Origin of the sequence: uncultured Friedmanniella sp. (assembly GCF_964244285.1) — a bacterium.
In the GTDB taxonomy this organism is placed as follows: domain Bacteria; phylum Actinomycetota; class Actinomycetes; order Propionibacteriales; family Propionibacteriaceae; genus Microlunatus.
This window is the reverse complement of the sequence record NZ_CAXTHT010000001.1, coordinates 172,145-229,815: the sequence shown is the minus strand read 5'-3', so window position 1 is coordinate 229,815 and position 57,671 is coordinate 172,145. Positions and strand designations below refer to the sequence as shown.

Sequence of the window (57,671 nt, the reverse complement as noted above, 5' to 3'; positions counted from 1 at the left end):
CGGACGCGGGGGCCGACCTGACCAAGGCGGCCAGCTGGCAGAAGTCGCCCCAACCGGTGTTCACCGGCGGCGACGAGAGCGGGGAGTACGGGACCGGGCACAACAGCTTCTTCACCTCCCCCGACGGCAGCCAGACCTGGTTCGCCTACCACGCGGTCACCACACCGGCGGGCAGCTGTGGGCCCGACCGGCAGGTCTACGCCCAGCCGCTGACCTTCGCCGCCGACGGGACGCCGCAGTTCGGCGTGCCCTCCGGCAGCGAGACCCTCATCCCGCTGCCCGCCGGGGACCCGGGCTCCTGACCCCGGGCGGCGGCGAGTCGAGGTGCCGCGGGCCGCGGCGACGGCCGGGAGCGCCGACGCGCCGGTGTAACATGGGCGTCAGCAACCCACCAGGGTTGACTTCGCATGCCCGCCTTCCGGCCTCAGCGCCGGGCAACGCCTCCGGTCTCGACCAGCTCGAGTCGGCGTGGCGCGGGTGTCAGGCGGTCCCGAAGAGCTCGGGACCGGACCAAACCGCACGCCGGCACCTCCGTGAGGGCCGGCCAGGGAAGGAATACGGCCATGGCCGTCGTCACCACCCGCCAGCTCCTCGAGAGCGGCGTCCACTTCGGGCACCAGACCCGCCGATGGAACCCCAAGATGCGCCGCTTCATCTTCACCGAGCGCAACGGCATCTACATCATCGACCTGCAGCAGTCGCTCACCTACATCGACCGCGCGTACGCGTTCGTCAAGGACACCGTCGCCCGCGGCGGCCAGGTCATGTTCGTCGGCACCAAGAAGCAGGCCCAGGAGGCCATCGCCGAGCAGGCGACGCGCGTCGGGATGCCCTTCGTCAACCAGCGCTGGCTGGGTGGCATGCTGACCAACTTCCAGACCGTCATCAAGCGCGTCCAGCGGCTCAAGGAGCTCGAGGGCATGGACTTCGACGACGTGGCCGGCTCCGGTTTCACCAAGAAGGAGCTGCTCGGGTTCCGCCGGGAGAAGGACAAGCTGGAGAAGACCCTGGGCGGCATCCGGGACATGAGCAAGACCCCGCAGGCCGTCTGGATCGTCGACACCAACAAGGAGCACCTCGCCGTCGACGAGGCGCGGAAGCTGCACATCCCGGTGATCGGCATCCTCGACACGAACTGCGACCCCGACCAGGTCGACTTCGCGATCCCCGGCAACGACGACGCGATCCGCTCCGTCTCGCTGCTCACCCGCGTGCTGGCCGACGCGGTGGCCGAGGGGCTGGTCGCTCGCTCCGGCGCCCAGACCGGCGCCGAGGCGTCCCCCGAGAGCACCACCGAGCCGATGCCCGACTGGGAGCGCGAGCTGCTGGGTGCCGCCGACGGCGCCGCTCCGGCTGAGACGCCCGCAGCCGACGGGGCGCCCGCCGCCGACCCGGCCCCGGTCGCCGAGCCGGTGCCCGCGTCCGAGCAGCCTGAGGAGGCCGCCGTGGAGGCCGAGGCCGCCGCGGACGCCGCCATCGACGTCGAGCAGCAGTCCGACCAGCCGGTCGCCAACTGAGGCTGGACACCGCACCACGTACGGAAAGACGAGGAACTGACACCATGGCAGTCACTGCCGCAGATGTGAAGAAGCTCCGCGACGCCACCGGCGCCGGGATGATGGACTGCAAGAAGGCGCTGACCGAGTCCGACGGCGACTTCGACCGTGCGGTCGAGTACCTGCGGGTCAACGGCCAGGCCAAGGCCGCCAAGCGGGGGGCCGAGCGGTCCGCCACGAACGGACTGGTCGCCTCCGCCGACGGCGCCCTGCTGCAGCTCGGGGCCGAGACGGACTTCGTGGCCAAGAACGATGAGTTCCTGACCCTGGCCAACGCCGCGGTCCAGGCTGTCGCGGCCACCAAGGCCGACAGCGTCGAGGCCGCCAACGCGGCCGCGCTGCCGTCCGGGGAGACCGTGGCCCAGGCCGTCGAGCAGCTCGCCGCCAAGATCGGGGAGAAGCTCGAGGTGAGCGCCGCCACGTACTTCGACGGCCAGACGGTGGTCTACCTCCACCGCCGGGCCTCCGACCTGCCGCCCCAGGTGGGCGTGCTCGTCGAGTACGAGGGCGGCGACGAGACGGCGGCGCGGACCGCGGCGATGCAGATCGCCGCGATGCGCCCGCAGTACCTGACCCGCGACGAGGTGCCGGCCGACCTGGTGGAGAACGAGCGCCGGATCGCCGAGGCCACGGCCAAGGAGGAGGGCAAGCCCCTTCAGGCGCTGCCCAAGATCGTGGAGGGCCGGGTGAACGCGTTCTTCAAGGACGTCGTCCTGCTCGACCAGCCCTCGGTCACCGACAACAAGACCACCGTCGGCAAGCAGCTGGACGCGGCCGGCGTCAAGGTCACCCGGTTCGCCCGCTTCGAGGCTGCCGGAGCCTGAGATGGCAGGATGCGCTGCGGACCGCGGGTCCGCAGCGCATTCGTCTGTCCGGCGCCCGGAGTGCTCGGGCGCCCCGTTCCAGCAGCAGGCCCCGTTCCAGCACCAGGAAGGACCACGATGAGCGGACCCTACAAGCGCGTCATGCTGAAGATGTCGGGGGAGGTGTTCGGCGGCGGGCATCTCGGCGTCGACCCTGACGTCGTGCACGGGCTCGCAGAGCAGATGGCCCGGGTCGTGCTCGACAGCGGGGTCCAGGTGGCGGTGGTCGTCGGCGGCGGCAACTTCTTCCGCGGCGCCGAGCTGCAGCTGCGGGGCATGGACCGCGACCGCGCCGACTACATGGGCATGCTGGGCACGGTGATGAACTGCCTGGCCCTGCAGGACTACATGGAGAAGCTGGGCGTCCAGACCCGGGTCCAGACCGCCATCACCATGGGCCAGATCGCCGAGCCCTACATCCCCCGCCGGGCCGAGCGTCACCTGGAGAAGGGGCGCGTGGTCATCTTCGGCGCCGGCTCCGGGATGCCGTACTTCTCCACCGACACCGTGGCCGCCCAGCGGGCGCTGGAGATCGGGGCGGAGGTGCTGCTGATGGGCAAGCAGGGCGTCGACGGCGTCTACTCCGCCGACCCGAAGAAGCACGCCGACGCGGTCAAGTACGACGACCTGAGCTACGACGAGTACCTGGCCCGCGACCTGAAGGTGGCTGACGCGACGGCCATCAGCATGGCCCGCGACTACAAGCTGCCGATGGTCTTCTTCGGCCTCGACAACCCGGGGTCGATCGTGCAGGTCGTCGCGGGTGAGAAGATCGGGACGACGGTCCACGCCTGAGCCGGCCCCGCGCCGCCCAGCCGAGAACCTCCCACCACCAAGGACACGTTCAAGGAGCACCGATTCCCGTGATCGCCGACATCATCCTCGAGGCCGAGATCAAGATGGATAGTGCCATCGAGTACGCCAAGGAGGAGTTCGCGGCCATCCGTACCGGCCGCGCCCACCCGGCGATGTTCGCCAAGCTGACCGCCGACTACTACGGCTCGCAGACGCCGCTGCAGCAGCTGGCCACCTTCCAGGTGCCCGATGCCCGCGTCGTGATGATCACCCCGTTCGACCAGTCCTCGGTGAACGCGATCGAGAGGTCGATCCGCGACTCCGACCTCGGCGTCAACCCGTCCAACGACGGCAAGACCATCCGGGTCACCCTGCCTCAGCTCACCGAGCAGCGCCGCAAGGAGTACATCAAGCTGGCCAAGACCAAGGCGGAGGACGCGCGGATCTCCGTCCGCGGCGCCCGGCGCACCGCCAAGGAAGCTCTGGACAAGCTGGTCAAGGACAAGGAGGTCGGTGAGGACGAGGTGGGCCGCGCCGAGAAGCAGCTCGACGCCGCCACCAAGAAGCACACCGACTCGATCGATGAGGTCCTCAAGCACAAGGAAGCCGAGCTGCTCGCCGTCTGAGCGGGCGTTCGGCACCGGCGTGAACGTGTCGCCCCCTCCACCGCCCGCACCTGCGCCCGACCCCGGGCCCGCCGCCGCGCCGAGCTACGGCCGGGCCGGCCGCAACCTCCCGGCCGCGATCGGGGTCGGAGTCGGGCTCGGCGGCTACGTCATCGCGACGCTGCTCTTCTGGCCGTTCGGCTTCGTGCTGCTCGTCGCCCTGGCCCTGGCGCTGGGCTCGGTCGAGCTGCACACGGCGCTGGCCAGGGTCGGAATGCGCTCGGCGGTGGTACCCATCGTCGTCGGCAGCGTCGCCATCGCCATCGGCTCCTACGTGGCGGGTCGCCAGTCGCCGGTGGTGTTCTCCACCACCAGCGTGCTGCTGGCCTCGCTGGCGCTGACCGTGCTGGCCAGCCTGATCTGGCGGATGCCGGCGGGCTCGGAGGGCTTCGTCCGCGACGTGGCGGCCAGCATGCTGACCATCGGCTACGTCCCCCTGCTGGGCTCCTTCGCCGCGCTGATCCTGGCCACCCCTTCCGACGGTGTGGCCCGGACGGTCACCTTCCTGCTCGTCGTGGTGATGAACGACACCGGCGGCTACATCGCCGGCGTGCTGTTCGGCCGCCACCCGATGGCGCCGCGGATCAGCCCCAAGAAGTCGTGGGAGGGCTTCGCCGGCTCGGTCGTGTTCGGTACCGTGGCCGCCGTCTGCATGACGGTGTTCGGGCTGCACGCGCCCTGGTGGGTGGGGGTGATCCTGGGCGTCTGCCTGGTGGCCGTGGCCACCTGCGGCGACCTGATCGAGTCGATGCTGAAGCGCGACCTCGGGATCAAGGACATGAGCTCGTTCCTGCCCGGGCACGGTGGCGTGATGGACCGCTTGGATTCGCTGCTGGTCGCGGCCCCGGTAGCCTGGGTCATCATGTATGTACTGGTACCCGGCGGATGAGCGCACCCGCACCGGCGGGCGGGGCGACCCCCCCGAGCCACCAAGCCACCCGTGCATCGGTCCCCGGGGGGACGACCCCTCCGCCGACGAAAGCACCCGGGCCGACGAGCGGCACCCTCCTGCCGCTGGTGATGAACGCTCCTCGGCGCGGACAGCCGCCGCAGCACTGGGCCGACCTCAGCCCGACGCAGCGCCGCGAGCTCGTGGAGGCCGCCGGCCAGCGCACCTACCGCGCCCGCCAGCTCTCCGCGCACTACTTCGAGGGGCTGCGCGACGACCCGGCCGACTGGACCGACCTGCCCAGCGGGGTCCGCGACCAGCTCGCCACCACGTTCCTCCCGCAGCTGCTCAAGCCGGTCACGACCACCCAGGCCGACGCCGGGACGACCGTCAAGACCCTGTGGCGGCTGCACGACGGCGCCCTGGTGGAGAGCGTGCTGATGCGCTACCCGGACCGGGTCACGATGTGTGTCTCCAGCCAGGCCGGCTGCGGGATGGCCTGCCCGTTCTGCGCCACCGGTCAGGGCGGCCTGCAGCGCAACATGAGCACGGCCGAGATCGTCGAGCAGGTGATGGACGGCGCCCGCCGGCTCGACCGCGGCGAGATCGCGGGCGGCCCCGCCCGGGTCAGCAACGTCGTCTTCATGGGCATGGGCGAGCCGCTGGCCAACTACAAGGCGGTCGTCGGCGCGGTCCGCCAGCTCACCACCCCGACCCCGGACGGGCTGGGCATGAGTGCCCGCGGCATCACCGTCTCGACCGTCGGCCTGGTGCCCCGGATGCAGCAGCTGGCTACCGAGGGCATCCCGGTCACGCTGGCCCTGTCGCTGCACGCTCCCGACGACGAGCTGCGCGACGAGCTGGTGCCGATCAACACCCGCTGGAACGTCGAGGAGGTCGTCGACGCGGCCTGGGAGTACGCCCGGGTGACCAAGCGTCGCGTCTCGATCGAGTACATCCTGATCCGCGACATCAACGACCAGGCCAGCCGGGCCGACCTGCTGGCCAAGGTGCTGCGCCGCCGCGGCAACTGGGGCTGGGTGCACGTCAACCTGATCCCGCTGAACCCCACGCCCGGCTCGAAGTGGACGGCGTCCCGCCGCCGCGACGAGGACGAGTTCGTCCGCCGGCTGGAGGCCAGGGGCGTCCCCGTCACCGTCCGCGACACCCGCGGCCGCGAGATCGACGGAGCCTGCGGGCAGCTCAAGGCCACGGAAGTGGACGCCGGCGTCTGATCCGCCGACTTGTCAGAACGCCGTTGTCCCGGGGGGCAACTGGTGTCTGACAAGTCGGTCAGGGCAGGCGCACGATCCCGGCCGAGACGATCTCGCCGTCGGCCAGTTCCAGCACGCCGAGGGTGCGGTCCGGCTGGCGGCGCTTGTCGGTGGGGGAGCCGGGGTTGAAGACCCGCACCCCGTCCCCGGTCACGTCCATCGGGATGTGGGAGTGGCCGAAGACCACGAGGTCGGCGGTGGGAAAACGCCGGCGCATCCGGAGCGTGCGGCGGTCCTTCGGCCCGCTGTCGTGGATCATCGCCACCCGTACGCCGGCGAGCTCGAGCTCCCACGTCTCGGGGGCGCCCCAGGCCGCCACCTCCGGGCCGTCGTTGTTGCCCAGGACGACGTGCACCGGGGCGAAAGCGGCCAGCTCGTCCAGGACGTCCGGGGTGCAGACGTCCCCAGCGTGCAGGATGAGGTCCGCGCGAGCCAGCTCACGGGCCACGGCCGGCGGACAGCCCTTCCAGAACCGTGGGGCGTGGGTGTCGGCGAGCACCACGACCCTCACGGCAGGAGGTCCTCGACGGCGGCCAGCTGCTCCCGGGTCACCCAGGACGGGTTGGCGGCGAAGGGCTGGCGCTGGACCTCCAGGTCGCCGACGCCCGTGGCTTTGAGCTCCGCGTCGGTGACCGGCTCGTCGAGCAGGGCGACGTCCACCTCGACCCGGGCCCGGACCTGGTGGTGGCCGTCCGCGGCGTGCCAGAAGCCGCGCAGGTCCTCCGACCACGGCTCGACCTCGGCGACGACGCGACCCACGCCCCAGACGCCCCGGGCGAAGCCGGAGCGTCCGTCGCCCGAGACCCACCAGAGCACCCGGTCGTCGGGGCGCATCAGCGCGCTGCGGTAACCGGGCCGGACCGACCAGGAGGTCAGCCGTCGCTCACCGGTGGCCCAGAAGCCAGGCAGGTCCCAGGCCGTCGGGTTGCACTTGAGCAGCCAGGCCCCCAGGTCCGCCCGACGGACCGACCCTGCTGACGCCACGCCGTCATCCTCCCAGCCCGGCCGCGGACGTTTCGGGAGGTCCAGATCCGGGCACGAGAAGATGGTGCCCATGCCCCGCCCCGCAACTGCTCTGCACCGGCTCGCCGAAGCTCTCTCCGTCGCCACCGAGTACGGGGACTGGCAGGGGCAGCACCGCCAGATCAGCGACCAGACCCTGACCGCGGTGCTCGCCGGCCTGGGCGTCGACGCCTCGACCCCCGAGTCCGTCGCGGCGGCCCTGGCCGACCAGGAAGAGCTGCCCTGGTCCCGGCTGCTGCCCCCGTGCGTCGCGTTCCGCAGCGGCCGGACCGTCGAGGTGGCGGTGCACCCGACCCAGGGTGAGCAGGTCGAGGTCTGGATCGACCTGGAGAGCGGCGGTCGGCGGGAGGACGTCGTCCGGCTCCGGGGAGGCCGACAGGCCCGCCAGGTCGGCGACCGGATGGTCTCCGAGCTGCGGCTCGAGCTGCCGACCGACCTGCCGCTCGGGTACCACCGGCTGCAGGCCCGGACCCCCAGCGAGGAGGCGGTGACCGAGGTGATCGTGACGCCCGCCTGGCTGGGGGTACCGGAGCGGCTGGGTGAGCGCAGGGCCTGGGGGCTGGCCGCCCAGCTCTACAGCGTCCGGTCCCGGCAGTCGTGGGGTGTCGGGGACCTGGCCGACCTCGAGGACCTGGCCGTCTGGTCGGCCGCCGAGCACGACGCCGACTTCGTCCTGGTCAACCCGCTGCACGCGGCCGAGCCCGTGCCGCCGATGGAGCCCTCGCCGTACCTGCCGACGACGCGGCGGTTCACCAACCCGATGTACCTGCGGCCCGAGCGGGTGCTGGAGTACGCGACGGCGACGCCCAAGCAGCGGCAACGCGTGGACGAGTTGCGGGCCGGGGTCGAGATCGCCGACGGTGAGGCGCCCCCGATCGACCGGGACCGGTCCTGGACGGCCAAGCGAGCCGCGCTGAGCGTAATCTTCGCGGTACCGCGAACCCCGGGCCGGGAGGTCGCGTTCCGCGCCTACCGCCGGCGGGAGGGGTGGGGACTGCAGGACTTCGCGACCTGGGCGGTGCTGTCGGAGCGGCTCGGCGGGCTCGCGGACTGGCCGGAGGAGCTTCGGCACCCGGCCTCGCCCGCCGTCTTGGAGTTCGCGGCCGAGCACGCTACCGAGGTGGAGTTCTGGTGCTGGCTGCAGTGGCTGCTGGACGAGCAGCTGGCCGCCGCGCAGCAGGCCGGCCGCCGCGCCGGGATGGGGCTGGGGATCATGCACGACCTGGCCGTCGGCGTCCATCCCGCCGGCGCCGACGCCTGGAGCCTGCAGGACTCCTACGCCGCCGGCATCACCGTCGGGGCGCCGCCGGACCCGTACAACCAGAACGGCCAGGACTGGAGCCAGCCGCCGTGGCGGCCCGACCGGCTGGCCGACAGCGCGTACGCGCCGTTCCGGCAGATGGTCTCGACCATCCTCCGGCACGCCGGCGGCATCCGCGTCGACCACGTGATCGGGCTGTTCCGGCTGTGGTGGATCCCGGCCGGGCTCGGCCCCACCGAGGGCACCTACGTCCGCTACGACCACGAGGCGATGATCGGCATCCTGGCCCTGGAGGCGTACCGGGCCGAGGCGCTGGTGGTGGGAGAGGACCTGGGCACGGTGGAGCCCTGGGTGCGCGACTACCTGAGCGAGCGCGGCATCCTCGGCACCTCGATCCTGTGGTTCGAGTTCGACTGGGAGGGCGATCGGCTCCCGCTGGCTCCCGAGCGCTGGCGCGAGCTGTGCCTGGCCTCGGTGACCACCCACGACCTGCCGCCCACCAGCGCCTACCTGGCCGGGGACCACGTCCGGCTCCGGGACCGGCTCGGCGTGCTGACCCGGCCGGTGGCCGAGGAGCTCGAGGCGGCGACCGAGGAACGACGGGCCTGGACCGACCAGCTCGAGGCGTCCGGCCTGCTGACCGCGGGCGCCGGCGAAGCGGAGACCATCGAGGCGCTGCACCGCTACCTCACCCTCACCCCCTCGCGGCTGCAGTGCGTCGCCCTGACCGACGCGGTCGGTGACCGGCAGGCCCAGAACCAGCCGGGGACGACCGACGAGTACCCCAACTGGCGGGTGCCGCTGACCGGCCCGGCCGGCGAGCCCGTCCTGCTGGAGGACGTCCTCGCCAGCCCTCGGGTGGCTGCGCTGGCCGGGGTCTTCGCCCATCAGCCCCCGGCTAGGGTCGTCCCCATGCCCCGAGCGAGCGACTGACGTGTCCACCGCACAGGCGCCCCCGGCGACCGAGCAGAAGTCCGGAGGCAGCAGCAGCCTGCGGACGGTGATCATCGCCTTCGCGGCGAACCTGCTGATCGCGATCGCCAAGACCGTCGCCTCGATGGTGACCGGCTCGGCCTCGATGCTGGCCGAGGCGGCACACTCCTGGGCCGACACCGGTAACGAGATCTTCCTGCTGGTCGCTGAGCGGCGGGGGGAGAAGTCGCGGGACGACAGCCACCCGATGGGCTACGGGCGCGAGACCTACGTCTGGTCGATGTTCGCGGCCTTCGGCCTGTTCACCGCGGGTGCGGTCGTCTCGATCTACCACGGCATCAGCGAGCTGATCCACCCGGAGGAGGCGCAGGACTTCCTGATCGCCTACCTCGTGCTGGCGGTCTCGTTCGTGCTGGAGGGGGTCTCGTTCACCCAGGCCGTCACCCAGACCCGGCGGACCGCGGGGGAGCTCGGCCGCAGCGTCGGCGACCACATCCTCAACACCTCCAACCCGACCCTGCGAGCCGTCTTCTTCGAGGACGCGGCGGCGCTGATCGGTATCCTGCTGGCCGGCAGCGGCATCCTGCTGCACCAGCTGTCCGGCTCCGCCGTCCCGGACGCCATCGGCTCGATCCTGGTCGGGGTGCTGCTCGGCGTCGTCGCGGTCGTCCTGATCGACCGCAACCGGCGCTTCCTGGTCGGGGAGAACGTGCGGCCCGGGCTGCGGAGCGAGGTGCTGCGCGGCCTCCTCGAGAGCCCGGAGGTCGACCGGGTCACCTACCTGCACCTGGAGTTCCTCGGTCCGGGCCGGCTCTACCTCGTCGCCGCCATCGACATGAGCGGCAACGACCGCGAGGAGCACCTCGCCGTCCGGCTGCGTCGGCTCGAGCGCCACCTGGAGGGCAACGACAACATCGAAGAGGCCGTCCTCACCCTGGCCACCCCCGACGAGGCGTCGCTGCTGCTCTGAGGCCGAGGGGCGAGCACGAAATTGACCTCGCCGAGCCCGATCGTGACCAATCTTCAACATTCGACTCCGGCCCGGGTGAGAAACGGCAGAGTGTGACGCGCGTTGCTGAGCCCTTCCTGTGCGGGGTCGGTCACGCGTCTATGCGCTGTCGAGTTCGGGGGAATGGGTCATGCGCGCCTTGGGGGAAGACGCTGCCGTCTTCGTGCATCCTGCGGGGTTGTGCGAGAGCGACGACGTAGGTGCGGGGACGCGCGTCTGGGCCTTTGCGCACGTCCTCGCGGGCGCCTCCGTCGGTCGTGATTGCAACGTCTGCGACGGCGCCTACATCGAGGGCGGCGCCGTTCTCGGGAACCGGGTGACCGTCAAGAACCAGGTCATGGTCTTCGCCGGGGTCACGGTGGCCGACGACGTGTTCCTCGGACCGGGCGTGACCTTCACCAACGACCTCCGCCCCCGCGCGCACGTCAAGAAGTCCGGCGACGGGCTGGCCACCACCCAGGTGCAGAAGGGGGCCACGCTCGGCGCACGCGTCGTCGTCGTCTGCGGGGTCGAGATCGGCGCCCATGCCTTCGTCGGAGCAGGGGCCGTGGTGACCAGAGACGTGCCCGACCACGGGTTCGTGGTCGGCAACCCGGGGCGGCTGATCGGCTGGGCCTGCGTGTGCGGCCGCCGACTGCCCGAGGACCTGGCGTGTGAGTGCGGCCGCCAGTTCGTCCGCGACGGCAAGCGCGTCACGGAGCGGGAGCGCTAGCGGATGTACGTCACGCTTCGGGGCACACCGACAGGCGAGAGCCCGGTGAAGCAGGGCGAGCAGCAGGGGCGGCGCTCCCGGCTGCGCGGCGTCCCGCGCACGGTGCTGGCCCTCGGCATGGTCAGCTTCTTCACCGACGTGTCCTCGGAGTCGGTGGTCGCGGTGCTGCCGCTCTACGTGACGGCCGTCCTGGGCATGAGCCCGCTCGCCTACGGCTTCCTCGACGGGGTGTACCAGGGCGTCTCGGCGGTCGTCCGGGTGCTCGGCGGGTGGTGGGCGGACCGCACCCACCGGAGCAAGGAGGTCGCCCTGCTCGGGTACGGCGTGTCGGCGCTGTCCCGCTTCCTGCTGCTGCCCGCCACCGGGTTCGCCGCGATCACCGGGACGGTCGCCCTGGACCGGCTGGGCAAGGGACTGCGGACCGGACCGCGGGACTCCATGATCGCGGCCTCCAGCCAGGAACGGGACCTCGGCCGCAACTTCGGCGTGCACCGGACGCTCGACACCGCGGGGGCCCTGGTCGGTCCGCTCGCCGCCTTCGGCATCCTGAGCGCGATCCCGCTCGGCCTCGGCGGCTTCCACTCGGTCTTCGTGCTCAGCGCGGCCGCTGCGGTGGTCGGCGTGGCCGTCCTGCTGCTGGTCGTCCCGGGGCGGGCACGGACCGCCGCCGCGACCAGCGATGAGTCCGCGCCCAGCACGGTCGAGGCGGTCCGTAGGACCGCACCGCGGATGCGCTGGCGGGACCTGACCGATCGTCGGCTCCGCCGGCTGCTGCTCGCGGCCGGCGTCCTCGGTCTGCTGACCGTCGGCGACGGGTTCCTCTACCTCGTGCTCGCCTCGTCCGGGACGGTCGGTGCCCGCTGGTTCCCGTTGCTGATGGTCGGCACCAACGCCGCCTACCTGGCTCTCGCCGTGCCGTTCGGGAGACTGGCCGACCGCGTCGGGCGCCCCCGGGTCTTCCTCGGCGGTCACCTCTTCCTCGTCGCGGCCTACGTGGTGACCGCCCTCCAGCACGGTGCCGCCTGGGAGGTGGCCGGGGTGCTCCTGCTGCTGGGCGCGTTCTACGCCGCGACCGACGGAGTGCTGGCCGCGATCGCCAGCCGGCTGGTGCCCGAGGCGAGCCGGGCCAGTGGGATCGCGGCCGCCCAGACGGTCGTCGCCCTCGCCCGCTTCGGGTCCTCCGTCGGCTTCGGCCTGCTGTGGACGTTGACCGGCCGCTCCACCGCGATGGTGGTGGTGGCCGTCGCGCTCGCGGTCGCGATCCCCTTCGCCGCGGGGCTGCTGCAGCTGCGCCGCCCGGCAGGAGCACGGTCGTGAGCCGCGGTCGGGTCGTGCTGCTCGGCTTCGTCACCCTGCTCTGTCTCGTCGTCGCCGCCGGCTACTTCGTCTACGCCCGCGACGCCGCCCTCGCTCCCGCTGCCGCAACGGCCGTTCCGACGGTGGGAGCGGCGGCCGTGCTGACCGGCCCCCGGGTGGTCTTCCGGAACACCCAGCTGGGTGCCGACTACGCCCACCTCGCGTTGGTGCCCCTCGACAACCCGGCCGGACCGCGGGCAGTGACCCCGCTCAGCTGTCAGCGGGTCTACGCCACCGCCCACGCCGGCGTCTGCGTGACCGAGACCCGCGGCATGGCCCCCAGCTACGGGATCACGACCCTGGACGCCCAGCTGCAGCCGACCAGGTCGACGGTCCTCACCGGTGAGCCGAGCCGGGCGCGCATGTCGCGCGACGGGAGCCTGGTCTCGACCACCACCTTCGTGGCCGGCCACTCCTACGCGTCCACCTCGTTCTCGACCTCGACCATCATCCGCGAGCGCGGCCGGTCGTTGGGGAACCTGGAGACCTGGCGGACCACGCTGCCGGACGGCTCGGACCTGAGGGCCCTGAACCGCAACTTCTGGGGCGTCACGTTCGCTCCCGACGACGACACCTTCTACGCCACCGCAGCCTCGGGTGGGACCACCTGGCTGGTGCGCGGCAGCATCAAGGCCCGCACCATGACCGCTCTGCGGACCGACGCCGAGTGCCCCTCCCTGTCACCGGACGGGACGCACGTCGCGTACAAGAAGCGGCTCGGCAACGCGACTCCCGGCGTCTGGCGGCTCGCGGTCCTCGACCTCGCCACCGGCACGGAGGTGCTGCTGGCCGAGACGCGCAGCGTCGACGACCAGATGGAGTGGCTCGACAACGACACCGTCCTCTACGGCGTCCCCCGGGCCGGCACCGAGGCCACCACCTCCGACGTCTGGGAGGTCCCGGCCAACGGCCAGGGCACCCCGACCGTCCTCATCCCGTACGCCACCTCACCGGCCGTCGTCCGGTGAGCAGCTGTATCTGCTTGACCCGCACCCCCCGGCGGCGCCGCACATCGAGCCAGCCGAGGAGAAGTCGATGAAGACAACTGCGATCCCCACCATCCGCTCCGGGACGGGGGACTGCGGACCTGCCGTCCCCGGCCGCCCCCGGCCGGTCAGCGCCGACGCGCTCGGCAGCGCGGACCCCCGCCTGAGCTCGCTGACGGTCGGGCGGCGCTGACGTGGCCGCCATGCTCAAGCTCGCCCCGGGCCGGCGCGCCGCCCGTCCCCACGAGAGCCGCTTCCGCAGCCACGCCCACATCCTGATCATCGTCCAGAACCTGCCGGTGCCGCTGGACCGCCGGGTCTGGCTGGAGTGCCAGGCACTCAGGGACGCGGGCTACGCCGTCAGCGTGATCTGCCCCAAGGGACCGGGTGACCCGTCGTTCGACGTCATCGACGACGTGCGGATCCACAAGTACCGCCCCGCCCCCCAGGTGGACGGCGCCAAGGGCTTCCTGCTCGAGTTCGTCTACAGCTGGCTGCGTACCGCCTGGCTGTCCTGGACGATCTGGCGCGACCGGCCGTTCGACGTCATTCAGGCGTGCAACCCCCCGGACACCTACTGGGCGCTGGCCAAGCTGTGGAAATCACGGGGCGTGGGCTTCGTCTTCGACCAGCACGACCTGAACCCCGAGCTCTACCTGTCCCGGTTCGGTCAGCCGAAGACCTCCAACGGCAAGCTCCAGTACTGGGGACTGCGCTGGCTGGAGCAGATGACCTACCGGACGGCCGACCGTGTCATCTCCACCAACGAGTCCTACCGATCCGTCGCCATCCGCCGCGGCCGTCGCTGGGCCGAGGACGTGGTCGTGGTCCGCAGCGGCCCCGACACCCGCCGGATGCGTCCCGTCGCGCCCGCCGAACCGGTCGAGCCCGGCCGGCCCCAGTCGCTGGTCTATCTCGGCATCATGGGTCCCCAGGACGGCGTCGACGTGGTGCTGGACGTCATGGACGAGCTGGTGCACCGCCGTGGCCGCACCACCGTGCGCGCGACCCTGATGGGCTTCGGCGACTGCTTCGACGAGCTCCGTTCCCGGGCGACCGAGCTGGGCCTGGACGACGTGGTCACCTTCACCGGCCGGGCGGACCTCGAGATGATCGCCGAGCACCTCAGTGCCGCGGACGTGGGTCTGTGCCCCGACCTGAAGTCGCCGCTGAACGACGTCTCGACCATGAACAAGACCATGGAGTACATGGCCTACGCGCTGCCGTCGGTGGCCTTCGACCTGACCGAGACCCGGGTGTCCGGCGGCGACACGGTGCTCTACGTCCCCTCGGGTGACGTCCAGGCGTTCGCCGACGAGGTCGAGCGGCTGCTCGACGACGACACCCTGCGGCGGCGGCTCGGTGACGCCGCCCGCAAGCGGGTCGTGGAGCACCTGGACTGGCGCACCCAGGTCCCGGGCTACGTCGGCGTGTTCGACGGGCTGACCGGCCGGGTCGGACGAGTGGCCGTTCCGGAGTCGGCTAAGGACCCCGCTCGAGCCGCGTCCGGTGGCGAGGCCGACGTGTCCGAGAGGGCCACTCTGCTGGACGAAGGAGCCCTGCGCGAGACCACAGCCCTGCTCGGGACGGGCGACGTGTTCGACACCGCTTCCCTGCTCGGCACGGCCGCGCAGCTCGACAAGCCGGCCCGGGTCGAGCAGTCCGAGCTGGTCGACGAGGCGGTGGACCGCGGCGGCCGCCGTCACCTCCAGCTCGGCGCCAGCCAGGGCCCGGACGACAGCGCCCTGCAGAGGAGCTCCGCATGATGGCCGAGATGGACGAGCACCCGTCGCGGTGGGAGACCCCGACCGACGCCGTCTCGATCTCGGTCATCGGCTGCGGATACCTCGGAGCCGTCCACGCCGCCGCGATGGCCGCCCTGGGTCACGACGTCGTCGGGCTCGACGTGGACGCTGCGAAGATCGCCGAGCTGGCCGCGGGGCAGGCTCCCTTCTTCGAGCCGGGTCTGACCGAGATCCTGGCGGAAGGTGCGCGCACCGGCCAGCTCCGGTTCACCACCGACCTCGGCTCGGTCGCGGCCGCGCAGGTGCACTTCATCTGTGTCGGGACCCCGCAGCGACGTGGGGAGAACTCCGCTGACCTGCGGCACGTCGACGCCGCCTTCCATCAGCTGCTGCCGCAGCTCAAGCCGGGCGACGTCGTGGTCGGCAAGTCGACCGTCCCGGTCGGGACCGCCGAGCGACTCGCCGAGCTGCTGCGGTCGGTCGAGCCGACCGCCACCCTGGTCTGGAACCCGGAGTTCCTGCGCGAGGGGCACGCCGTCAAGGACACCCTGTCCCCGGACCGCCTGGTCTACGGGGTGCCGGAGGGTCCCGCGGGGGAGCGGGCGGTGACCGTCCTCAACCGGGTCTACGCCAAGGCCGTCGCCAACGGGGTTCCGGTGGTGGTCACCGACTACGCCACCGCGCAGCTGGTCAAGGTGGCGGCCAACTCGTTCCTGGCGACCAAGATCTCCTTCATCAACGCCATGGCCGAGCTCTGCGAGGTGACGGGAGGGGACGTGGTCCAGCTGGCCGACGCCATCGGCTATGACGCCCGCATCGGTCGCCGCTTTCTCAACGCGGGCCTGGGCTTCGGCGGCGGCTGCCTGCCCAAGGACATCCGCGCCTTCATGGCGCGGGCCGGCGAGCTCGGCGTGGACCAGGCGCTGACCTTCCTCCGAGAGGTCGACGCCATCAACCTGCGGCGCCGGGTACGAATGGTGGATCTCGCCCGCGAGGTCTGTGAAGGCTCTATCGTTGGCCGTCGGATCGCGGTGCTGGGCGCAGCGTTCAAGCCGGACAGCGACGACGTCAGGGACTCGCCGGCCCTCAGCGTGGCCGCCCAGATGACGTTGCAGGGGGCTGAGGTGGTCGTGACCGACCCGGAGGCGATCGCCAACGCCTCGGCGAAGTGGCCCGACCTGGTATTCGCCGAGACCGTCGACGAGGCCGTCCAGGACGCGGAGCTCGTGCTGCTGCTGACGGAGTGGCCCGAGTACGTGGCGCTGGACCCTCACGAGCTGAGGACGCGGGTGGCCCGACCTCGGATGCTCGACGGCCGCAACGCCCTGGACGCCGCCCGTTGGCGGGCCGCTGGGTGGACCTACCGCGCGCTGGGACGCCGCTGATGGCCGCCGCGATGGACCTGGCCCAGCAGTCCACCGCCCTGCCCGCGGAGCCCGTGGCCCACCGGCGCCGTCGGCCGCTGCGCACCAACCTCCACCACCTGCTGGAGGGCGGCGCGGCGGAGCGCGGGGGCGCCCCCTGCCTCACCTACCGGGACCAGACGACGAGCTACGCCGAGGTCTGGCAGCTCGTCCAGGCCGCGGCGTCGGGGCTCATCGGACTCGGGCTCGCGCGTGAGGACCGGGTTGCTGTCTTCGTGGACAAGAGGGTGGAGACCGTGGCGGCCGTCTTCGCCACCTCGGCCGCGGCGGGGGTCTTCGTCCCGGTGAACCACGTGCTCAAGGCGGGCCAGGCGCTCTACATCCTGCGCCACTGCGACGTGCGCATCCTGGTGACCACCCGCGAGCGGCTCGCCCTCCTGCGCGAGGGACTGGCGGACTGCCCCGCGTTGGACCACGTCGTGCTGGTCGGCCCCGCCACGGCGGAGGACCTGGAGCCGCGGACCGGCTACCAGGTCTGCCGCTGGGACGACCTGGTCGCTGGCCCGGCCGCCACGCCAACCGTGCGGCCGGTCGACGTCGACATGGCGGCCATCTTCTACACCTCCGGCAGCACGGGCAAGCCGAAGGGTGTGGTGCTGAGTCATCGCAACCTGCTGGTCGGCGCGGAGAGCGTCGCGAGCTACCTGCACAACACCGCCGACGACGTCATCCTGTCGGCGCTGCCTCTCAGCTTCGACGCGGGCTTCAGCCAGTTGACGACGGCGTTCTCGGTGGGCGCCCACGTCGTGCTGCACAACCACCTGCTGCCCGCCGACGTCGTCCGCCTCGTGGCGAAGCATCGCGTCACGGGACTGACCGGCGTGCCGCCGCTGTGGCTGCAGATCACGAGCGTGCCATGGCCCGAGGGTGCCGCCTCGAGCCTGCGGTACTTCGCCAACACCGGCGGCCGGATGCCGAAGTCGACGTTGGACCGGCTCCGGAGCATCTTCAGTGGCGCCGAGCCGTTCCTGATGTACGGGCTGACGGAGGCCTTCCGCTCGACCTACCTGGACCCGGCCGAGGTGGACCGGCGCCCGGACTCGATCGGCAAAGCGATTCCGAACGCCGAGGTCCTGGTACTGCGGCCCGACGGCAGCCGGTGCGGTCCGGGCGAGGAAGGCGAGCTGGTCCACCGGGGAGCTCTGGTGGCACTGGGTTACTGGGAGGACCCGGAGAAGACCGCGGAGCGGTTCCGTGCCATCCCGGACCGGCAGTCGTCGTGGCGGGCCCCCGAGCTGGCGGTCTGGTCCGGCGACGGCGTGGTCGCCGACGAGGACGGCTTTCTCTACTTCGTGGGTCGACGGGACGAGATGATCAAGACCTCGGGCTACCGGGTCAGCCCGACCGAGATCGAAGAAGTCGCCTACGACACCGGCTTGGTGCGGGATGCCGTTGCGCTCGGGGTGGCCGACGAGCGACTGGGTCAGCGCATCGTGCTCGTCGCCACGTCGGCGAACGAGGAGGAGCTGAAGCCCGAAGCGCTGGTGGCGGCCTTCCGTCGTCAGCTGCCGCTGTACATGGTGCCTTCGACGGTGCTGGTGCGTGACGAGCTGCCGCGATCGCCGAACGGGAAGTATGACCGCAACCTCATTCGGACCGAGCTGGACGCGTGAGCGCCGCCGACCTGCTGCGGACCTTCGGGACCATCAAGGGCGAGCTGGCCGTCGGGGGGCAACCCGTGAGCCGGCTCGCGGCCCGGGTGGGGTCGACGCCGTTCTTCGCCTACGACCGCCGGCTGCTGACCGACCGGGTGGCTCAGCTGCGTGCGGCCCTGCCCGCGCGACTCGAGCTGACGTACGCGATGAAGGCCAACCCCATGCCGGCCGTCGTGCAGCACCTGGCGGGCCTGGTCGACTCCCTCGACGTGGCGTCGGCCGGCGAGATGCAGGTCGCGCTGGACACCGGGATGCCGGCCGAGCGGGTCAGCTTCGCCGGCCCCGGCAAGACGGCCGCCGAGATCCGCCAGGCGGTCGCGGCCGGAGTGGTTCTCGAGCTCGAGTCGGCGACCGAGGCCCGACGGGTCCTGGCGGCCGGGGACGACCTCGGCGTGCGGCCGACCGTGGCTGTCCGGGTCAATCCCGACTTCGCCGTCAAGGGCTCGGGGATGCGGATGGGCGGCGGACCGCAGCAGTTCGGCGTCGACTCCGAGCAGGTGCCGGGGCTGCTCGCCGAGCTCCGTGGAGCAGAGCTGGAGGTGCTCGGCTTCCACGTCTTCGCCGGTTCCCAGAATCTCCGGGCCGAGGTCATCGCGGAGGCCCAGCGCCGCACCGTCGACCTCGTCCTGCCGCTGGCGGACCTGCTGCCCACGCCGCTGCGCTACCTCAACCTCGGTGGTGGCTTCGGGATCCCCTACTTCGACGCAGACTCACCGCTCGAACTCGGCTTGGTGGCCGACAACCTGCACCAGCTGGTGGACGGCGTTCTCGCCGAGCGGCTGCCACAGGCCCGTCCCGTGATCGAGCTCGGTCGTTACCTGGTGGGGGAGTGCGGCGTCTACGTCACCGAGGTGGTCGACCGCAAGGTGTCGCGCGGCAAGACCTACCTCGTGGTGGACGGCGGCATGCACCACCAGCTCGCCGCGTCGGGCAACTTCGGCCAGGTCATCCGCCGCAACTACCCCGTGCTGGTGGGCAGCCGCGCCGAGGAGGAGCCCGACGAGACCGTGTCGGTGGTCGGTTGTCTCTGCACCCCGCTGGACCTGCTGGGGGACAAGGTCGTGCTGCCGAGGGCCGAGATCGGCGATCTGGTCGTCGTCTTCCAGGCTGGCGCCTACGGCCTGACCGCCAGCCCGACCGCCTTCCTGGGGCATCCCGCTCCCGCCGAGATCCTCCTCTGACCGCCCGCCCGAAAGGAACCGCATGACCACCACCACTCCCACCCTCATCGAGGTCAGGTCCGTCCTGGTCGCGACCCTGGGACTTGAGTATCGTCTGGACCAGCTGGACGAGTCCACCGAGCTGTTCGGAACGCTACCCGAGTTGGACTCGCTTGCGGTGCTGGAGCTCGTCAGTGCTCTTGAGGATCACTTCGAGATCGTCATCGAGGACGAGGAGTTCAGCGGAGAGATCTTCGCGACGCTGGGGTCGCTTGCGGAGTTCGTTCAGGACAAGACGGCCACCCGAGCAAGCGCAACACGTTAGCCGGCGTGCGCTCTGACGTCGCGGGCGGTGCCCGGAGTCACTGCTGATTCTGGCTTTCGCGAGCCTGCTACTGAACAGGGTCACCGGCCTGGGGGCCGTCGTACCAGGTGTTGCCAGACACCCTGACAGGCGGGTCAGTGGAGGTGAGAGGGCCGTACGCGCCACCGCGCGGGAAGGTCTTGGTGCTGAAGTGGTTGTCGGTGATGGAGATGTTGCCGACCTTCTCTAGTGAATCCTCGTCGGCTGAGTAGCCGCCGTAAACCGTGAATGCGCCACCCCCAAGGAGGTTCCCGGTGATGGTCACGTTCGTCATGACCGGGGCGCTGCCGGTGGACAGGATGACCGCGGCGGTCGCTCCGTCGGCCAGGACGATTGTGTTGTGGGCGACGTAGAGGTTGGTCGTCCCCAGCGACTGGACGCCGTCATTATGCGAGTCGCTGGTCAGCGTCAGGTCGTGGATGTAGGAGCTGTCGATCACCACATTGGTGCCGGCCTTGAAGCCGTCGGTGGTGCCGTGGATGTTGCAGCGGAGGCAGGCGTAGTTGGAACCGGCGACAGCGGAGTCACTGGCGGGGTCGGCCAGGCCGTCGATCTCGACATCGGCGATGCGGAGATCGGTGGCCCCGGAGTCGGACAAAATATTGAACGAGCACACCGAGGCGAAGCTTGAGTTGGTGATGGTGACGTTGTTGGCTTTCACTACCAAACAGGTGGTGATGCGCTTGGCGTCTATGACGGTGCCGGTCGCCGTGATGGTCGACGGGCCGGTATAAGGGGTCAATGTGGTCCCGGCTGGCACTCCTGTGGTCGCCGCGCTGGGAAAACTCGTAACCTTGCCTGCGGGCGGCGTCCTGGAGGCCGCTCGGGTCGGCGATACCTGCGTCGGCATCGGACGCCGGTTCGATGTAGCCACAGTGCTGTTGGAGGCGGACGAACGGGACGATCTCGATGCCTCGTCGGTCACTTGGTGATGTAGTACCGCCAGCAGCGACAAGGCGGAAGCCACCAACACCGCGACCACTATCGCCACCACTGTGGCCCGGGGTCGGCGCCACCGTCCAGTCGGGGTCACGACGCAACACCGCCGTCGAGACCGGTAACCGTGGTCGGTCGCGGTACCGCCTGTCGTCGCATCTTCAACCCCCTGTGCACCAGATCTCGTACCGCAAGTCCTGGCGGCCACACCTGGTCGGAGGCAAGAACCTATCGGGGAAGCTCCCACCGCGTGGCGAGTCCGCGATTTTGGTACCGGGCACCGCCCACGAGGCTGTCCCAGCAATCCCGGCGTGCCCGCCCGACCCGCGCCCACACGTTCAGTGTGGGTGGCTCGGACCGCGAAACCAGGCTCTGTGAGCACGCAACGTGAGCGAATTGTGACATACCGTTATCGAACTGTTATGGTTTCGCCGAGTCCTTGGGTCTGCCCCAGATGCCCGAACCGACGCACGATCGATCGCGAGCGCCGGAGCGAACGTCAGGCAGAGCACCCCGGGCAAAACGACCTGGCGGAAGGACTCACCCGGAACTGCCCGATCGTCCACCGGACGATCGATGCCCCCAGAGAAACGGTCTACTGATGAAGTCCTCCACCATGCTCCGATTGCGGGGTCGCGCTCGTCGACCAGCTTCCCACCTGTTGCGTCAGGCTATGACGGTGACGCTGCTCTTGGCCGCCACGACCGGTGCCGTCATCGCCGGCGCTCCTACGGCGTCGGCAGCATCGGAGTCTGTCCTCGGCACCGCGAGGCCTTTGGTTGCGGCTTACCCGGACGGCGACTCCCTGACGGTCGGCCTGCGGTTCACCGCGGACGCCAGCGGCTCGGTCAGTGGGGTGCGGTTCTACAAGGGGGCCGGCAACGGCGGCACCCACATCGGCGCCCTCTACTCCTCCACCGGGGCACTGCTGGCTCAGGCAACCTTTGCAAACGAGACGGCAAGCGGCTGGCAAGCGGTGGCATTCTCCAAGCCCGTCGCCGTCAGCGAGGGCGGGACCTATACGGCGGCTACGTCGATGCCCGAGGGACGTTACGCCGTGACCAAGGCCTATGACTGGCCCGTTACCGGTGCGAACCTGACGGGCGTCGCGGGTACCTACAACTACGGGTCGACCCTTCGCTACCCGCAGTCGACCTACAACGCCTCGAATTACTTTATCGATGTCACGTTCAGTGCCGGCGCGGCGGCTGCTCCCGCTCCGGCCCCCGCTCCGGCTCCGAGCGGCGCTGCAGAGTCCACTTTCCCGGATGAATCAAACACGGGCGTGCGCGCGGGGACGAGCCTGGGAACCTATAACGGACCCTCGGTCATCACCACCGACGGCGCGGTCATCGACTCGAAGAAGATCACCGGGTGCCTCGACATCCGAGCCGACAACGTCGAGATCAGGAACTCCCTCATCCAGTCACGCGGATGCTTCTTCAACGTCCTGTCCGACAACGACAACACCGGCCTCGAACTGACCGACGTCGAGATCGACGGGCTCGGGAACACCTCGGGCGACTCCGCTCTGAACGGCGGCGGCTTTACCTGCCTCAGGTGCGACATCCACGGGACTGTCGACGGGATCAAGGCCGGCGATGACGCTGTAGTCCGCGACTCCTACATCCATGACCTCACCATGACCGCCGGCTCCCACAACGACGGCATCCAGTCTCTCGGCACCACGAGCTTAAGGATCATTCACAACTCGATCGTCGTGCCACCCGGTTCCACATCGGCCATCATCTTGTCCACCGGGTCGGCGCAGAACATGAGAAACGTGCTGATCGATCAGAACCTGCTGGGTGGCGGGGCCTACACCGTCTATGGCGGCTACCTCGCAGGGACAGACTCGCTCTCGAAGGTGTCGAACATCGCCATCACCAACAACAGGTTCACCACTCAGGTCTCGCCGCGATCCGGGGTTTATGGCCCCCTGACTTCGACCGACGACCCCGTTGTGGTCAGGGGCAACACCTGGTACGACGGCCCGAACGCGGGTAAGAGCGTCTACTGAACCGTTCAGCTCCGACCGCTCCTCCGCATCCGGCTGAACGGCAGCCGGGTGCGGAGGACCAGGACCGCGTTACCCGACGTCGGGTGTCGCTCAGAGAGCCCGGCAACCTCTCGTAGGTGGCACGATGGCGCAGTGCTGAGCTACGGACCCGTCCAATTCCTGAACCTCTGGCGCCTCTGGTGAGCCCGCGACCGACGGTGCTCGTGTACAGCCCGTTCTCCTTCAACGGTCAGGGTCCCGGAGAGAGCTGCGCGGAGATCGTGGCGGGGTTTCCGCCGCAGCTGATGAGTACGCACCTCTACGGGGCGCGGTTTCGGCGGCGACTGCCAGCCCATGTCGAGCTGCATCCCAGTCTGCCTCTCACACACACCCACGTTCCCTGGTCGTTGGTCGCGGAGCGGGCAGAGAAACAGTTGGTGCTGGACTTCCGCCGCGCTCTCGGTACCGCTGACCCGCGGAACTCGGTGGCCTACTTCTGGCCCGACCCGCCGGTAGCGCTGGTCCAGGCCGCCCGCGAACGCGGAATCCCCACGGTCCGCGAGATGATCAACACGGCTCGCGCCTACTCCGGGCCCATCCTGGACGGGGCGTACGGCAGGCTGGGCCTGGGGCCGACAGACGCGGCCGAGCCTGAGAAAGTGGTGGCCGAGACCGAGGAGCTTCGCCTCTACGACCGGTACTTTGCCTCGAACCCTGAGGTGGAGAAATCCTTGGTCGGCCTGGGCGTGCGGCCTGAGCAGATCTTGTCAACGACTTTCGGCTGGACGCCGTCCAAGCTGACGCCGCCCCATCATGTGCGGGTTGCTCCCTGCCTACGCTTCTTGTTCGTGGGTAGTGTCAGTGTGCGCAAGGGTGTCCCCGAACTGCTCGAGGCCTGGTCTCGAGCGGGTGTCGACGGCGAACTGGTGCTGGCCGGCAGAATCGCTCCTGAGCTCCGCAGTATGGTCGCCGCTCACGAGCGGAAAGGGTCCGTCCAGGCCATTGGCTTCCGACGGGACGTTGCCGCCCTCTTCCACAGCGCCGACGTCTTCGTTTTTCCGACGCTCGAGGAGGGTGGACCCCAGGTCACCTACGAGGCCGCGGGGTGCGGTCTGCCGGTGATCACCACGCCGATGGGAGCCGCTCGCTTGATCGAGTCGGAGCGTAACGGTCTCGTGGTCGAACCGGGATCCGTGGCGCAGCTGGCTGACGCGATCAGCTCTCTGGCTGGGCAACCAGAGCTACGCACCGAATACGGGGCCGAAGCGCGGCGGGGCGCCCAGAGATTCGCCTATGAGGTGGTCGCCGCCGACCGGTGCCGCCAGCTTGTCGGCGTCTCCAGGTCGCACGTCCATGGCCCCGGCTGAGGCCGCCGGGATCCCCTCACCGGAGCATCTTCACCAGGGTCTTGCTCCGCTCCACCAGCCGTTTGCGGAAAGGTCGGCGCGCCATCACGAGATCGCGGACGCTGTCGAGCGTGTCCTCAGCCCGGACACTGAACCTCGGTTGGAGCCATCCGGACTCGCTGCTTGGTTGGCGGTCGCTCGAGTAGACCCGGCCGTACCCGAGACGGCGCAGTTGCCCGAGCGTCCGTCGATCGTAGCGACCGAGAGGCAGCGCCGCCTGGTCGACCTCTGCTCCGGCTGCCTCCATCAGTCGTTCCCGCGCTTCTACCAGCTCTCGGTGTTGTTGCAGCTCGTCGAGTCCGCGCCAGGGCACGTGGTCCATACCGTGCGAACCAACGGTCATTCCCGCAGCGACCAGGACCTGCAGCTGATTTGAGCTGAGGCTCCCCGGCTGGTCAAGGCGACCGGCGAGCACGAAGAACCGCGCTACCCGGCTGTGCCGCAGGAGCTCTTCAAGTCCGATCTCGACGTCCGAGGCGTTGCCGTCGTCGAAGCTGAAGTCGACATCGAGGCGACTGGCGAACTCGGCGATGACCCTCGTGTACATGTCTCTCGAGATCCAGTAGCGATCCTCGCCAGGCTCCAGCACCCGTTGCGGTCGACCGATGCCGTGAAAGCAGAGGTTGATCATCGCCTGGAGCCCTCATCGCCGGCCCCGCGAGATTCGCGACTGGTTTCGTCGCGACCCCAGGTGGTGGTGCTGTTGGTCTGCCGCCGGCCTCGGACACCAGCGATGACGGTGAGGACCACATACACCGCCGCTGCTGGCGCCAGCTGGGGGTTTGGCAGGACGACCTCGGTTAGCCAGGCCAGCCGGTCGCTGCGACGGACCCCCTGACCCGGCCGGTTCGGGTCAGCAACTTGACGCAACTGCGCGTTGCCACGACGCACGCGCGCCAGTCGCTGCAACAGTGGGCCAGTCCGCGTCGGAGCAGTCACGGTCACCTCCACCGACGCGAGCTCCCGCTTCTGATCCTCGGAGTAGAGCGAGTCGAGGTACAGATCGTCGGCTACGACGACAGGAAAGGTGTCGAACTCCGATCGCCCCTGCTCACTGAGGACGATCACACCTCTTCCGAAGAGGCTGTTGTGAAAGGCCGGGAGTCGCTGGTTGATCGCGAAGTAGGCGCGGACGGGAAGTGTCGAGTGAACGGTTGCCACGCGACGACTGGGCGCGAGCGCCATGACGGTCGAGTCGCTGGCGAACGCCTGCTCGATAGCCGCGACGGCGTGGCGGGGAAGCTCGATGTCGGCATCGAGGTAGATCCTAGGAAACCCCTCTACCTGAGCGTCGCCGACTATGAGCGCCTGAGCCTTTCCGGGATCGAGGAGTTCCACCACCTGGACGCCGTAGCTCTCCGCGACCGCGACAGTTCTGTCAGTGCAGCCGTTGGCCACCACGACGATTCTCAGGTCCCCGGCATCCTCCTGTCGCAGGAGTGACTCCAGGCAGCGGCCAATGACAGCCTCCTCGTTATGAGCGGCAATAACCACGCTGGCCATGTCACGTCCTCTCCCGGAGTAAGGACCGCCCCTCCCAGCTGCTCCATCGGTACGGAGGAAGAGCGGAGGACGAGCCTAGCGGCTCGGGAAGCGTTCAGAGCCAGGATGGTAGATGCTCCGTCGAGCTTCATCTGCCACTAGCCTGAGCGTCGTGACGGCGCCCGACGACATTCTCGTGCGGCCCATCCTGGACGAAGACCGGGCCCGGGTAGGGGACTTCCTGCACGAGCAGCTCAACTCTCGCTTGCCCTCGGCCACCTGGGCTGCGGCGATGGTCCCGCCCTGGTCGGGCTCTCCACCCAACCACGGGTTCATGCTGCTGCGTGGCGACGCCGTGGTGGGGGCGAATCTGGCCTTCTATTGCGAGCGGACCATCGAGGGCCGTCGCGAACGCTTCTGCAACCTGGCGGCACTCTGCGTCTCGGAGCCGGCTCGGCCGCACACCTTCCGGCTGCTCCGCGCACTTCTCAGGCAGCCTGGGTACCACTTCACCGACTTGTCGCCTAGCGGTAGCGTCATCGAGCTCGACCGACGGCTCGGCTTCCAGTTCCTCGATACCGCTACCACGCTCGTATTGAACATCCCTCGTCCTCGACGTGGTGTCCAACTCATCGCCGATGTCGATGAGATCGAGCGCTTGCTCACCGGCCGGCCGGCTCAGCTGTTCGCCGACCACAGGAGCGCACTGGGCGCCCAGCACCTCCTGATCCGCCGCGGTCATCGGCACTCCTACGTCTTGTTCCGGCGAGATCGTCGACGAGGCCTCCCGCTCTTTGCGACGGTGCTCTACGTCAGCGACCAGGAGCTGTTTCGTGACGCCCTGGGTACCGTCGCTAGCTTCTTGCTTATCAAGCACGGCGCCATCGCCTCGCTGATCGAGCGACGGGTCGTCGAGGTGCGGCCCCGGCTGAGCTGGCCGCTGAGCCGGCCGCGACCGAAAGCGTTCAAGAGTGCCTCGCTCGGCGAGGAGCACGTCGACTACCTCTACACGGAGCTGACCTGCGTACCGTGGTAAGCGATCTTTAGACGTCGCTCCTCGATCAGCGGTTGACCCCCTCAGGGGCCCGATGTCTCCGGACCTCCGGGTGTCGCGGACAACCGCCTCCGGCGCCAACCGCGTAGCGCCCGGTCCATGACCCAGACCGAGAACACGGTGAGTGCGATACCCACCGCTGCGGTGGAAGCGGAGGCTCGGGTCCGGCTGGCTGACACGTACTGGACGTCGGGGGCTGTCGGAGAAGTGATGGCGGTGACCCGCTCACGAGTGGAGACGCCGAACATGTCCTGCCGGCGCTGGAGCGTGCGCGTGAGCCGCTCGCGGGTTGCCGAAGTGCGGTTGGCGACTTCCTCAGGGCTGCTTCCTACCACCTGGACGTCCACCGTAGCCGCGGTGAACAGGGGTCGGAACTGAGATCCCTGGTTCGGAAGGCGCACCTGGACCCCGTCGCGCACACCGAGGCTGAACAGGGTGGTGTCCGGCGACGCGGTGAGAAGGGGCGTCTGGCTCCCGTTCCAGTCGGTGACGAGCACAGCGGCGAGGGGGGCCAGCTGGTACGGGGGGTCTTCGATCTTGTTGAGGTGGTAATCCTCGACCGGCGCCAGCAGGACGAGATCAAAACGGGCCCAGTACACCCCCGGCCTGTTAGCCGCCCCGTGCACCGCCAGAGCCGTGAGCAGCATCCCGACGAGCACCAGATACCAGCGCCTCCCCAAAATCCGCAGTAGATCGCGAGCCGTCATTCCTCTCCCCCTCTCCGACATGATCCCACGGGGACAACCGGCGTACCGGATCTTCTGGCAGCCCGGCCCGGCTCGCCCCCTACGGGTCTGTGCGCTCGGTATTGTGACTGTTTCGCCGGCGGACCGCGCGATGACGGCCTACGATCGTCCCTGGCACTAGCGACGACGCGTGGTGCGCGTCGGCGCGACTGCCGGCGAGGCGGGCGAGGCCGCCAGATCCGGCCGGACCTCAGTCGGCTGCCGATCCGGGACCCTCCGCGGCAGCAGGCGACGAGGGGGAATGGCACGTGCAGGTCGGAGACCTACTGCTCGCGATGAGGCGCCGCTGGTACCTCGTGCTCGCGGTCGTCTTGGTAGCGGTGGCGGCCACTCTAGGAACGGTTTGGCTAGTCGGTCCTACCTACGAGGCCAAGGGCGCGATGCTCCTTATCCCGCCGGGGGCAACCGTGCAGCAACGCCTCGGCACTGGTGCGTCGACCGGCAATCCCTATCTCGCGCTCAGTGGTCTTACCCAGGCGCGCGACGTCGTGATCCGATCGGTGGGTGCCCAGGCCACTCGGTTGGAGATCTGCGAGAGGTCTGGTGACGCAGCTTACGAGGCGATGCGGAAGGACCTGTGCCTGGGTCGCCCGACTATCTCGTATGAGGTGACGCCGGACTTCGACAGCAGTGCGCCCGTTGTGCTCGTCACGGTCGAGGCGGACACCGCCATGGACGCTGTCACCGCTCTGACTGTCGTGATGGACCAGGTTCCCGTCGCCCTGACCGACCTGCAGTCCTCGCTGAACCTGCGCCCGAAGACCTCCATCACCTCGATCAGCGTCATGGCCGACAGGGTCCCGCAGGTCGTTCGCAAGGACCAGGTCCGCGCGGGGGTGGTGGCAGGAGGCGGGGTTCTCGCCGTCGGCATCCTGCTTATCGGGCTGATCGACGGAACCTTCAGCACCATGTGGGAGCGCCGCCGGTCCCACCGTGAGCGGCCTGTCCCCGACTGGGGATTGAACTCGGAAGCCGACAACGGCTGGACCCTGCCAGCGATCAGCGATGCTGACAGCGTCGAGCACAGTGCGCAGGGCTGGATCTTGCCAGCCAACAGTCCCTTGCCGTCTGGCCAGGAGGGTGAAACCACCGCTGGCGGGGGCTCGACGGACGGGGCCCCGCTGAACGGCCGGCGACTGGTCCAACGTCGATGACGACGAGGGGCGACGATCGAGCCGGCGTCCGAGAGCGTCGAAGCGCGTGACCGCGGGCGACCTTCGTCGACGCTGGGGAGTCGACGGTGCCACCGTCCTCACCTGTTACATCTGGCTGCTGCTGGCCGTACCGTCCGTGATGGTGATAGCCCCGCTGGGGAGCGCGGGCGCGCCGTCGACGATCGTGGCAATCGGTCTGTTCCTGCTGTGGGCGTGGTTCGAGCTCCACCGCTCCGCAGGGTCTGGCCGGCATCGACAGCCGGTGCGCTTGGCGGCCCTGGGGTGGTTACTAGCCATGGTTGCGGTCTACGCCCACGCGATGTCCTCGCCGATGGCCTTCGACGAGATCAGTCCCGCCGACTTCGGAATGCTCAAGCTGATCGGTTTTACCGGAGTTCTGCTCACTGCCGGCGACGGTCTGTCGAACCTTGCGAGATTTCGTGTTCTGGTCGGTCGTTTCGTTCTGGCAGCTGGTGCAATCGCCGCGCTGGGTCTCCTGCAGTTCGTGACCCGTGACCTTTTCGTGGACCGGCTTCAGATTCCAGGCCTGACGTCGGTCTCGGGTAGCGCGGGCCTGATCGACCGAGGCGGGTTGCCTAGGCCCAGCGGGACGTCTACTCATCCGATCGAGTACGGCGTGGTCTTGTCGATCGTCCTCCCGTTGTCCATTGTCCATGCGCTTTGGGCTACGCAACGGCGCTGGCTCTACCGAGCCGTCGTGGGGGTGATTGCTCTGGACATCTTTCTGTCGAGCTCGCGATCCGCGCTGGTCTGCTCGGCAGTGGCTCTCGTTGTTCTGGCCGTCAACTGGCGGTGGCGCCTTCGCCTGCAAGCCGCCGCCGCCTCAGTCGTACTCGCTCTAGCGGTCTACCTGCTGGTCCCAGGGTCATTGGGAGCTACGACGCGCCTGTTCACCGGAGCTGGGAACGACCCGAGCATCGCGTCGCGCACGGGCAGCTATCACATCGTCAGCGTGTTCTTCGGCCACAGCCCGATTCTTGGCCGCGGATTCGGGACCTTCCTGCCGAAGTACTGGATCCTCGACAACGGTTATCTCGGTCTACTCGTCGAGGGCGGCCTCGTCGGACTGGCGGGTCTGCTCGTCCTCGTGCTGGCCGGCCTGGCCTCGGCGCGCGCAGCCAGAACGCAGCTGCCTGAGTTGTTCGACCAGCAACTGGCGCAGGGCGTCCTCGCCTCGGTGGCGAGTGGCGCAGCCGGGTTGGCCTTCTTCGACACCTTCGGGTTCCCACAGTCGGCCGGCTGCTTCTTCATCGTGCTGGGTCTTGCCGCCGCGCTGCGGCGACTGTCGCGCCAGGACGCGGCCCCGCTTGCTCCGGACCCTCAGCCGGCCCGGGCCTCCGCTCCTGCCAGCGAGAGTGTGGTCGGAAGATGACGCAGCACGCCGAGCTGCAGACCGGGCCCCAGGTCGCGGCGCAGCCCGCCGTTCCGTCGGACCGTCGTCCCGAGCATGTGTGCGTGGTGGTCGTTCTCTACAACAGCGCACCCCTCGTAGCCGACCTGGTGGCCTCGCTGCCGGATGGGCTGGCCGGCGTGGAGTACGAGCTAGTGGGGGTTGACAACGACTCCTCCGATGGAGGCGCCGAGCTGCTTGAGGCCCTGGCACCTGACGCCACCGTGGTCCGCACCGGTCGTAACGGTGGTTACGCCGCTGGCATCAACGCCGGCGTGGCCGCAGCTGGCGAGCACTCGGCTGTCCTGGTGCTGAACTCCGACGTCCGACTGGAGCCGGGCTGCGTCCCAGAAATGCTCAGCCGTCTGAGGAGCAAGGGTGTGGGCATCGCCGTGCCGCGGCTCCTCGACGCGCAAGGCCAGGTGATCGAGTCGATCCGACGCGAGCCCAAAGCAATCCGGGTGCTCTGCGACGCGCTGCTGAGTGCTCGCCTCGCAGGACGACTGCTATCTCTAGGCGAAGTGGTCACCGATCGTCGGGCCTATGAGCGGGAGCACCAGGTGGACTGGGCGGAAGGGTCCACGCAGCTCATCAGTGCGGAGTGCTGGGCTAAATGCGGACCGTGGGACGAGTCCTTCTTCCTCTACTGCGAGGAGACCGACTTCGACCTGCGGGCGCGCGACGCCGGCTTTGCGACGGTCTTTGTCCCCAGTGCCCGAGCCGTTCATCTCGAAGGTGGCTCCTCCACCTCCGTCGACGCACTCTGGGTGCTTCAGGTGCGGAACCGGGTGAAGCTGCACCGTCGTCGGCATGGGGCGGCTGCCACGGCGGTCTTCTGGCTGTTGACCCTGCTCCGGGAAGCTAGTCGTGCATCGCTCGGTCGGACGAAGAACCGAGCTGCTGTCCGCGGTCTGCTGGACTGGCACCTGGTCAGAGGGCACGAGGGGAGTAGTCAGTGACATCGCAAGCGATCGACCAGGACGAGGGGATCTCGATCGTCTGCGTCTACAATGACCCGCAGGTGCGTGCGGAGTGCCTCGATCGATCGGTGCAGGCCTACCTGGGAGATCTCGACGTCGACTACATCCCCGTCGACAACAGGACGCAGACCTTCAGCACCGCCGGGGCGGCCCTCAATCACGGCGCGCGCCTTGCCCGTCACGAGCTCGTGGTGTTCGTGCACCAGGATGTCTACCTGCACTCGATCGACCGGCTCGTCTGGGCCGCCCGGGCCTTCGGTGAGGAGGGCTGGGGGGTCCTTGGAGCCAACGGAGTTACGTCTCTCGGGTTGAATGTCGGACGGCTTCGTGACCGTACCCAGCTGATCGGTGTGCACGCCCCCACGCCGGTCGAGGTCGACAGTCTGGACGAGGTGCTGTTCATGGTGCCGCGACACCTGGTGCTGGAGCACCCGCTGAGCGAGTCCGACGAGCTGGCCTGGCACGCCTACGGCGTCGAGTATTGCCTAAGGATGCGTTCGATGGGACTCCGCGCCGGCGCTGTGGACCTGGCCGTGACCCACAACAGCCTGACGATCAACCTCGCGCGCTTGGATGCGGCTCACCGTGCGGTGGGCCGTCAGCATCCCAAATTCCTTCCGATCCGAACCACGTGCGGCACGATCGGAGGGCGCGCTACCTGGCTGCGGTCGCAGCCGATTGTCCGACGGCACGGGTGGCGCCTCCGTTGGTTGCGGCACTCTCTTCTGGCAGCGCGCGCTGCCCGATGGGTCGACGGACCGGTCGTCCTCAGCGACATCCGGTCCGAGGTCGATCTTCTGACCAAGGCGTCCAGCGACCCACTGAACCTGGTGAACGTCGACGGCAATGGTGGCTTCGTCGAGTTCGGGCGCGCCCCACTGACGCTCACCCGCTACGGACGACCCGTTGTCATGCGAGCCGTCCGTGCTGTCTCGGAGGTAGCCGAGCTCGTCGCTGAGCTGCCACCTGGGGAGGTCGTTCTGATCGTCGGACTGGGGCTGAGCGACCTCCGCGACCTCCGCTCCACGTCGTCCACGCACCAGCCGTGGCTGCTGGGCATTCACCCCGCAGAGATGTGGTTGCTTGGCGGCGTCCCGGTTGATCAGCTGCCGCTGGAGTGGCGGCGATCGGCGGCGTTGCCGCTTGGCAGCCGTAAGCTCGAGGATTGGGTCCACGTGTCCTGATAGGGACGAGGGCGCACTCGTGACGTCGGGGCCCCGACGGCGATCTTCCGGCCTCGGATCACGAGGTAAGCACGCGGTGAAGGCCAGCCGCGAAGGCGCGGGTCGAGTAGAGCTCTCTGACACGCTCCTGCCCGGCTCGACCGAGCCGGCTGCGCTCGGCGGCGTCGGTGAGCAAAGCAACCACGGCGTCGGCGAACGCCTGGGTGTCCTGCGGAGTTACCAGCACCCCCGCGTCGCCGACCTGGTCGGCGACGCTGCCGACATCGAAGGCCACCACGGGGACCCCAACGAGCATTGACTCCAGGACGACCAGCGGAAACGGGTCGTCCCGGGAGGTCAGCGTGGCGATGTCGAATCGTCGCATGTGGGCATAGGGGTTGGGGCTGGGTCCGGCGAACGTCGCCGGCCGCTCCTGGCCCGGCAGGTCGAGCGCCTCGGTCTGATCCCCTATCCACACGAATCGCACGGGCAGGTCCGGCCTTGCCGTCTGCACCAGCGAAGCGACCTGCACCCAGAGGTCGGCACCTTTGCGCCACTCGACGCTCCCGCAGCTACCCACCACGAGCTCATCCCGGCCGTAGGGCTGGTCGGGCGTCTCGTGGGACCGACGCTCTACCTCGGCGTCGTCAGGAACCGACGGCAGCATCGCGACATCGTCCTCGTCCCTTTGCGAGAGCTCTGCTAGGGCGCTCCGCACGCTGGGTGAGCAGCCCACCAAGGTCGTGCCTTGTAGTCGAGGCGCGACTCTGGCCTTTCGCAGGAACTCCTCGACGAGCGGACCTGACTCGTGAGCGTGTAGTAGGGTGCGGCAGCCGAGCCGCCTCGCTGGTGTGAGGTAGACCGACGCCGCAGTGGAATTCACATAGACCAGCTCTGGTCGTCGGCGCATCAGGGTGGCCATGGCCAGCGTGGTGTCGACGAGCCAAGCGACGCGACGCAGCCCTGTGGTCCGCCACAGGCGACGTCGCAAGCGGCTGAAGGGCTGGACCGAGGTGGGCACGACCTTCTCGAAGTCGGCCAGCATCGGACCGGACGTCTGAGAGATGACCTCGACTACGTGGCCCATTTCCACCAGGCATTTCGCCACGAGGAGAGCAACGCGGGGCGCGCCACTGCGAGACGCCTCATGGGTTACCAGGAGGACGCGCACGGCTTACCCTCCTGGGCTCTCGGTCCAGCGGCGACCGAACCCGTCGTATGGCTACTCACGTGCCGAATCGGCGCCAGCGGCGCCACCGCAGCTTGTGCCGGAGCTCCCAGTCGACCTGGAAGTGGAGGCGCTCCAACCGCCCCGGGCCTCCAGCCAGGCCGCTGCGCTGATAGCGGTGCCAGATGCTGGTGTTGGTGATCGCGGGCCAGAGGTCGAGGGCGGCCGCCCGGTACTCCTGGACGTCAGTCCCGCCTGGTCCGAGCTCGGAGGTCCAGATCGCCCAGCGCACGGCCTCGGTCGCCAGCGCACGGCGAACCACGTCCTTCAGCTCGGGCTGTCGCGGATGGTCGGCCAAGCCCTCGCTCAGAAAGGCTTCGAAGGTGCGGGCTCGCTCGTGCAGGTCTGTGTGGATGCTCGAGAACTCGGTGAGATGCATATTCGCGCCGTGCACCCGGTAGTAGCCCTGGTCGGGGCCGTTGACTCGTCCCACTCGACCTCGGGTGGCGGCCCGCAGCCATACGAGGAGGTCTGCCGTATGCGGGAACCGCGGGTCGTACCCCTCCAGCTCGTCCATCACCGAACGGCGCATGACAACCTCGGGGTTGCTGACGACGTTAGACCCACGTCGACAAAGGCGGCCGATCCACTCCTGGCCCGACCACGTCGACCAGGTGTAGTACCGGTGGCGAGGAGGCGGTGGCTGCTCCTGGAAGTCCGGTGAGTAGCCGTAGACAAAGCCCACCGACGGATCGTGCTCCATCAGGGCCGTGGCTCGGGCCAGCGACCCGGGGGCGAGCAGGTCGTCTGCTGAGAGCAGCACGACGTACTTGCCGGTGGCGCGCGCAAGCCCGTCGTTGTAGGTCTGGATGTGCCCCAGGTTTTGCCGGTGTTCCAGCACCGTGACTGCGGCATGAGCCTCGGCCAGCTGGTGGGCCACCGCACCGGAGCCGTCAGGTGAGGCGTCATCCACGATGATGATGTCGACCGCCACGCCAGGCTGGTCCAGCGTGGTGGCCACGACATGGGCCAGGTAGGAGCCGTACTTGTAGCAGGGGACGACGACCGTGACCGTAGGTGGCGTTGTGGAAGCACGGGGAGTCAGCAGCCTCACAGGTCGGCCTCCCCGGGGGACGCGATCGGCGAGTGTCCTCGCCTACGGACCGGCAGCCAGTGCGGGAGTCGGTCGGAAGGGATCATCTGCACGGCGACCGGGGCAACGAGGAGGAGATAGACCAGGGCCCCGACGAAGCCACCGATGAGCAGCTCCGAGAGCGCGCCCGCCACAACCTGTTTGGCGAGCCAGGCTACGACGCCTGCTAGCGCCGCAGCGCCGAGCGGGCGCGCCAGGGGCCGTAGGAGTCGTCGGACCCCCAAACCCGTGGGAGGAAGGGAAAACACCATGTAACCGGGGACGGCGACCAACGCAATCGTCACAACGTGCGCCCAAGCGACGCCGGCCAGGCCATATCGGCTGAGCCCGAAGACCATCACCGGCACCAGCAGGGCCACCCACGCGAGCTGCACCACCAGTAGCTGTCGCGTCTTGCCTAGCGCGACGAGCACGTTAGCGAACAAGAGCGAGAAGGAGAACAGGATCCCGTACCAGGCGAGCACGGCAAGGACCGGTGCGGCCTCGGCCCACCGCCCGCCGAAGACGGTCACGATGAGGGGAGCTGAGAGGGCCCAGGACAACGTGCCTACCGGAAATGCGACCAGTGCCACCAGTCGCGCAGCGTTGACCAAAGCCGTCCCAAGCCGCTCGCGGTCTGCACCCAGCCGACCAAAGGTAGGTACCACCACGCTGTTCATGACGGAGCCCATGATGGCTGTTGACCAGTTGGCCACGTTGAAGGCGATCATATAGACCCCGACCTCGGCGGCATCGACAAGCCGACCGAGGATCAGATAATCGGCATTGAGGAGAGACCAGTTCACCAAGTTGGCGATCGCCAAAGGCAGGCCAAAGCGCAGCAGGGGCGCGAACGACTCCTGCTTCCAGCCAGGCCGGTAGCGGCGCGAGACGCTGAGGAACAAGACGATTCCTGTTGCCAGCTGACCAAGGACACGGGACCAGGCGAAGGCTGCGGCCCCGCCTCCATTGAGGGCAAGTACGACGAGCAAGGGGTTCGCCACCACAAAGCCCACGAGGGTGCCGAAGAAGATGCGGTCCTGCCGGAACTCCCGTACGAGCTGAGCGCCGGGTACGGCGAAGAGCCCGGTGAGCAGCAGGCTCAAAGAGAGGATGCGGATGGGTCCGGCCGCGCCGGGCTGGCCTAGCAAGGCCGCCAACGGGGTGGACGCCACGGCCATCACGGTCCCCAACAGGCCGCTCGTAGCTATCGACAGGGTAGCGACGGTGGGCGCGATGGAGTCAGGCTCGTCGGCGGCGCGGGCGATGGCAGACGCCATCCCCATCTCAGCGAGGCTCGCCACGATCAGGTAGACAGCGAGGGCAACGGCGAAGACGCCGAAGTCTTCCTTCGACAGAAGCCTTGCCAGCAGAGCCGTCACTGCGATGCTCGCAAACCGCATCGTCAGGTTGGCCACCACAGCCCAGGCTGCCCCGCGACCGGCGAGCCGCCCGATCGAGCGGTACTCCTCGACAGTTGTTGTCTGCTGCGCCTCGGGGGCTCTTGGTGTCTTCATCGTCGATCGAACCTCAACAGCCGAACGAAGTTCCCACATGATGGCCAACTGCCGAGCAGACCACCCGAGCCACCTCCACCTGGTCCGCCTCGCTCAAGTGGGGATGCAGCGGGAGGGACAGTATTTCTCCTGCAGCACGTTCCGAGACTGGGAACGTGCCAACCGGATGTCCGAGGAAGCCGTAGGCGTCGGTGAGGTGCACGGGGTACGGATAGTGGATGCCAGCGCCGATCCCCGCGCCGTGCAGGGCGTCCAGCACCGCGTCACGATCCTCGACCCGGATCACGTACAGGTGCCAGGCGTCGACGTTCCCCGGGGCAGACCGCGGTGTGCGAACTCCCGGAACGCTCCCCAGTAGCTGCTCGTACCTGGCGGCGGCCGAGCGGCGCCGCGTGTTCCAGGCCAGGAGCCGGGACAGCTTGGCTTGCAGTACGACAGCCTGAACGGTGTCGAGGCGTGAGTTAACCCCGACGACCTCGTGGACGTACTTGCGGGACGAGCCGTGGTTGGCGATTAGTCGCACCCGCTCCGCCACGTCGGCCCGCTGCGACGTCACCGCTCCGGCGTCCCCGGCTGCGCCCAGGTTTTTGCCAGGGTAGAAGCTGGTGCCGGCCGCGTCCCCTAGGCCGCCGGCAAAACGTCCGAACCGCGTCGCCCCCTGCGACTGGGCAGCATCCTCGACCACAGGGACACCCGCCTGTGCGACGACCTGCGTGATTTGCTCGACTGGTGCCACCTGTCCGAACAGGTGCACGGGCACGACGGCCTGGGTCCTCGCAGTGAGGGCGGCGCCGACCTTCGACGGATCCATCAGCAGGTGATCGTCATCGACATCTACCAGGACGGGAACAGCGCCTATCCGCGACACGGCCTCCGCCGTCGCGACGAAGGTATTGGCTGGTAGCACGACCTCGCCGCCGGCAACCACGCCGACGCCGCGGAGGGCGAGCTCCAGCGCGTCGGTACCGTTGCCGACTCCGATGCAGTGAGCCACCTCGGTGAGTTCGGCGTAGGCGAGCTCGAACTCCTGCACGGCCTTGCCGCCGATGAACGCGGTGGTGGCGAAGACTTCGGCCAGCCCCCGGTCGATCTCTTCAGCCACCTCGCGGTGCTGTGCGGCCAAGTCGACCAGCGGAATCCCGCTCATCTGCTGCTCCTTCGATCAGGTACGTCATGTGTTGATGAGGTGTTGGTCCTGAGCGGACGTGCCGGCACCCCGGCCCACGTCTGGCCCGCAGGCAGGTCTCGCAGCAGCGCGGCACCCATGCCGAGCATGCTTCCCGCTCCGAGAGTGAGGCCCTCCCGGACACTGCTGTTCATGCCCAGGTACGCTTCCGGCCCAACCTGCACGCTGCCACCCAGACTGACTCCGGCGCAGAGTGTGGCGTAATTTCCGATCTGGTCGTCGTGAGTCAGGGTGCTTCGGGGCATCACGACGACGTGCCGGCCGAGCGTGACGTCAGATGTCAGCACGCTTCCTGCCAGCACGATGGTGCCCGGTCCCACCCGGCAGGAGCCGGGCACACGGACCGAGGGGTCGAGAGCACGGGCCCAGCGATCCTCATGGACGCCTGCTCTCTCTAGCCGCTCCGCCAGCGCGCGGCGTACGGAGCCCCGACCGGCGCAGATCAGCACCTGAGCCTCCGGGTGGTCCTGCACGACCTCGAGGCCTCCCAGGACCGGGTAGCCACCGACATTGTTGCCGTGGATTCGTGGGTCGTCGTCGACCAGGCCGACGACCTTGAGGTCGCACCCGGCCTCGAGCGCCTCGATCACCTCGCGCGCGAGGCCACTCGCGGCCACGAGGATAACGGACTCCGACATCTCAAGCCGCTCGGTTCGAGGTGAGGACGTCTACGACGCGGGACTGCTGGGTCTCGTCCATCTGGTGGAAGAGGGGGAGGATGAGCGTGTTGTCGCTGAGACGCTCGGTCACGGAGAGAGAACCCGGCGCGGCAAGGGAGACGTACGGCGGCTGACGGTGCGTAGACATGATGCCGCGGCGAGCCGACACGTCAGCGTCCGCGAGCCGCACCAGCAGTTCGTCCCGAGTGATGGGAAAGGGCGGTTCGATCTCGATCCAGTAGGACTGGAAGTTGCTCGTCCCCCAAGGCGGATCGCCGACGGCTCGCAGCCCGGCGACTTCGTCCAGCTGTTTCGCGTACGTCGCCGCCAGCGCCCGTCGGCGGTCGACGATTTCCGGCAGCCGACCGAGCTGGACGATCCCGACGGCCGCCTGCAGGTCGGTCATCCGGAAGTTGTAGCCCACTTCGTCATAGCTCTCGGGCGGAGCCAGCACCTGCCCGTGCCGGTCCGCGGCCGAGACGCTCATGGCGTGCTCGCGCAGCTTGCGCGACCTGGCCGCCCACTCCGGACGGGAGGTGGTGATCATCCCGCCCTCACCGGTGGTGAGGATCTTGCGGGGATGGAACGACCACGCCGCGATCTCGGCGCCGGCGCCCACGGGGCGTCCCCGATAGGTGGACCCGGCGCCGCAGGCCGCGTCCTCGACCACCGTGACCCCGCGGGGGTCGCACACCGCGCGGATCGCGTCGAGATCGACCGGGACCCCGCCCTGGTCGACGACGACGACGGCCCGGGTCCGCTCACTGAGCGCGGCCGCGACCGTCTCCGCGGTCAGGTTCCCCGTGGTGAGGTCGACGTCGGCGAACACGGGCGTCGCGCCCACGTAGCGCACGGCGTTGGTGGTGGCGATGAACGAGAACGAGGGGACGACTACCTCGTTCCCGGCGCCAACCCCGACGACCTCGAGGGCCAGGTGGAGCGCGGTCGTGCAGGACGACATGGCGACGGCGTACTCGGCCTGCATCGCCTCGGCGAAGGCCCGCTCGAAGGCCGCGACCCGTGGGCCCTGGGCCACCCAGCCCGAGCGGAGGACCTCGGTGACGGCGGCGACCTCCTCCTCGCCCAGGTAGGGCACCATCACGTTGACCCTGCTCATGCGCGCGCTCCGGTCGACTCGAGCTGCTGATCGATGGCGACCAGGTCGGGCGCCTGCTCAGCGCGCCACCAGGCCACCAGCTGCGTCAGGCCCTCGGTCAGATCGACGCTGGCGGTGAAGTCGAGGTCCCGGGTGGCCGCCTCGGTGCCGGCGAGCCGTCGGGTCACCCCGTTGACGGGCCGGTCCGGACCGTGCTCGACGCCGAGATCGGAGCCCATCACCGCGAGCAACGCTTCGGCGAGACCCTTCAGCGAGGTCTCCACGCCGGAGGCCACGTTGTAGACACCCTCGTCGACGGCGCTGCCAGCGGCCAACAGGTTGGCCCGGGCGATATCGGTGGTGAAGACGAAGTCCATCGTCTGCAGCCCGTCGCCGAAGATCAGCGGCGGCCGGCCCGCGCTGATCCGCTCCATCCACCGGATCAGCACCTCGGTGTAGAGCCCGTGGATGTCCATCCGCGGTCCGTAGACGTTGAAGTAGCGCAGCGCTACGTAGTCCAGGCCGCTCATGGCCCGGAAGCTGCGCAGCATGCCCTCGTTGAAGGTCTTCGCGGCGCCGTAGAACGTGTCGTTGTCGTACGGGTGGTGCTTCTCCGTGGTGGGGAACTCCTCCGCCAGTCCGTAGACCGATGCCGACGACGCGGCGACGAGTTTCGTCACCCGGTGCTGGGCTGCGGCCTCGATCACGTTGAAGGTGCCGTCCACCAGCACCTCCAAAGCCAGCCTGGGCTCCTCCGCGCACTGGGTGATCCGGATCGCCGCCTGGTGGAAGACCACGTCGGACCCGGTGGTGAGGTCATGAACCAGGTCGCGGTCCCGCAGGTCACCGACAACCAGCCGCAGCCGCGGGTCCTCCAGGACCTCGCGGAGGTTGCCGCGGCGCCCGCGGACCAGGTTGTCGAGGATCCGCACCTCGGCGACGTCGGCGGCCAACAGCTGGTCGACGATGGTCGAGCCGATCGTGCCGGCCCCGCCGGTGACCAGGACGGTCGCTCCGCCCAGCTCTGCCGCGCTCACGCCACCAGCTCCTCTGCGCTCGTGGCGGCATGGGCGGTCGGGGCGACCGCCCGGCCGGTGACGAGGCTCGTGCTGACCGCCTCGAGCACCGAGAGCACCCGCAGCCCGGCGGTGCCGTCGGTCCGCGGTGCCCGCCGCTCCTCGATGGCCGCGGCGAACTCGGCTGCCATCCCGGCAAGGGCCTCGGTCTCCGGCAGTGCCGGCACGGTGATGTCGCCCATCCGGTAGGAGACGGTGACGGCCGCCCGCTGCCTGGCGTCCGCGGCCTGGGTCCCGAGGTCGACGCCTCGGTCGTGGATCGCTATCCGCTGCTGGGGGTTGAGGTCGTCCCAGACCAGCGTCCTCCGGCTCCCGCCGACCACCATCTGACGGATCTTGGTGGGGGAGAGCCAGTTGACGTTGATGTGGGCGATGCCGCCGGAGGCGAGCGGCATGGTCAGGTACCCGACGCAGGCCTTGCCGGCGCCGAGCGGGTCCGCGCCGCTGGCGCTGACCGTGATCGGGTCCAGGCCGCCCGGCAGGACGAAGTCGAGGATCGAGAGGTCGTGCGGCGCGAGGTCCCAGAAGACGTCCACGTCAGGCTGCACCAGTCCCAGGTTGATCCGGGTCGAGTCGACGTAGAGGATCTCGCCGAGCTCGCCGGAGGCGATGACCTGCTGGATGTGGCGGACGGCCGGGGTGTAGCAGTAGGTGTGGTCGATCATCAGCACCCGGTCGGCCGCGGCGGCGGCGGAGACCATCAGGGCAGCGGTCTCGGCATTGTCGGCCAGTGGCTTCTCGACCAGCACGTGCTTGCCCGCCTCGAAGGCGGCCAGCGCCAGCGGCGCATGGGTGCGGGCCGGGGTCGCGATGGCGACGGCGTCGAGGTCGTCTCGGGCGAGCAGCCGCTCGACCGAGGTCTCGACCTCGACGGTGGACCGCGTCCCCACGACCTTGCGGGCCCGGGTTTCGTCGAGGTCGCAGACGGCGACCAGGTCCCAGGCGGGACTGTTGCGGAAGTTCCGGACGAGGTTGGGGCCCCAGTAACCGGCTCCGATGACGGCGATCGAACGCATGCGTGTTTCTTCCTGTGATGGGTGGTCGTCGTAACGGGCTCAGATGAGCACGAGCACGTCGACCCAGAAGTTGGTCGTGCTGGTCGCGGTGGGGTTGGCGTCACCGTTGCCGCTGCGCCCGCCCGAGGTCGCCACGCTGAGCGGCCCCGACGTGTAGACGCTGCTGTAGCCGCCCGTGGTGGTCGACCAGCGACCAACCGGCGCGTAGTAGGACGCCACGTAGCTGGTGCCGGCGGTGATCGGTATCGCCGTGGCGAAGGTCGCCGTGCGCCAGCCCGTTGCCGTGGACGTCGTGGTGGCCGTACCCAGGACCGACCCGGTCGAGGAGTAGAGCTTGACGGTGCGTCCGGTGTTGGTCGAGGCCGCGTAGTAGCGGATCGCCGTCACCGAGCCGGCCCGGCTGGAGCTGAACGAGACGCCCACCGTGGTCGGGGTGGTCGTGGTGACGGTCGCGCTGGGCGTCCTGCTGGTGGCGTAGAGGCTGTAGGTCGCGGCGGCGGTGGTGAACGACCAGCTCGTAGCCGCCATGGTGGTACCGCCGGTGCTTCGGGCGGTGACGGAGGCGGTGTACCCGGTGGAGCTGGTGAGAGCGGCCGACGGCGTGAACGTGACCACACGCGTCGTCGTGTTGTAGGTCGTGGTCCCGCCTACGGAGGTCCCGGCAGCCGTCTTCAGGGTCAGGGCCTGGGAACCGCTCGCAACGGCCCGCGTAAAGGTGGCACTCACCGAGGTGGTGAGGGCGACATTGGTTGCTCCCGAGGCCGGTGTTCGGGCGGACAAGGTAGGTGCGTCGGTGTCCGCGACCGTGAAGGACCAGGTCTTGGCGCTGGCCATCGCCACATCCGAGGGGTTCTTGGCCGTCACCGTGGCCGTATAGGTGCCCGCACTCCCCAGCGCCGCGGTCGGGGTGAAGGTGGCTACCCGGGTGGTGGCGTTGTAGCTGCTGCTTCCGGCGACTGCCGTCCCGGCCGCGCTCTTGAGGGTCAGTTGCACCGTAGCCGGATCGACGGCTCGCGCGAAGGTAGCGGACACAGCGGTGGTACCGGCGACACCGGTCGCGCCCGAGGTGGGCGTGGTGGCGGTCACCGTGGGCGCGATCGTGTCAGCGGTGGTGAACGTCCACGTCTTCGGCGCCGGCATGCTGATCCCCGAGGTGTTGCGGGCCGAGACCGAGGTGTTGTAGGCGGTGTAGTCGGCCAGCGCTGCCGACGGTCGGAAGGTCGCAGTCCGGGTCGCGGCGTCGTACGTCGTGGTCCCGCTCACCGCAGTGCTCGTCGCGGCGTTGGTGACCGTGAATAAGGGTGACGCCGCGTCGATTGGACCAGCGAAGGCAGCCGTGACAGGTGCCGATGCCGAGACGTTTGTGCCGCCTTCGCCGGGGCTAGTCGCCACGACGGTCGGGGGCTGAGAGTCGATAGTGGTGAAGCTCCAGGTTTTCGGGGTCATCGCGACGCCGGAGGCGCTGTTGGCCGTCGCCGAGGCGGCGTACGTGGTACCGCCGGCCAGCGGTGCGGCAGTGGTAAAGGTCGCGGTTCTGCTGGCCGCATCATAGGTGAGTTGGCCCCCGACAAGTTGGCCGTTCGGGTCGGTGAGGGTCAGACCCAGCGAGGTTGGCTCGATCGGTCGGTCGAAGGTGGCGGCAACCGCCGTCCCTGTGGAAACTGAAGTCGCGCCTGCCGCAGGGGACACAGTGGTAACGGCGGGCGGGTCGTCGTTGGCCGGTGTGAAGACGACATCGACGTAGTAGTTGCTGTTTAGATAAGTCTGGTTGGGAAAGCCGTTGCCGTAGAGGTAGACCCCGCCGGGGGATACCGACCGCAACGGGTTGTTCAGAACGTCGGAGTCGAAGTAGTCGAGGGTCGCCGAGTACCGCCCGTTCGGTGCGTAGTAGGCCGCGACATAGGTCGTCCCTGCGCTGACAGCGACGCTCGATGCGAAGGTGGCGGTCTGCCACCCCGTGCCGGTGTCGGTGAAGGTGAGTGAAGCCAGGCGGTCGCCGCTCGAGCTGTAGAGCGTGCCGGTATGGGTTCCTGTATTGGCGGCGTCGCGGTAGTAGCGGAGCCCCTTGATGTAGCCGCTGACGGTCGGGGTGAACTTGACCCCGAGCGTGACCGCTGCAGTGTCGCCCGAATCTGAGAGCGCCGGCTGTGCTGTCGTCTCGAGCAGCGAGCACGGGCAGGCGCTCGCACCGGAGGTGGTGAACGAGCTGGTCACTGTCGAGGTCATGGCGACGCCTGACAGGCTGCGCGCCCCGCTGATAGTGACGGTGTACTTGGTGCCGGGGTCGAGGTCGTCTGCCGGGATGAAGGTGGCCGTTGGACCCTGCGACTCACCGGTGGTGGTGCCGGGCACCGCGGTGCCGTCGTTGCGGCGGAGGGTGATCTGTGCCGAGCCAGGCTGGATGTCGTAGCTGAAGGTGGCCTGGACGTGACCGCTGACCATGGCGGAGGTCGCGCCGTCGCCGGGAGAAACCGACCGCACGACCGGTGGCGTGGAGTCGGATGGCAGGAAGACGGGGTCGACGTAGTAGTTCGTGGTGGTCGCACTGGCAGGCGCATCGCTGCCGTAGGAGTAGCGACCGCCGCTGCTCAGCGACGAGAGCGGTCCCTTTGCGACTGGATCGGTGAGCCCACCTGCGGTGTAGCCATAGCGACCAACCGGGGCGGTGTAGGAGGCGACATAAGTCAACCCCTTGGAGACTGAGACCGGAGCATCGAAACTGGCTTCCTGCCAGCCGGACGTGGACTCGTTGGTCATCGTAGCTTCAGCGAGCTTGCTGCCACCCGACCACAGGTCGACGACGTGGGGCCCTAGGTTCTCAGCGTTCTTGTAGAACCGGATGCCGCTGATCTGGCCGCCGGCGGCCACCGAGAAGGCCACGCCCAGCTGGACTCGCTGGGTGTCGGTGTCTGGGCCGGAGGCAGGGGTGTCGTCGTCGTTGAAGAGGCTGCACGGGCAGACGCTTGCCGGGTTGTCGGCGTTGGCGGTCTTGAAGGTCCACTGGACGGCGCTGGACAAGCCAGCCGCGTTGACCGTGACGCTGTAGGTGGTGCTTGGAGCCAGTCCCTGAGCGGGGTTGAAGGTGGCGGTCCGGGTTGCTGCGTCGTAGCTGATCGAGCCAGGGATGGCGTTCTGAGCCGGATCCAGTATCTGCATGGTCACCGAGCCGGCGGTCACGTCCTTACTGAAAGTAACCTTCGCGACGCTGGTCACCGGTACTGAGCTTGCACCTGAAGCCGGCTTGTAGGAGGTCACCACTACAGGAGTGTCATCGGTCTGGGCATAGACGGGGTCGACCCAGTAGTTAGTCTGGTTATAGGTCTTTTGGGGAAAGCTTGTGCCATTCGCGTAGACGCCGTTGCTTACGCCGGCCCCCCCGGGAGCGCTCAGCACGCCGGCGTTGAAGGTACTGCGGAAGTAGTACCCGTCCGCGGAGTAGTGGCCGTTAGGGGCGTGGTAAGCCGCGACGTAGGAGACGCCGGCGGAGACCGGAACCGGGTTTGGGAAGGTCAAGGTCTGCCAACCCGTGGCCGACTCGTTGCTGAAGGTGCCGCTGGCCAGCACCGCTCCGTTGGTGGAATAGAGCGTTCCGGTGTGGACGCCAGTGTTGCTGGCAGCCTTGTAGAAGCGGATGGCACTGATGTAGCCGCTGGCTGACGTGGTGAATTTCGTGCCGAGTGTGAGGTCGTCACCGTCGCCTGCGTCGGGCAGCTTGGGCGTGGCGACCCCGAACATCGAGCAAGGGCACGGGGAGTTGACGGCTACCAACACGGGAGAAGACGTGCGGACCGAGTCGTCGGTGGCCCTTGCCTGGATAGCACCTGGGCCGTTTCCGGTCAGGATGCCGCTATAGGTCCACGACGTCGTTCCGTCGGCCGGATGGAAGGTGGCGCCGCCGTCGACAGACACCTCGACCCCAGCCACCTGTCCGGCTGAGTCGGAGGCGGAGCCAGACACCGTCACGAGCGAGCCCTGATTGATGGTGGTAGCCGAGGCCGGTGAAGCCACAGTCACGGACGGAGGCGTGGTATCGGTGCTGGCCGACGGCATGACCATCCCTGCCGCTAGCGTCGTCGGGAGCGGCCCCATGTCGGCCAGCAGGTTTGCGGTCGCCTGACGCATCCGTGGGTCGGCGGGTGTGGCGGTACCGTCATGGCTGGGGTCCAGACCCCACCCCCACTGGATCGAGCCCGCTGAGAACACGAGGGCTCCGCTGGCTGCGCGGTAGGTGGTGAGGTGGTGGGTCGTAGTCCCCGGCTGCACGGTGTTGCCGTAGTCGGTGAGGTATTGCGGAGTCGAGCCGGTGGTGGTGGAGAGGTCGATCAAGCCGGCCGGTCGGTAGCCGTTGTCGACGTCCTCGTTGGACTCGTAACCGATGGTGTGATCACTCAACGTCGCAGTAGTGCCCGAGCTCATCGACGACAGGGTGGTCCCGCGCCAGAGGCGCAGCTTGCCCTCCCGGGCGCTGACCTGAATCGGGAGGTCATCGGAATTCGACTGGTACTGGGTCCCGATGAGCGCGTTCTCAGGCCCATACCCGTAGTCGAGCACGCCGAATCGGGGGTCCCGCCAGGTCGGGGTAGGGCCCTTGGGGTCGATCTGTGCGTTTGCCCAAGTGTCTTTGTACGTCACCAGCGTCCGCCCAGCGGTGCTGCTGCCGTCCTGGGAGGGCTCCCACCGCGACTTCCAGTAGACGTCGTTTCCACCCATGAAAGCGAGGTCGACGCCGGCGTCTCGGGCGTCGGTGACGTTCTTGCGCTGCTCGGCCGTCCAGTACTCGTCGTGCCCCACCGACATGAAAGTCTTGTGCTTCTTCAGCAGCGCTGGGTCAGTCGCGACATCGAGACCGGCCACGTAGGAGACGTCATATCCGTTCTGCTCGAGGAAGCGAATGGTCGGGAACTCGTTGGAGAACAGGAAGTCGCGGCCATCAGTGACGCCGCGAGTGGAGTACGGCCGGTTGTAGGACACCTTGTAGGCGCGCCCGTTGTCCTTCCCGGAGTAGAAGTCCGAGCCGCCGTAAAGGTTGTAGGCCTGCCAGGTCGTGTCCGAGGTCTGGTAGACGATGTCGGAGGTGTTGCCGTCGTTGCGGACGACAAAGGGGATGTGGGAGTCGCCGCCCGTGTCTGTGCGGATGAGGCGAGCGATGTAGACGCCGGACACCGCTGCAGCCGGCGCTGTCCACGAAGCCGAGACGGCCCAGGTGCCGCAGTCGTAGATCTCGGTCGCAGGATCGGTTGCGCACGCCGGCTGCTTCTGCGGAAGGGCTGCGGATGGTGTCACTGTCGCCACCTCCCGCGCGCCGTTCCCCTGGTACCAGCCGAGGCGGTAGATCTTGATCGTGTATGCGCGTGCAGTTGTGTCGATCTTGAAGTCGATGCGAGAGCCCGCGTTGACGCTCGACGCCGTGGCAAAGCCCTGGATCGTGGGATCGCCGGCGCCGGAGACGTCCCACTCGCTCTGAGGTGTCCCCGGAAGCTGATTCTCGCAGGTCACGGCGTTTCCGCTGCACGCTGCTTGAGCGGTCGGCACTGGCAGCACGAGACCCGCAGCCACCATCGCCAGCAAAATCGCGAGAACGAGTGAACGTGGCGTACGGACGGCTCGAGGCCGCGCCGCCTCGTCGCGCGCTCCTGAGCCTCGTCTGCTGGCCATGACACCCCCCGGTGACCCGCACCACCCCCCCGGCGGCGCAGCATGCTGCGATGGAGCACATACGTCCGCTGCCATGCGGGTCGGCTACGTCGAGGCCGACGACAGTGGCAGCGGTGCGACTTCTCCACCGAGACGGTGGGAGCGTATCGCCGTCGCTGGGGTGGCGGGCCAAGTACGTCGAATTGGGCCGGCGAGCCCGACGTCGCGACGGGGTCTGAGCAGCGATCAGGACGTGACCGACACCGAGAAGCTGTCCGTGACCGTCTGCTTGGAATAGTCCTTCGCCTTGGCGTCGACGAGGGAGACGAGCTCAACCTTGACGTCGACGGCAAGCACCCGGGCGCCAGAGTCCAGCTGTGGGATGGCGAATGACTGGTTGTAGCTGTACGGGGAGGTTGCGAGGTAACCGGGCGTGATGTTCGCCGCGTCGACCAGAGGGTCGGGTGGGACCAGCTCCTCACTGATGTCGCTGACGGTGAACCGCATGGTCGCTCTTGTGACGAAGATTTTCTGACCTGGGCGGCGCCTGTTCTTGGCGGTGACGCTTACCTGCACCGGTTTGGTGCCGTCCGCGGTCCATCCGTCCTTCCCGAGGTGCGGCGTGTAGACGACGTCAACAGCAAGGCCGTCCCCGCTGACGCTGTGCCGGAGCGGTCCGTCCATCAGCTGCTTCCCGTCGCTGGACGGCGAGGAGCCTGGGGCTGGAGAGCGAGCGGCCTTTGACGGACCAGAAGTCGTGGCACTCGAGGCAGGTTCGGTCTGGGCGCCGCCGGTCGGGAGAACGGGTGCCTCAGTACCGCAGGCGGACGCGACGAGCAGGACGGGCAGCACCATGTACCGGAGCAAATCGCGCACAGCTTCCTCCACGTTCGGTTCCTCGACGTTGAGATCAGCACTGTAAGGCTCGCTTCCGACCGGCGCCGCATCTTCGCCAAACCGTCACTTGAGGCAGTCCGGCCCCGGCATCAGCTGGTTGGTCGATCCAGGAGGCTCGGGCGAGCCGGTGGCCGCGGCTCGACGCGAGGCTGACGTCTGGTCCGCGAGACCCTCTCAGCGTCCCTGCACTGACTCGACGGAGCCATTTACCGTTCAAATAGACGAAAGCCCGCCCCTATCGCCCGTAGGGTCTTTTGTCCGGGACTTAAGTACTCAAAGAGTACCCGATCTCAACGGAGCCATTGCCCGGAACCGAGGCCGATTGTAGCGTCTGCGTCAGGTCGTTTCCTGGTGTCGCCTCGAGAGGGAACCTTGTTAACGTCGCCGTACGACCCGGCGCATCAGCGGAATGGCCTCGCGTCTTCTTTCCGTGTCCTAGATGCTGATGTCTTGCTACCGAAGTCTGCTACCCCCGTCCGAAGCTGACGAGCCTTACCGAGTGGGCGCCCGCCGCTAGCTCTGCTGGCCTAGGCACGGGGAAGACAAGTCTGCGATGTGGTACCCGCCGGGGAAGTACCGAGTGCCGTAGTCAACCTGCTGGCAGGTCCGGCGGAACCCTGAAGAAAATTGCCATTCTTTACTGTAATGGCTGCCCCCGAAAAGAGTCAGAAATGAAGATCAGCGCCAGTCACACCTCCACGAGCGAGCCAAGTGCCCGGGCAAGCAGTCCGACGTCGACCAGCCGGTCAGTGGCCGCATCTTCGACGATCGTCATCGCTGCGCTCGCCGTAGCGATCGGCGCCACCACCGCCACCCCGAGTGCCGCCGCCTCCACAGCCGAGTCTCTGTTCGCTAGCCGAACGCCATCGGTCTCAGCAGATGCGGACGCCGCTGCGGTGACGGTGGGCGTGAAGTTCACTGCGAAGGCCGCCGGGTCGATCACCGGTGTCAAGTTCTACAAGGGCGTCGGGAACACCGGGGTCCACGTCGGTGCCGTCTATTCATCGACCGGTAAGGTGCTGGCAAAAGCCAGATACGTCTCGGAGACGCCGAGCGGTTGGCAGACCGTCCGCTTCTCCAGCCCAGTAAAGGCCTCGAAAGGCGCGACTTATACGGCGGCGACCTACATGCCTGCTGGTCACTACGCCGTGACCGACCCGTACAGCTGGCCAGCCGTGGGGTCGACACTCACGGGGAGCGTCGGCACCTACCAGTACGGAACTTCTCTGCGGTACCCGGCGTCGACCTACCAGAAGTCCAACTACTTCGTCGACGTCATGATTGAGGCCAGCGTGGCCGAGACCCAGCCCACGGTGCCACCGACCTCGCCGCCGATCTCGCCCAGCCCGACTCCGCCTACACCGCTTCCTCTGCCGACTACAACACCAGCGACCCCACCCCCGACGAGCGGCTACCCGTCGGCTGCCAACACCGGCGTTCCCTCCGGCACGTCACTCAGCGCCTATACAGGACCTGCGGTCATCACCGCGCCCGGAACGGTGATCGATGGCAAGAAGATTACGAGCTGCTTGGTCGTCAGGGCGATGAACGTCACAGTCAAGAACTCTCTGATCCAGGCCGGTGGCTGTTTCTTTAACGTCCTTTCTGACAACGGCTCCTCGGGTCTCAAATTGGTAGACGTCGAGATTGACGGTCAGAACAATGCTTCAGGTGACTCTGCAGTAGCCGGAGAGAATTATACGTGTCTGCGCTGCAATATTCACGGAACCATCGACGGTCTGAAAGCTGGCTCGAATGTGGTGGTGCAGTCCAGCTACGTGCACGATCTGACTCTGACCGCGGATTCTCACAATGATGGGATCCAATCTTTGGGAACGACGAACCTTCAGGTTCGGGACAACACGATCATCGTTGGCAACGGCGCGACCTCAGCCATCATCTTGTCCACCGGGAGCGCTGACGCCATGCGAAATGTGACAATCAGCGGAAATCTCTTGGGCGGCGGCGCCTACACTGTCTATGGCGGTTACCAGACAGGCTCGGACAGTGCGTCGAAGGTGTCCAATATCTCAATAACCGGCAATCAGGTCACGACACGGGTGTTTCCGAAGGGCGGCTACTATGGGCCTTTCACCTCGGTCGATTCTCCAGTTGTCACCTCGGCGAACACCTGGGCGGACGGCCCGAACGCAGGTGACGGCGTCTGACCTCACTTAAGCGAGTGGGTTGGCCGATGCTTCCGAATCGGCCGACTCACTCGCGGGAAGTGGACTCTTGGCAGAGCCGCCGGCAGGCTCGTGAGCCCGGCTACGCTCAGCCCCATGGACGAACGTGTGCTCGGCAGGACAGAACGGCCGGTCTCGGTCATCGGCCTCGGGACGTGGCAGCTGGGGGCGGACTGGGGTGAGGTCTCCGAGGTGGACGCGCTGGCCCTGCTCGAGGCGTCGGTGGAGGCGGGCGTCACGTTCTTCGACACGGCCGACGTCTACGGCGACGGCCGCAGCGAGCAGCTGATCGGCCGGTTCCTCGGCGATAACCCCGACCTGAGCATCACCTTGGCGACCAAGATGGGCCGCCGGGTCGACCAGGTGCCGGAGAACTACACCCTGGACAACTTCCGGGCCTGGACGGACCGGTCGCGGCGCAACCTCGCTGTGGACCAGCTCGACCTGGTGCAGCTGCACTGCCCGCCCACCTCGGTCTACTCCCAGGACCAGGTCTACGACGCCCTGGACACCCTGGTCGCCGGCGGGGCGATCGCCTCCTACGGCGTCAGCGTCGAGACCTGCGACGAGGCCCTCACCGCCATCGCGCGGCGGGGGACCGCCACCGTCCAGATCATCCTGAACGCCTTCCGGCTGAAGCCGTTGGAGTTCGTGCTGCCGGCGGCGCAGCAGGCAGGGGCGGGCATCATCGCCCGGGTCCCGCTGGCCAGCGGGTTGCTCAGCGGGAAGTACACCCTCGACACCCAGTTCGCCGAGAACGACCACCGCACCTACAACCGCGACGGCAGCGCCTTCGACGTGGGGGAGACCTTCTCCGGCGTGGACTACGAGACCGGGATCCGGGCGGCGGTGGAGTTCTCGTCCCTGGTCGGCGACCTGCCGTTCGAGGTCTCGCCCGCCCAGGCCGCGCTGGCCTGGGTGGTGCAGCAGTCGGGCGTCAGCACGGTCATCCCGGGCGCCCGCTCGATCGAGCAGGCCCGCAGCAACGCGGCGGCGGGATCGCTGGCGGCGCTGCCGGCGGACTTCCTGGCCGCGGTCACCGACCTCTACGACCGCAGCATCCGGCCGCAGGTCCACCACCGCTGGTGACCGCAGCACCGGCCCCCGCTCCCCCGAGGGGCGAGGGCCGGAGCCTGGTGGACGCGCGTCTTAGGCGGTCGGGCTCGCGGCAAGGGTGACCGTCGCGTGCTGGGTCGTCCCGGACGCGTCGGTCCAGGTGACTTTGACCTCGTCGCCCACGCCGTACTTCGCCAGGGCGGTGCTCAGGTCTGAGGCCGAGCCGATGGTGGTCGAGCCGACCCCTGTGATGGTGTCGCCGGCCTCGATCCCGGCCTTGGCGGCCGGTGAGCCGTCGACGACCGCGGCCACGGCAGCGCCGCTCGCGTCCTCCCCAGCGGAACCGGCCGAGGAGCCGGTCGAGTAGCCACCGTAGGAGGCGTTGGGGTAGGTCGTCGCGGTGTCGGTCACCTGCACCCCGACGTAGGCTCTCGCGCCGATCTGGACCGTCGAGGTCGCCGTGCCGGTCAGGATCTGCTTGACCACGGCGATCGCGTCGTCGATCGGGATGGCGTAGCCGTCGATGGTGGCGCTGGTGGTCCCGCTCGAGGCGGCGACATCGAGTCCGACGACCTCGCCCTCGCTGTCGATCAGCGGACCGCCGGAGTCACCCGGGACCACGTCGGCGCTGGTCTCGATCAGGCCCTTCAACGTCTCGGCCGGGACCGAGCCCTCGGCCTCGGTGGTGATCGAGGTGCTGAGGTCGGAGACCTTGCCCTTCGCGGCGGTGAGGGTGCCGGTGCCCTCGGCGTTGCCCACCGCGGTCACGGTGTCGCCGCTGCCGAGGGTGTCGTCGTCGAGGGTCGCGGTGGTCAGGCCGCTCGCGTCCTTCAGCTGCAGCAGGGCGATGTCGGTGCTGGCGCTGTGCCCGACCACCGTCGCGGTGTAGGTCCTGCCGGTGCTGGCCACCGTCACCTTGATCGAGGTGGCGCCCTCGACGACGTGGTAGTTGGTCACGATCTCGCCGTCGGAGGTGAGCACGATGCCGGTGCCCGCGCCGGTCGCTCCCTCGTAGGTCAGCTCGGTGTCGATCAGCACCACGCCCCTCTGCTCAGCCTTCGTCGCGGTGGTGGAGTCCACGTCCGCGGTGCTGGAGCCGCTGCCGCTGCCGCTGCCGCTGCCCTGGCCGTAGCCGCCCTGACCCGAGCCGCCCCAGGGGTCGCCCGACCCGTACCCGGAGGAGTTCGACCAGTCGGCCAGCGCTACGGTCCCCAGCGCCACGGTCCTGGGCACCGTGGCCGCCTCCGCCGGCACCCCGCCGATGCCCACTCCGACGGCCAGCACCGCTGTCGCCAGACCCACCCGTACCCGGCGGAAGCCGCCCCGTTGCTTGACCATCTCAGTCCTCCTGCTGCTCGCCCTCGTTGGTGTCGAGCAAATCGCGCGCACCGGTGAGCGCAGTCAGAGGAACCTGTGCGTCGGCCATGACCACGAGGCCGGCGCCAGGGAAGGGGCGCGAGCCTTCAGTGGCCGGAGGTGGCGTACTCGGTGATCCGGCCGGAGTGCAAGGGCACCGTCTGCCACCTCGCCGTGCTCGACCCGGTGGCCAGGTTGACGGTCACCCAGAGCCGGTGCGGCGTCTCCAGGAACACCAACTGGACCACCAGGGCGCCGTCGATCTCTCGCCCTGACGCAGCCAGGAGCAGCCGTCGGCCCTCGGGCAGGGCCAGGTCGTTGCGGGCCCAGCTGTCCTGCCCCACCCGCACGGGCAGGTCGTCGTCGCCGATCGTCAGTCGCCAGCCGCCCGCCGGGTCGGCCGCCACGCTGCCCACCGGCAGCGTCGTCGCCGCCTCGGGCGGTGCGGACGCGGGAGTCCCGTCGCCCCCCGGAGTCAGGCTGAGGGCCTGCAGCCGGGCGGCCAGCGCCTCGTCCTGCTCGGCCGAGGCGACGTCGAGGGCGGGCAGCAGGTGCGCCCAGGCGGCATCCAGGACCGCCTGCATGTTCTCGGTCTGGGCGGTGATCGCGAGGACCACGTCCTGCTCGGGCAGCACGACGCAGAACTGGCCGTACGCGCCGTCGCCGCGGTAACCGTGCCGCGCCCGCCAGATCTGGTAGCCGTATCCCTGGCGCCAGTCCGGGTTTGGCTCGTCCGGGTTCGGCGTGTGGATTCGGCTCGCCTCGGCCACCCAGCCCTCGGGCAGCAGCCGCCGGCCCTGCCAGACGCCGTCGTCGAGATAGAGCTGCCCCAGCTTGGCCACCGACTCCGTGGCCAGGTGCAGACCGCTGAACCCGATCTCCCGGCCCGCCGGCCGCGTCAGCCAGAACGGCGCCGGGACCCCGAGCGGGTCGAAGAGCCGCGGCTGCAGGTAGGCCGTCAGGCTCTGGCCGGTGACCCGCTGCACGATCGCCCCGAGGGTGTAGGTGGCGCCGTTGTTGTAGCAGAAGAGCGACCCCGGCTCCTCCTCGGGCGGCAGGCCGAGGAAGGCGCGCACCGGCTCCTCGGGATCCAGGGTGAAGATGCGGTCGACGGTGTCCTCCCGGTGGCCGGTCGCCATGGCAGCCAGGTCCCGGACCCGCATGGCCCGCGTGCGCTCGTCCGTGGCGGCGCCGGCCAGCTCGGGGAAGTGGTCCACCACCCGGTCGTCAAAGGACAGCAGGCCCTCCGACTCGGCGAGGCCGGCCGCGGTCGCGGTGAACGTCTTGCTGAGGGAGTAGAGCAGGTGGACCTCGTCGGGCCCGTACGGCTCCCACCAGCCCTCCGCCACCACGTGTCCGTGCCGCAGCAGCATCAGGCTGTGCAGCTCGACGTCGCCAGCCGCCTCGGCCGCGTCGAGGAAGTCGGCCACGCCGCGGCTGGCGACCCCCTGCTCGGCGGGGGTGCTGCGGGGGAGGGAGGTGATGGGCATGACGCCAACTCTAGGAACCGGAGGCCTCGGGCCGTACGGCAGACTGGTCGGGTGCGCGACGTGGTCATCCTGGGCAGTACGGGCTCGATCGGCACCCAGGCGCTGGAGGTGATCGCCGCCCGGCCCGGTGAGTTCCGGGTGGTCGGGCTGGCGGCGGGCGGCGGCCAGATTGCGCTGCTGGCCCGGCAGGCGCTGGACACCGGCGCGGCCGTGGTCGCGGTGCACGCCGCGACCGCCGTCCAGGACCTGCAGCTCGCCTTCTACGCCGAGGTCAGCCAGCGCGGCTGGGCCACCGGTGAGGTGAAGCTGCCCAAGATCCTGGCCGGCCCGGACGCCGCGACCGAACTGGCCGGGACGGCCTGCGACGTGGTGCTGAACGGCATCACGGGCTCGGCTGGGCTGGCGCCGACGCTGGCCACGCTGGCTGCCGGCACCACCCTGGCGCTGGCCAACAAGGAGTCGCTGGTCATCGGCGGCCGGCTGGTCACCGACGCCGCGGCCGAGGGCCAGGTCGTCGCGGTCGACTCCGAGCACTCCGCCCTCGCCCAGTGCCTGCGCGGCGGGACGGCCGCCGAGGTCGACCGGCTGGTGCTGACCGCGAGCGGTGGTCCCTTCCGCGGCCGGACCCGGGCCGAGCTCGCGGACGTCACCCCGGCCGAAGCCCTCGCGCACCCCACCTGGGACATGGGCCGGGTGATCACCACCAACTCGGCCACCCTGGTCAACAAAGGCCTGGAGCTGCTCGAGGCGCACCTGCTCTACGGGGTAGACCTGGATCGGATCGACGTCGTCGTGCACCCGCAGTCGATGGTGCACTCGATGGTCCAGTTCGTCGACGGCTCGACGCTGGCCCAGTGCTCGCCCCCCGACATGAGGCTGCCGATCGCCCTCGGCCTGACCTGGCCCGACCGGCTGCCCGGCGCGGCGCGGGCCTGCGACTGGACCCGGGCCTCCAGCTGGACCTTCGAGCCGCTGGACACCGAGGCGTTCCCCGCCGTCGAGATGGCGCGCGAGGCCGGTCGGGTCGGCGGCACGGCACCGGCGGTGCTCAACGCGGCCAACGAGGAGTGCGTGGACGCCTTCCACGAGGGCCGGATCGGCTTCCTGCAGATCCTCGACATCGTGGCCGCCGTGCTGGCCGAGCACACCGCGGACGCCGGTGGTGACCCCGGACGCGACGTAGGCTCGACGCTGGTGACGTCGTCCGACCTCAGCCTCGAGGTCGTCCTCGACGCTGACCGCTGGGCCCGGCAGCGGGCCAGGTCCCTGGCCGCGACCGCACCGTCAACACCGGACGCGTGAGAGGGAGCAGCCCCAGATGGACCTCGTGATCTACATCGGCGGAGCCGTGGTCTTCTTCGCCCTGGTGATGGCCTCCATCGGGCTGCACGAGATCGGCCACCTCATCCCCGGGAAGCTCTTCGGGGTCAAGACCACCCAGTACTTCATCGGCTTCGGGAAGACGCTGTGGTCGCGGCACCGGGGCGAGACCGAGTACGGCGTCAAGGCGGTCCCGCTGGGCGGGTACGTCCGCTTCGTGGGCATGTTCCCGCCCCCGAAGGAGCGGCCCGGTCAGGTGCGCGCGGGCCGGACGGGGCTGTTCCAGTCGATGGCCGACCAGGCGCGGGCGGCCGAGTGGTACGACATCCGACCCGAGGACGAGGGCCGCCTCTTCTACCAGAAGAAGTCCTGGCAGAAGCTGATCATCATGGCGGGCGGCCCGATGATGAACATCCTGCTCGCCTTCGTGATCCTGCTGGGCGTCACCGCCACCTACGGGGTGAGCCAGTCCCAGCTGACCATCGCGGTGGTGCCCGAGTGCATCGTGTCGGCGAGCACCACCGACACCAGCTGCGACGACAAGCCGGCCAGCCCGGCCGCCGAGTCCGGGATCAAGCCGGGGGACACCATCGTCTCCTTCAACGGCCAGACGGTGTCGTCGTGGGACCAGGTCTCCCGACTGATCCGGGCGAACCTCGACCGACCGGCCGCGATCGTGGTCGAGCGCGACGCTCAGCTGGTCACCCTGACCCCCGTCAACACCGTCATCACGGGCGTGGCCGACCGTTACGACCCGTCCAAGCGGGTGGCGGCGGGCTTCTTCGGGGTGCAGCCGGTGGTGAAGCGCGAGCGCGGCGGTCCCGTCGCCGTGGTCCAGGACATGTGGACGATGACCCAGCAGACGGCCGTGGCCCTGGTCGACTTCCCGGTGAAGGTCTACTACACCGCCTACAACCTGGTGACGGGCAAGCCGCGCGACGTCTACGGCCCGATGAGCATCCTCGGTGCCAGCCGGGCAGCGGGTGAGATCGCCTCGACCGACAAGATCGGGGCGGGGACCAAGGTCGCCAGCCTGTTCACGGTGCTGGGCTCGGTCAACCTCTTCGTGGCCCTGTTCAACTTCGTGCCGCTGCTGCCGCTGGACGGCGGGCACATCGCCGGCGCGATCTACGAGGCGCTCAAGCGCGGCCTCGCCCGGCTGCTGCGCCGTCCCGACCCCGGGCACGTCGACACGGCCAGGATGCTGCCGGTCGCCTACCTCGTCGGTGCGGTGATCGCGGTCTCCGGCTTCGTGCTCATCATCGCCGACGTGATCGACCCGATCCGGTTGTTCTGAGCCGGGCTCAGCTGCCGCCCATCCTGCCGGCCGTGCTGACCGCGGCCAGCAGGAGGCTGATCGCCGGCACGACGACGGCGTAGAGCCACACCGGCCAGCGCGAGCGGCGCAGCCAGGCGATCAGGCCGGTCACCAGGCCGGCGAACAGCTGGCGACCGAAGATCTCACCGGCTGCCTCGGCCCTGGGCAGGCCGCCGGCGACCGCGCTGCCCAGGAGCAGCAGGACGACGAACCAGCCCGCTGCGCTCGCCAAGGCGTACGCCCAGGCCCGCGGGTTGGCGCGCACCCCCACCCAGAGCGGCCAGCCCTCGGGCACCGGTCCCCAGGACGGGTCGGGCGCCCAGCCCGGTGGCGGCGTCCAGTCCGGCGGCGCGGGCGGCCAGCCCGGTGGCGGGTTGAAGCGCTGCCGTGTGCTCACGTCCTGCAGCCTGCCAGGCGCCCGGCCCGGACGGAGCCGGGGACGCATCGTCACCGGGGGCCGTCGCGGCTACCCTGGACGGGCTATGACAATCGACCTCGGCCTGCCCGCTCTGCCCCCTCCCGTCCTCGCCCCCCGGCGCAAGACCCGCAAGATCAAGGTCGGCAAGGTCGACGTCGGCGGTGATGCCCCGGTGAGCGTGCAGTCGATGACCACCACCCTCACGTCCGACATCAACGCGACGCTGCAGCAGATCGCCGAGCTGACCGCGACCGGCTGCGACATCGTCCGGGTCGCCGTACCCAGCCAGGACGACGCGGACGCCCTGCCCGCGATCGCGGCCAAGAGCCAGATCCCCGTCATCGCCGACATCCACTTCCAGCCCAAGTACGTCTTCGCCGCGATCGACGCGGGGTGCGCCGCCGTCCGGGTCAACCCGGGCAACATCCGGGCCTTCGACGACCAGGTGCGTGAGATCGCCCGGGCGGCCGCCGACCGCGGCACCTCGATCCGGATCGGCGTCAACGCCGGCTCCCTCGACAAGCGGCTGCTGGCCAAGTACGGCAAGGCCACCCCCGAAGCCCTCGTCGAGTCGGCGCTCTGGGAGGCGAGCCTCTTCGAGGAGCACGGCTTCCGCGACTTCAAGATCAGCGTCAAGCACAACGACCCGGTGATCATGGTCCGCGCCTACGAGCTGCTGAGCGAGTCGTGCGACTACCCGCTGCACCTCGGCGTCACCGAGGCGGGCCCGGCCTTCCAGGGCACGATCAAGTCCGCCACCGCGTTCGGCGCCCTGCTGTCCAAGGGCATCGGCGACACGATCCGGGTCTCCCTCTCCGCGCCGCCGGTGGAGGAGGTCAAGGTGGGCATCCAGATCCTGCAGTCGCTCAACCTCCGTCCCCGCAAGCTCGAGATCGTGTCGTGCCCCTCGTGCGGCCGGGCCCAGGTCGACGTCTACAAGCTGGCCGAGGAGGTCACCGCCGGGCTGGAGGGCATGACCGTCCCCCTCCGCGTCGCGGTCATGGGCTGCGTCGTCAACGGGCCGGGCGAGGCCCGCGAGGCCGACCTCGGTGTCGCCTCGGGTAACGGAAAGGGCCAGATCTTCGTCCGCGGCGAGGTCATCAAGACCGTGCGGGAGTCCGACATCGTGGAGACCCTGATCGAGG

The 57,671-nt window shown here is 69.0% G+C and carries 49 protein-coding genes (2 of these 49 running past the window's edge); 30 read left to right on the top strand and 19 right to left on the bottom strand.

The features are described 5' to 3' along the window. The 7 genes from ACFE7W_RS01030 to rlmN form a co-directional block, all read left to right on the top strand. Positions 1–302, top strand: the final stretch of a protein-coding gene (locus tag ACFE7W_RS01030; protein ID WP_375422911.1) for a family 43 glycosylhydrolase. It extends 784 nt beyond the left edge of the window; 302 of the gene's 1,086 nt are visible here — the last part of the coding sequence; its start codon lies off the left edge, out of view; its stop codon occupies positions 300–302. Between the two features lie 261 nt (positions 303–563). Beyond that, positions 564–1,517 carry a 30S ribosomal protein S2 gene (gene rpsB, locus ACFE7W_RS01025; RefSeq protein ID WP_375422910.1) on the top strand — a complete coding sequence of 318 codons (954 nt, stop codon included), beginning with the start codon at positions 564–566 and terminating at the stop codon, positions 1,515–1,517. A gap of 44 nt (positions 1,518–1,561) precedes the next feature. Next, positions 1,562–2,380 carry a translation elongation factor Ts gene (gene tsf, locus ACFE7W_RS01020; RefSeq protein ID WP_375422909.1) on the top strand — a complete coding sequence of 273 codons (819 nt, stop codon included), beginning with the start codon at positions 1,562–1,564 and terminating at the stop codon, positions 2,378–2,380. A 117-nt stretch (positions 2,381–2,497) separates the two neighbouring features. After that, positions 2,498–3,214, top strand: a complete 717-nt coding sequence (pyrH, locus tag ACFE7W_RS01015) for a UMP kinase (protein WP_375422908.1) — start codon at positions 2,498–2,500, stop codon at positions 3,212–3,214. Between the two features lie 71 nt (positions 3,215–3,285). After that, positions 3,286–3,840 carry a ribosome recycling factor gene (gene frr, locus ACFE7W_RS01010; RefSeq protein ID WP_375423514.1) on the top strand — a complete coding sequence of 185 codons (555 nt, stop codon included), beginning with the start codon at positions 3,286–3,288 and terminating at the stop codon, positions 3,838–3,840. Positions 3,841–3,958: 118 nt separating this feature from the next. Then, on the top strand, positions 3,959–4,768 hold the full coding sequence (locus ACFE7W_RS01005) for a phosphatidate cytidylyltransferase (protein ID WP_375423513.1): 810 nt from the start codon (positions 3,959–3,961) through the stop codon (positions 4,766–4,768). Positions 4,769–4,899: 131 nt separating this feature from the next. Continuing rightward, complete coding sequence (gene rlmN, locus ACFE7W_RS01000) at positions 4,900–6,003, top strand: 23S rRNA (adenine(2503)-C(2))-methyltransferase RlmN (RefSeq protein WP_375422907.1); 1,104 nt, start codon at positions 4,900–4,902, stop codon at positions 6,001–6,003. A 58-nt stretch (positions 6,004–6,061) separates the two neighbouring features. Here the strand turns inward: rlmN and ACFE7W_RS00995 are convergent, their stop codons facing one another. Both ACFE7W_RS00995 and ACFE7W_RS00990 read right to left on the bottom strand, forming a co-directional pair. Then, the gene (locus ACFE7W_RS00995; protein ID WP_375422906.1) at positions 6,062–6,553 is read right to left on the bottom strand and encodes a metallophosphoesterase family protein; all 492 of its coding nucleotides are present in this window, start codon (positions 6,551–6,553) and stop codon (positions 6,062–6,064) included. Continuing rightward, positions 6,550–7,026 (bottom strand): EVE domain-containing protein, encoded by a 477-nt coding sequence (locus ACFE7W_RS00990; RefSeq protein WP_375422905.1) that lies wholly within the window; start codon positions 7,024–7,026, stop codon positions 6,550–6,552. Before ACFE7W_RS00990 ends, ACFE7W_RS00995 begins: the two co-directional genes overlap by 4 nt. Before the next feature lie 70 nt (positions 7,027–7,096). Here ACFE7W_RS00990 and malQ point away from each other — a divergent pair, with 70 nt between their 5' ends. The 11 genes from malQ (at position 7,097) to ACFE7W_RS00935 (ending at position 19,631) form a co-directional block, all read left to right on the top strand. Then, positions 7,097–9,259, top strand: coding sequence for a 4-alpha-glucanotransferase (gene malQ, locus ACFE7W_RS00985; RefSeq protein ID WP_375422904.1), 2,163 nt, complete (start codon positions 7,097–7,099; stop codon positions 9,257–9,259). A gap of 1 nt (position 9,260) precedes the next feature. After that, entirely contained in the window at positions 9,261–10,229 is a 969-nt protein-coding gene (locus ACFE7W_RS00980; RefSeq protein ID WP_375422903.1) for a cation diffusion facilitator family transporter, read from the top strand. 169 nt (positions 10,230–10,398) lie between these two features. Further along, positions 10,399–10,980: an acyltransferase gene (locus ACFE7W_RS00975; protein WP_375422902.1), complete on the top strand. Its 582-nt coding sequence runs from the start codon at positions 10,399–10,401 to the stop codon at positions 10,978–10,980. Positions 10,981–11,025: 45 nt separating this feature from the next. Further along, positions 11,026–12,297, top strand: a complete 1,272-nt coding sequence (locus ACFE7W_RS00970) for an MFS transporter (protein ID WP_375422901.1) — start codon at positions 11,026–11,028, stop codon at positions 12,295–12,297. Then, positions 12,294–13,304, top strand: a complete 1,011-nt coding sequence (locus ACFE7W_RS00965) for a hypothetical protein (RefSeq protein ID WP_375422900.1) — start codon at positions 12,294–12,296, stop codon at positions 13,302–13,304. Before ACFE7W_RS00970 ends, ACFE7W_RS00965 begins: the two co-directional genes overlap by 4 nt. A gap of 67 nt (positions 13,305–13,371) precedes the next feature. Beyond that, the gene (locus tag ACFE7W_RS00960) at positions 13,372–13,515 is read left to right on the top strand and encodes a hypothetical protein (RefSeq protein WP_375422899.1); all 144 of its coding nucleotides are present in this window, start codon (positions 13,372–13,374) and stop codon (positions 13,513–13,515) included. A gap of 10 nt (positions 13,516–13,525) precedes the next feature. Further along, positions 13,526–15,088, top strand: coding sequence for a glycosyltransferase family 4 protein (locus ACFE7W_RS00955; protein ID WP_375422898.1), 1,563 nt, complete (start codon positions 13,526–13,528; stop codon positions 15,086–15,088). Further along, positions 15,085–16,452: a UDP-glucose dehydrogenase family protein gene (locus ACFE7W_RS00950; protein WP_375422897.1), complete on the top strand. Its 1,368-nt coding sequence runs from the start codon at positions 15,085–15,087 to the stop codon at positions 16,450–16,452. The genes ACFE7W_RS00955 and ACFE7W_RS00950 overlap by 4 nt, the downstream gene beginning before the upstream one ends. Further along, positions 16,452–18,104 carry an acyl-CoA ligase (AMP-forming), exosortase A system-associated gene (locus tag ACFE7W_RS00945; protein WP_375422896.1) on the top strand — a complete coding sequence of 551 codons (1,653 nt, stop codon included), beginning with the start codon at positions 16,452–16,454 and terminating at the stop codon, positions 18,102–18,104. Before ACFE7W_RS00950 ends, ACFE7W_RS00945 begins: the two co-directional genes overlap by 1 nt. Continuing rightward, positions 18,101–19,327 (top strand): pyridoxal-dependent decarboxylase, exosortase A system-associated, encoded by a 1,227-nt coding sequence (locus tag ACFE7W_RS00940; protein ID WP_375422895.1) that lies wholly within the window; start codon positions 18,101–18,103, stop codon positions 19,325–19,327. The genes ACFE7W_RS00945 and ACFE7W_RS00940 overlap by 4 nt, the downstream gene beginning before the upstream one ends. Before the next feature lie 22 nt (positions 19,328–19,349). Then, positions 19,350–19,631, top strand: a complete 282-nt coding sequence (locus ACFE7W_RS00935) for an acyl carrier protein (protein WP_375422894.1) — start codon at positions 19,350–19,352, stop codon at positions 19,629–19,631. A gap of 67 nt (positions 19,632–19,698) precedes the next feature. On the opposite strand, the gene ACFE7W_RS00930 is transcribed toward ACFE7W_RS00935, so the two are convergent. Beyond that, positions 19,699–20,643 carry a hypothetical protein gene (locus tag ACFE7W_RS00930; RefSeq protein ID WP_375422893.1) on the bottom strand — a complete coding sequence of 315 codons (945 nt, stop codon included), beginning with the start codon at positions 20,641–20,643 and terminating at the stop codon, positions 19,699–19,701. 636 nt (positions 20,644–21,279) lie between these two features. On the opposite strand from ACFE7W_RS00930, the gene ACFE7W_RS00925 reads away from it, so the two are divergent. Beyond that, positions 21,280–22,626, top strand: a complete 1,347-nt coding sequence (locus ACFE7W_RS00925) for a DUF4082 domain-containing protein (RefSeq protein ID WP_375422892.1) — start codon at positions 21,280–21,282, stop codon at positions 22,624–22,626. 203 nt (positions 22,627–22,829) lie between these two features. Beyond that, positions 22,830–23,972, top strand: coding sequence for a glycosyltransferase (locus ACFE7W_RS00920; RefSeq protein ID WP_375422891.1), 1,143 nt, complete (start codon positions 22,830–22,832; stop codon positions 23,970–23,972). Positions 23,973–23,988: 16 nt separating this feature from the next. Here the strand turns inward: ACFE7W_RS00920 and ACFE7W_RS00915 are convergent, their stop codons facing one another. Together ACFE7W_RS00915 and ACFE7W_RS00910 are read right to left on the bottom strand one after the other, a co-directional pair. Then, positions 23,989–24,642, bottom strand: coding sequence for a polysaccharide deacetylase family protein (locus ACFE7W_RS00915; RefSeq protein ID WP_375422890.1), 654 nt, complete (start codon positions 24,640–24,642; stop codon positions 23,989–23,991). After that, positions 24,639–25,514, bottom strand: a complete 876-nt coding sequence (locus ACFE7W_RS00910; RefSeq protein ID WP_375422889.1) for a glycosyltransferase — start codon at positions 25,512–25,514, stop codon at positions 24,639–24,641. The genes ACFE7W_RS00915 and ACFE7W_RS00910 overlap by 4 nt, the downstream gene beginning before the upstream one ends. A gap of 313 nt (positions 25,515–25,827) precedes the next feature. Between ACFE7W_RS00910 and ACFE7W_RS00905 the strand changes: the two genes are divergently transcribed. After that, complete coding sequence (locus ACFE7W_RS00905) at positions 25,828–26,529, top strand: hypothetical protein (RefSeq protein WP_375422888.1); 702 nt, start codon at positions 25,828–25,830, stop codon at positions 26,527–26,529. Between the two features lie 41 nt (positions 26,530–26,570). On the opposite strand, the gene ACFE7W_RS00900 is transcribed toward ACFE7W_RS00905, so the two are convergent. Then, entirely contained in the window at positions 26,571–27,254 is a 684-nt protein-coding gene (locus ACFE7W_RS00900) for a hypothetical protein (RefSeq protein WP_375422887.1), read from the bottom strand. 287 nt (positions 27,255–27,541) lie between these two features. On the opposite strand from ACFE7W_RS00900, the gene ACFE7W_RS00895 reads away from it, so the two are divergent. The 4 genes from ACFE7W_RS00895 (at position 27,542) to ACFE7W_RS00880 (ending at position 32,022) form a co-directional block, all read left to right on the top strand. Continuing rightward, positions 27,542–28,447: a hypothetical protein gene (locus ACFE7W_RS00895; RefSeq protein WP_375422886.1), complete on the top strand. Its 906-nt coding sequence runs from the start codon at positions 27,542–27,544 to the stop codon at positions 28,445–28,447. 46 nt (positions 28,448–28,493) lie between these two features. Beyond that, positions 28,494–29,840, top strand: coding sequence for an O-antigen ligase family protein (locus ACFE7W_RS00890; protein WP_375422885.1), 1,347 nt, complete (start codon positions 28,494–28,496; stop codon positions 29,838–29,840). An 83-nt stretch (positions 29,841–29,923) separates the two neighbouring features. Further along, the gene (locus ACFE7W_RS00885; RefSeq protein ID WP_375422884.1) at positions 29,924–30,817 is read left to right on the top strand and encodes a glycosyltransferase family 2 protein; all 894 of its coding nucleotides are present in this window, start codon (positions 29,924–29,926) and stop codon (positions 30,815–30,817) included. Continuing rightward, positions 30,814–32,022: a hypothetical protein gene (locus ACFE7W_RS00880; protein WP_375422883.1), complete on the top strand. Its 1,209-nt coding sequence runs from the start codon at positions 30,814–30,816 to the stop codon at positions 32,020–32,022. Before ACFE7W_RS00885 ends, ACFE7W_RS00880 begins: the two co-directional genes overlap by 4 nt. A 58-nt stretch (positions 32,023–32,080) precedes the next feature. On the opposite strand, the gene ACFE7W_RS00875 is transcribed toward ACFE7W_RS00880, so the two are convergent. The 10 genes from ACFE7W_RS00875 to ACFE7W_RS00830 all read right to left on the bottom strand — a co-directional run bounded on the left by ACFE7W_RS00875 (position 32,081) and on the right by ACFE7W_RS00830 (position 47,169). Beyond that, a complete protein-coding gene (locus tag ACFE7W_RS00875; protein ID WP_375422882.1) occupies positions 32,081–33,172 on the bottom strand; it encodes a glycosyltransferase family 4 protein in 1,092 nt (363 codons plus the stop codon). Positions 33,173–33,227: 55 nt separating this feature from the next. After that, the gene (locus ACFE7W_RS00870) at positions 33,228–34,283 is read right to left on the bottom strand and encodes a glycosyltransferase family 2 protein (RefSeq protein ID WP_375422881.1); all 1,056 of its coding nucleotides are present in this window, start codon (positions 34,281–34,283) and stop codon (positions 33,228–33,230) included. Continuing rightward, on the bottom strand, positions 34,280–35,857 hold the full coding sequence (locus tag ACFE7W_RS00865; RefSeq protein ID WP_375423512.1) for a lipopolysaccharide biosynthesis protein: 1,578 nt from the start codon (positions 35,855–35,857) through the stop codon (positions 34,280–34,282). The genes ACFE7W_RS00870 and ACFE7W_RS00865 overlap by 4 nt, the downstream gene beginning before the upstream one ends. Beyond that, a complete protein-coding gene (locus ACFE7W_RS00860; protein WP_375422880.1) occupies positions 35,832–36,965 on the bottom strand; it encodes a DegT/DnrJ/EryC1/StrS family aminotransferase in 1,134 nt (377 codons plus the stop codon). Before ACFE7W_RS00860 ends, ACFE7W_RS00865 begins: the two co-directional genes overlap by 26 nt. Beyond that, on the bottom strand, positions 36,962–37,642 hold the full coding sequence (locus ACFE7W_RS00855; protein WP_375422879.1) for an acetyltransferase: 681 nt from the start codon (positions 37,640–37,642) through the stop codon (positions 36,962–36,964). Before ACFE7W_RS00855 ends, ACFE7W_RS00860 begins: the two co-directional genes overlap by 4 nt. Position 37,643: 1 nt before the next feature. After that, positions 37,644–38,780 carry a DegT/DnrJ/EryC1/StrS family aminotransferase gene (locus ACFE7W_RS00850; RefSeq protein WP_375422878.1) on the bottom strand — a complete coding sequence of 379 codons (1,137 nt, stop codon included), beginning with the start codon at positions 38,778–38,780 and terminating at the stop codon, positions 37,644–37,646. Then, complete coding sequence (locus tag ACFE7W_RS00845; RefSeq protein WP_375422877.1) at positions 38,777–39,796, bottom strand: NAD-dependent epimerase/dehydratase family protein; 1,020 nt, start codon at positions 39,794–39,796, stop codon at positions 38,777–38,779. The genes ACFE7W_RS00850 and ACFE7W_RS00845 overlap by 4 nt, the downstream gene beginning before the upstream one ends. Next, positions 39,793–40,851 carry a Gfo/Idh/MocA family protein gene (locus ACFE7W_RS00840; protein ID WP_375422876.1) on the bottom strand — a complete coding sequence of 353 codons (1,059 nt, stop codon included), beginning with the start codon at positions 40,849–40,851 and terminating at the stop codon, positions 39,793–39,795. Before ACFE7W_RS00840 ends, ACFE7W_RS00845 begins: the two co-directional genes overlap by 4 nt. Before the next feature lie 39 nt (positions 40,852–40,890). Further along, on the bottom strand, positions 40,891–46,410 hold the full coding sequence (locus ACFE7W_RS00835; protein ID WP_375422875.1) for a DUF4082 domain-containing protein: 5,520 nt from the start codon (positions 46,408–46,410) through the stop codon (positions 40,891–40,893). A gap of 321 nt (positions 46,411–46,731) precedes the next feature. Further along, a complete protein-coding gene (locus ACFE7W_RS00830; RefSeq protein ID WP_375422874.1) occupies positions 46,732–47,169 on the bottom strand; it encodes a hypothetical protein in 438 nt (145 codons plus the stop codon). Positions 47,170–48,053: 884 nt separating this feature from the next. Between ACFE7W_RS00830 and ACFE7W_RS00825 the strand changes: the two genes are divergently transcribed. Continuing rightward, positions 48,054–49,550, top strand: a complete 1,497-nt coding sequence (locus tag ACFE7W_RS00825) for a DUF4082 domain-containing protein (protein WP_375422873.1) — start codon at positions 48,054–48,056, stop codon at positions 49,548–49,550. Positions 49,551–49,664: 114 nt separating this feature from the next. Further along, positions 49,665–50,657 (top strand): aldo/keto reductase, encoded by a 993-nt coding sequence (locus ACFE7W_RS00820; protein ID WP_375422872.1) that lies wholly within the window; start codon positions 49,665–49,667, stop codon positions 50,655–50,657. Between the two features lie 60 nt (positions 50,658–50,717). On the opposite strand, the gene ACFE7W_RS00815 is transcribed toward ACFE7W_RS00820, so the two are convergent. Continuing rightward, on the bottom strand, positions 50,718–51,962 hold the full coding sequence (locus ACFE7W_RS00815) for a S1C family serine protease (RefSeq protein ID WP_375422871.1): 1,245 nt from the start codon (positions 51,960–51,962) through the stop codon (positions 50,718–50,720). Positions 51,963–52,087: 125 nt separating this feature from the next. Further along, complete coding sequence (locus ACFE7W_RS00810) at positions 52,088–53,470, bottom strand: serine hydrolase domain-containing protein (RefSeq protein ID WP_375422870.1); 1,383 nt, start codon at positions 53,468–53,470, stop codon at positions 52,088–52,090. A gap of 51 nt (positions 53,471–53,521) precedes the next feature. Here ACFE7W_RS00810 and dxr point away from each other — a divergent pair, with 51 nt between their 5' ends. Further along, entirely contained in the window at positions 53,522–54,772 is a 1,251-nt protein-coding gene (dxr, locus tag ACFE7W_RS00805) for a 1-deoxy-D-xylulose-5-phosphate reductoisomerase (RefSeq protein WP_375422869.1), read from the top strand. A gap of 16 nt (positions 54,773–54,788) precedes the next feature. After that, positions 54,789–56,087 (top strand): RIP metalloprotease, encoded by a 1,299-nt coding sequence (locus ACFE7W_RS00800; protein WP_375422868.1) that lies wholly within the window; start codon positions 54,789–54,791, stop codon positions 56,085–56,087. Positions 56,088–56,094: 7 nt separating this feature from the next. Here ACFE7W_RS00800 and ACFE7W_RS00795 read toward each other — a convergent pair whose 3' ends face one another. Beyond that, complete coding sequence (locus tag ACFE7W_RS00795; protein WP_375422867.1) at positions 56,095–56,505, bottom strand: hypothetical protein; 411 nt, start codon at positions 56,503–56,505, stop codon at positions 56,095–56,097. A gap of 85 nt (positions 56,506–56,590) precedes the next feature. Here ACFE7W_RS00795 and ispG point away from each other — a divergent pair, with 85 nt between their 5' ends. Next, a protein-coding gene (gene ispG / locus ACFE7W_RS00790) for a flavodoxin-dependent (E)-4-hydroxy-3-methylbut-2-enyl-diphosphate synthase (protein WP_375422866.1) crosses the window boundary here: on the top strand, positions 56,591–57,671 show its 5' portion. 77 nt of this gene lie beyond the right edge of the window; only the first 1,081 of its 1,158 coding nucleotides appear in the window; the start codon lies at positions 56,591–56,593; its stop codon lies off the right edge, out of view.

Excerpts from the sequence above, each read along its gene's own strand:
- rpsB (WP_375422910.1), top strand. The coding sequence starts at position 564 with ATGGCCGTCGTCACCACCCGCCAGCTCCTCGAGAGCGGCGTCCACTTC.
- tsf (WP_375422909.1), top strand. The coding sequence starts at position 1,562 with ATGGCAGTCACTGCCGCAGATGTGAAGAAGCTCCGCGACGCCACCGGC.
- pyrH (WP_375422908.1), top strand. The coding sequence starts at position 2,498 with ATGAGCGGACCCTACAAGCGCGTCATGCTGAAGATGTCGGGGGAGGTG.
- rlmN (WP_375422907.1), top strand. The coding sequence starts at position 4,900 with ATGAACGCTCCTCGGCGCGGACAGCCGCCGCAGCACTGGGCCGACCTC.
- malQ (WP_375422904.1), top strand. The coding sequence starts at position 7,097 with ATGCCCCGCCCCGCAACTGCTCTGCACCGGCTCGCCGAAGCTCTCTCC.
- ACFE7W_RS00975 (WP_375422902.1), top strand. The coding sequence starts at position 10,399 with ATGCGCGCCTTGGGGGAAGACGCTGCCGTCTTCGTGCATCCTGCGGGG.
- ACFE7W_RS00960 (WP_375422899.1), top strand. The coding sequence starts at position 13,372 with ATGAAGACAACTGCGATCCCCACCATCCGCTCCGGGACGGGGGACTGC.
- ACFE7W_RS00955 (WP_375422898.1), top strand. The coding sequence starts at position 13,526 with ATGCTCAAGCTCGCCCCGGGCCGGCGCGCCGCCCGTCCCCACGAGAGC.
- ACFE7W_RS00950 (WP_375422897.1), top strand. The coding sequence starts at position 15,085 with ATGATGGCCGAGATGGACGAGCACCCGTCGCGGTGGGAGACCCCGACC.
- ACFE7W_RS00945 (WP_375422896.1), top strand. The coding sequence starts at position 16,452 with ATGGCCGCCGCGATGGACCTGGCCCAGCAGTCCACCGCCCTGCCCGCG.
- ACFE7W_RS00935 (WP_375422894.1), top strand. The coding sequence starts at position 19,350 with ATGACCACCACCACTCCCACCCTCATCGAGGTCAGGTCCGTCCTGGTC.
- ACFE7W_RS00925 (WP_375422892.1), top strand. The coding sequence starts at position 21,280 with ATGACGGTGACGCTGCTCTTGGCCGCCACGACCGGTGCCGTCATCGCC.
- ACFE7W_RS00915 (WP_375422890.1), bottom strand. The coding sequence starts at position 24,642 with ATGATCAACCTCTGCTTTCACGGCATCGGTCGACCGCAACGGGTGCTG.
- ACFE7W_RS00910 (WP_375422889.1), bottom strand. The coding sequence starts at position 25,514 with ATGGCCAGCGTGGTTATTGCCGCTCATAACGAGGAGGCTGTCATTGGC.
- ACFE7W_RS00905 (WP_375422888.1), top strand. The coding sequence starts at position 25,828 with ATGCTGCTGCGTGGCGACGCCGTGGTGGGGGCGAATCTGGCCTTCTAT.
- ACFE7W_RS00900 (WP_375422887.1), bottom strand. The coding sequence starts at position 27,254 with ATGACGGCTCGCGATCTACTGCGGATTTTGGGGAGGCGCTGGTATCTG.
- ACFE7W_RS00865 (WP_375423512.1), bottom strand. The coding sequence starts at position 35,857 with ATGTGGGAACTTCGTTCGGCTGTTGAGGTTCGATCGACGATGAAGACA.
- ACFE7W_RS00860 (WP_375422880.1), bottom strand. The coding sequence starts at position 36,965 with ATGAGCGGGATTCCGCTGGTCGACTTGGCCGCACAGCACCGCGAGGTG.
- ACFE7W_RS00855 (WP_375422879.1), bottom strand. The coding sequence starts at position 37,642 with ATGTCGGAGTCCGTTATCCTCGTGGCCGCGAGTGGCCTCGCGCGCGAG.
- ACFE7W_RS00850 (WP_375422878.1), bottom strand. The coding sequence starts at position 38,780 with ATGAGCAGGGTCAACGTGATGGTGCCCTACCTGGGCGAGGAGGAGGTC.
- ACFE7W_RS00840 (WP_375422876.1), bottom strand. The coding sequence starts at position 40,851 with ATGCGTTCGATCGCCGTCATCGGAGCCGGTTACTGGGGCCCCAACCTC.
- ACFE7W_RS00835 (WP_375422875.1), bottom strand. The coding sequence starts at position 46,410 with ATGGTGGCTGCGGGTCTCGTGCTGCCAGTGCCGACCGCTCAAGCAGCG.
- ACFE7W_RS00830 (WP_375422874.1), bottom strand. The coding sequence starts at position 47,169 with ATGGACGGACCGCTCCGGCACAGCGTCAGCGGGGACGGCCTTGCTGTT.
- ACFE7W_RS00825 (WP_375422873.1), top strand. The coding sequence starts at position 48,054 with ATGAAGATCAGCGCCAGTCACACCTCCACGAGCGAGCCAAGTGCCCGG.
- ACFE7W_RS00820 (WP_375422872.1), top strand. The coding sequence starts at position 49,665 with ATGGACGAACGTGTGCTCGGCAGGACAGAACGGCCGGTCTCGGTCATC.
- ACFE7W_RS00815 (WP_375422871.1), bottom strand. The coding sequence starts at position 51,962 with ATGGTCAAGCAACGGGGCGGCTTCCGCCGGGTACGGGTGGGTCTGGCG.
- ACFE7W_RS00810 (WP_375422870.1), bottom strand. The coding sequence starts at position 53,470 with ATGCCCATCACCTCCCTCCCCCGCAGCACCCCCGCCGAGCAGGGGGTC.
- ACFE7W_RS00800 (WP_375422868.1), top strand. The coding sequence starts at position 54,789 with ATGGACCTCGTGATCTACATCGGCGGAGCCGTGGTCTTCTTCGCCCTG.